Raw genomic sequence first — 57671 nt, 5'->3', positions numbered from 1 at the left:
AGGAGACCTACCAGGCTGGCATACAGGTGATGATTATTCTTGGAGTTGCCCGCCTGATTGATGCGGGCACCGGTGTAAACAACATCATCATCGGCACTTCAAACAACTGGCGCTTTGATTTTATCAGCGGGGTTGTGCTGTTGTTGTTTGTCATTCCAACCAACTATCTTCTCGTAAAAAACATCGGAATTGAAGGTTCAGCGTATGCCAATGTAATTTCTTTCACCATTTACAACCTCATTCGGTTCGAGTTCCTGCGGCGCAAGTTCAATATGCAGCCGTTCAGCCGTAAAACCGGGTACAGCATCTTACTGGCGTTCGTATCCTTTATCACCAGCTACTTTCTTTTCAGGTCTTTTGACGGATGGACCGGCATCTTTCTCCGGAGCATTGTTTTTTCCGGTATGCTGTTGTCGGGGGTTTTTGTATTCGAACTTACCCCTGATGCTATGCAACTTTATTACAAGTTCAAAGAGAGGAATCACAAAAGTTGATCGCTCTAATTTAACATACATAGGGGTCTCAAAACTCATTGCTATGCTTTACTAAACCTCCCTGGCACCCTACTGTACCAACCATAACGTTTAACCCCTCCTCCGACTGAACCTGCATAAGATTCACTTATAATTAATCTGTCTAAACCCACATACTCCATAAGAATTAACTTACTTTCCAGTTCCACATTTATTAAAACTCTTCACTTATAGTTCATAACTCACACTTCATTCAACATACAACACTTACAATTCAACATAACTCCAACCGCTTCACGCATAATTCATAACTCACCTTTCCATAAAAACAATGTCGTTTGGCTATACAATCTTTTTTTGGACCAAGCTGCAGGTTTTTAATTGTAAATCGTTGCGTCGCACACTTGTACTGTATACCATTACGGGGCAAATTAAGCAAGCAAGGGGCCTAACCAGACGACTTTGACTCATAACTCTTAACTCATAATTTTTAACTCATCCCATATATAATTCAACATACAACATTCAACATAACTCAAAACGCTTAACTCATAATTCTTAACTCATCCAACCTTCAACCTAACTCATAACGCTTAACTCATAATTCTTAACTCAGTTAACATAACCGCCTCCTTACAACAGCGCGCGCACCGACACCCTTCCAATGTGGATGGTATTGATTGCAGCCGGTTTACGCCCTTCGTAGTTCAGGTTAAGTTCGAGGTTGTTGCCCAGTCTTTTTGTCAGCTCAAGGTTCCACAAAAAGTTTTTGCCCGGCTGTAATCCTTCGAGCATTATATAGCTGATGGTATTGTTTACAGCGCCCGTATAACTGATGTTGCTAAATGTAAACCGACCACCGAGGCTGGTGTTGTTAACCGAGTTATACTTGGTCTCCAGGTTCAGGGCATTTGCTTTGGATAACTCACCGCCATACTCCGGGAGGTTCTTTTTACGGGCAAACTGGTAGCCCGATTGCAATCGGAACTTTGTGCCCTGCACAAACGTGAGCCGCGGCTCAGCAGTAAATTGGTTGAGTTCGTAGTTTCGATTGGCAAAGCGTGGAGTAAACAGCGAGTTATTACCCACCCGTTGAACCACTTCCATGGTATACTGCCGGGCAACATTCCAACGTGCTTTAAATATCCACTCGCTCAGCTTCCTGCTTTCAAACCCATAAGTGAGCAGTGCTTTATTAAAGTTGTTAGCGTTGCTGACATCCAAACCCCATTTTTGACCAAACCGGTTAAACGACAGGGTATTGGCAAACACACTGTTCAGGGTTATGAGGGAGGTATCGGTAATACCACCTTTAAATGGATCGAATAAAATTTTGCCGCCGGCCAGTTCTTTTTTGGCGGTCTGCAAGGTCGATTGCAGGTTGAACCTGCCTACAAATTCTTTGAACCGTTTGTTTCTAATGTTGCCGGCCAGTGCGCGTGGATTTAGCGTAATGCTGTAATTCACCTGTGTATAATTTGCCTTTACAAATGTGTTGGTAGGAGTATAAATCCGAATGAACTTTGCCTGGTCGGGGAACAAGGCAATTTCAAATTCGTTTAGTTGTTGTATACCATCTGCATTGTAATCGATCCAGGCAAACTCACCCCTACCCGCCGGCACTTCAAAGTATGCAAAGTCGCGCCGCTGTTCCTGGCCGGCGCCCAGTTCGTACAACACATTTCCTACCACGAAACCTTTCCACTCATTAATCGAATACTCTACCCTTCCAAGCATTGAATTATCCGGCTTTAACGATGTAAGCCCGGGTGCGAATACCTCGAGCAACCGGTAGCTCAGGTTTAACCGCAACTGGTGATTGGGATTTGAACGCAGATCTGCTCCGAGGTTGAAATTGTGGCTACGATCCGTTTGCACGAGGTTTTTACGCGAGGGCAGTTTGTCGCTCCGGGTAAAGTAAGTAAAGCTCCAACGATTGTCTTTTGACTCGTCCGACTTTAGGTATGCCGATATCGTTTGAAACGCAAAGCTTAAAGGGGTGAGCGTATCCCGCAAGTTAGCACGAACTATATTTGACTCTAAAGCATAACCTCCTCCAACTGCGTAATTGCCCAACTTTTTGAACACCTTACTTACTTCTACTGTTGGCCGGGTAAATCGTCCACGTGTTGTTGCAGTTTCAAAAGCAGTCAGGCTTACAACATTCCTGAAGTCCCACCCCCCGATCTTCTGGTTTTGTTGTAGCAAATGCCTTACCCCGCTATATTGGTCACTTCTGAAGTAACCGCTCAGCTGGTAGGTAAGTGCGTTCGCTGCCTGATCTTTTAATCCGAGTGTAAGAACCGGCAGGTGTTCTGTGGCCGCCTGTGGAAGAAAGTCGAGTCCCCAATCGCGATAGAACTCTACGGCGCGCAGGCGCTCGATTGGCCTGAAGTTTTTTTGCACCCATTCATAAGCTGCAGCGGCTGAAAAGTTAAGTGACTTACCGCGCCGGATCGAAAGCTGCGCGTTATGATTAAGCAACAGCTTTCCCCCAAGGCCTTTGTTATCGGTTTTATGTTTCTCAGAAAACAGGTTTACATCATAGTTGCTCAAGGCCATTTCGGCCTGCAACTGTGTTTTTGAGTTGATGTCGTACACCGATGAGAAAGTGTATAACTGCTGCTTTTTTGGCGTGACAAGGTAGGTTGCGGGCTCGAAGTTTCCGGCAGGAACCCCGTTCACCGGCTGCACCCACCGGTAAACTTTACCGTTTGCCCCGTTAAAAATGGGAATGTAATTGCCCCTTGACTGACCTACCTCCAGAAAGCCCAGGCTGTACTTTGCACTGTCTTTGTTCGTGGAATACACGTAGATTGAACTGCTAACCCCGGCATAAGAGGTATCCACCTTTGCATACAAGATTTTATCGGTTTGAAATGTATCGACCGTTGCCGTCGGATAAAAAGCACTTTGCACACTGTCGCCTACCTGGTTCAAAAAACGCTTTTGGTTTGGATCCAGGATTTGGTTAATTGGTGAACTCTTTGCATCCGAATTACTGTAAACGCCCAGATTTATCTTTAGCTTTTTGTTGACTATGGTCTCATTGTTCAGGTACAATAAGGAATTGAGGTAATTGCGGTCGGAGTATTCAAATTCCACTTGTATCCGGCTATCTTTTGTAATGAAGCGACGGGGGGTAAATGTGATCTCAGCCGTATTGTAATTGATTACGTAATCCTGGTCTTCGCCGCGCTGCAATAGTTCGCCATTGATGAAGACCCGTTCGGTGTTTGCCAAAACGATAAAGAAAAATTCATTGTTGGCACCCCTTAGTCGGTACGGGCCCTGGTTTCCTTCATCGCCCTGGAAAACGTTCCGGGTAAATTTACCTTTGGCGATTGCACCAGAAACAAATGTCTTATTAGTGGTGTTACGGCTAACAGCCGACTCGTTCTCATATGAGACTCCTTGCACCCGCTTATAGAAATTCAGGAAGTACGACCTGTTCTGCCGTATATCGATATCACCAAGGTTTACTTCCCAGCCATGCTTCTTAAACTGCAACCATACACGGTCAAATTCATTTAATTGCTGGGTTGTACCATCCGGTTGTATAGGAATATTGTTGTCGGTAATGGCTGCGGCAACCCTGATGCTATCGCCGATAAGACCACTCAATTGCAGGTTGAACTGGGAATTCACAACAACGTCCTGGGTATTTCCAAAACTTAGCGCCCGGCCGAAACTTCCGTTGTAGTTCATGGTTCCGAAATTGAAAAGCGGGTTCATCGCCGCTTTCTTGCCGCGGCTGAAAATTTCGGGTTGACGAATAAAATTATTCATCACGCTATCATAGGTAAAGCGCCGGGCGACTTCATTGAAGCGGTAAGGGAACACGCGATAGGTGATGTGAACACTATCCAGCACGGGTTGCTGTTTCCAGGTAAGCACCGAGTTTACCAGGTCGATTGTGTAAGAGCCGGTATCCACACCGCTTATAAGAAATGTATTTGGAACAATGCTAAGGCTGTCGATCCGTAAAGTGGGAACAACGGCGACCTTTTTGCGCTTTACATTTGACGATGATGCAATTTGGCCGCTAGCTGAGGTGTACACGACTATCCCAATCAGCACAAGTATATAGTGGATCCATTTCAAAAGGGGGTGTATGTGTACGATGACGATATAAATGTAGCTGCTTTACAGGTTAACATCAGACAAAATACATCCCGGTTTGGCTGCCTGGGTTCAATTGGGGTTCTGAAAGCACTTAACCTCTTTACGAACTCGCTGGAGCAGAACCACCTCTGGCTTATACAAGCCGCGGGATTGATGCCCGTCTGCTTGCTCCAGGCAAGACCAGGACAGCACTCATCAATCAATGTAGTTTAGTTAAGCAATGTTTTTTTGTACCCGGCTTTAGTAATACTATATAGCATTGTTGTCCGCCCGGCTGCGCCAGTCGGACGGGCGTCGCACTCTTGTACGCCATGTCATTGCGCCGCAAATGAATTGGACAATCGGCTTAACTAAACAACATTAAATCAATAATTCCTGAGCCATAATGGCAATCGTGTCACCTCTATGGATACTTTCCCGGTTGAAAACCCTTTGCATAAAAAAAGCCATCCGGATCCGAATGGCTTTATTAGAATCGTCAGGTATTAGTTATACATCTGTTCGCGCATTGTTTTTACACGATCATCGTCCAGGTATTCATCAAATGTCATCAGGCGATCGATTATGCCTTTTGGCGTAAGTTCGATTACCCTGTTTGCCACAGTTTGCATGAATGTATGGTCATGACTGGTGAGCAGAACAATCCCTTTAAAGTTTGTTGCACTTTCGTTGAAGCTTTGGATGCTCTCAAGGTCAAGGTGATTTGTCGGCTGGTCGAGGATGATCACGTTCGGGTTCTGAAGCATCATCCGGCTGATCATACAACGCACCTTTTCTCCCCCGCTGAGCACTTTTGTTTTCTTGCCGATGTCATCGCCGCTAAAAAGCATTTTTCCAAGAAAACCTCTCAGGAACGGCTCATCAGCGTCGGTTACATAAGGCGGAACCCATTGCCTTAGCCAATCCATCAGGGAAAGATCGGTTTGGAAGAACTGGTTGTTTTCTACCGGCAGGTAAGCCGTAGTGACCGTGGTCCCCCACTCTATTTTGCCTGACTCTACACTTTCATTGTTGGTCAGCATTTCAAAAAATGCGGTTACGGCAAGTGCGTCTTTGCTATAGAAGGCGATTTTATCGCCTTTGTTGATGCTGAACGATACCTTGTCGAACAGCTTTCTGCCATCAACAGACTTACTGAGGTTTTCAACATTCAGTATCTGGTTGCCGACATCCCTCAACGGTGTAAAGATCACACCGGGATACTTCCTGTTACTTGGCTCAATTTGCTCGATCGTAAGTTTTTCAAGGGCTTTTTTCCTTGAAGTAGCCTGCTTGCTCTTAGAGGCATTGGCGCTAAACCGGGCGATAAAGTCGAGTAAGTCCTTTCGTTTATCTTCGTTCTTCTTGTTTTTATCATTTATCTGGCGGGCCATCAACTGGCTGCTCTCGTACCAGAAGGTATAGTTACCACTGAATATTTTGATTTTAGCACGGTCAACATCGGCAACGTGGGTACAAACCGTATCTAAAAAGTGACGGTCGTGGCTTACCACAAGAACGATGTTCTGATAGTCGGCAAGAAAGTTTTCCAACCAGCTGATCGTTTCAATGTCAAGGCCGTTCGTAGGCTCATCCAGTAACAGGATGTCGGGGTTTCCAAACAATGCCTGCGCAAGTAAAACCCTCACCTTAAAATTAGCGGGAATGTCTTTCATCAGGCTCTGGTGAAATTCTTCGTTTACACCCAGGCTGCTGAGAAGGGTTCCTGCCTCACTTTCCGCTTCATAACCGCCCATCTCGCCAAACTCGCCTTCAAGCTCACCCGCTCTCATACCATCTTCTTCTGTAAAGTCGGTTTTGGCATAGATGGTTTCTCTTTCATGCAACACTTCCCACAACCGCTTGTGGCCCATCATCACGGTATTTAGAACCGTGTGCTCGTCGAATTCAAACTGGTTTTGCCTTAACACCGCAAGGCGTTCGCCAGGGGAAATCTCAACCGAACCTTTGGTAGGTTCGATTTCGCCGCTCAGGATTCTCAAAAATGTACTTTTACCAGCTCCGTTTGCGCCAATTACACCGTAACAGTTGCCTTTTACAAAGTTGAGGTTGACCTCATCGAAAAGCACCCGCTTACCAAACGAAAGCGTTATATTTTTTGCACTGATCATTTAATAGTGTTTCTTAATTCCGATTATTAATACAACATCCAGGTGTTGCTTACCAAAGTTTACAGGGGAAAGCCGGGGGCATTGAATTACTGCCGTACAAGTGAGTGACACAACGATGGTGAATAGCATTCCCTCAGTTCGTCCCCAAAAAAACTTTAGAAAACAACAACGATAAAACCATAAGAACGGCCCATAACTGGTGGCCGCCTTTGTTTCGAGGCGCAAAAGTAGTAAAAAGCGCGCTCAGGATTTCAGAATTAAATTCTAAAAGGAAAAGGGGGTTTACCGGCAATCATCCTTTGTTAGCGATTTAAGACATCATTGAACGCTCAAGCAATATGCGGAGACGTGCAGCGACTACCCATGACCGATTTTTGCATCTGCAAGGAAATCCCCTATTTTTATCTACTCACAAAATTGATCCAGCCCTTATGTACCGCCCTTTCAAGAAAACAACACAAAAATTCAAGGTTGCCAGTTGGATAGTACCGGCGCTTGCAAGTAGTGTAATTATTATCGCCTGCAACAATCAAGGCAGCTCTAAGCAAGCCGCCTCTGACAGCACCACTTCTACGACCGATGCCAACTTCAAGGTTGAGGCTGAGTCGTTTGCTGATCTTCAAATGCTCAGGTACCAGGTTCCGGGATTTGCAGAACTCAGTGCTCAGCAAAAAGAACTGGCTTACTACCTGTACGAAGCTGCGATGTGTGGCCGCGACATCCTGTACGATCAAAAAAGCAAATACGGACTATTGTTGCGCAAAACGATTGAAGCTGTTTACGGAAGTTATAAGGGTGATAAAAACAGCCCGGACTGGAAAAAATTTGAAGAATACTGCGGCCGCTTTTGGTTTAGCAATGGTAACCATCACCACTACGGCAACGAAAAGTTTGTTCCCGGTTGTGCACCAGCTTATTTTGCTGCCATCATTAAAGAAAGCGACAGCACCCTATTACCTAAGGACAGCGGGGAAAGTGTTAAAGCATTCACCGCAAGGATACAACCCCTCGTTTATGACTTTAAAGTAGAGCCAAAGCTTGTTGACCTGCGGGCAGGGATTGATAACATTGCTGCCTCCTCCGTTAATTTTTACGAGGGCGTAACCCAAAAGGAAGTTGAAGCTTACTACGCGAAGTTCGACACTAAAGGCAACGCACCACTTTGGGGGCTGAACAGTAAAACGATGAAGGAAAATGGGCAGGTTGTTGAAAAAGTATGGAAAGTAGGCGGGATGTATTCTCCGGCGATTGAAAAGATTGTGAGCTGGCTTCAAAAGGCGGTAAACGTTGCTGAAAATGCCGAACAGAAAAAAGCGCTACACCTGCTGGTTGAATATTACCAGACCGGCGATCTGAAAAAGTTTGATGAATATAGCATTGCCTGGGTTAACGATGTAAACTCAAGGCTCGACGTGGTAAATGGTTTTATTGAAGTATACCTTGACCCCATTGGTAAAAAAGGCAGCTACGAAAGCGTAGTATCGATCAAAGATCTTGAGGCAACAAAGCGCATAAAGGCGATTGCAGACCAGGCGCAGTGGTTTGAGGACAACTCTCCGCTTATGCCTGACCACAAGAAAAAAAATGTAAAAGGCATCACCGCAAAAGCAATCACCGTGCTGGCGGAAAGCGGCGATGCGGCCCCAAGCACACCCATAGGCATAAACCTGCCCAACAATGAATGGATCAGGAGAGACCATGGCTCGAAGTCGGTTTCGCTTAGCAACATCATCCACGCGTACAATGTTGCTGCTGCAAAGGGTGGAACATTGGACGAGTTTGGACTTAATGACACGGTTAAACAACGTTTGAAGCAGTACGGCAATCTGGCCTCAGACCTGCATACCGATATGCACGAATGTATAGGGCATGCGTCCGGCCAGATTAACCCCGGAGTAGAAACAACCGACAAGACACTGAAGAATTATGCGTCTACCCTTGAAGAGGCGCGAGCCGACCTGGTGGGGCTATACTACATTACCGACCAGAAACTTATTGACCTGAATGTATCCCCCTCACCCGAGGTAGGAAAAGCTGGATACGATAGTTATATAATGAATGGATTGATGACCCAGCTTACCCGTATTCAACCGGGCCAGGAACTCGAAGAGGCACATATGAGAAATCGCCAGACGGTTGCCCGGTGGGCCTTTGAACAAGGCAAGAAGGACAATGTAGTTGCTTTTGAAAAAAACAATGGTAAGACATATGTCCGGATTAACGACTACGGTAAACTTCGCCAACTGTTCGGTCAACTGTTGAAAGAAATACAACGAATAAAATCAGAAGGCGACTTTGCTGCGGGCAAAAACCTGGTGGAAACGTATGGTGTAAAGGTGGATCCGGTGCTACACAAAGAAGTACTGGAGCGTTATTCAAAACTCAATGTCAAGCCATACCGCGGCTTTATTCAACCAAGAATGCTGGCGGATGTTAACGGTGATAAAATTACCAACATCAGGATGGAATACCCCGAAAGCTTTTTTGCGCAGATGATGGAATTTGGCAAGAAGTATGCGTTCCTTCCGGTAAAGAATTAACCTCCAGGTATTATTGCGAGGCTGTCCGCAAGGGCAGCCTTTTTTTGTGAACTCAATCCAAACTTATGATCCCGTGTTAGCCTCTTCACCCTTCTTTAGTTCCTCCTCCTTGATTTTTGCTTCCAGCTTGTCGTTTTTAAGCACAATTCTTATCCGCCCGAAAATGCTCATGTAAATATTGGCAATCCAAACCAGCGAAAAGCCTGCAAGCAGGTAGCCCCGCCAGCCGGAGAAAAGCAGCTGGTATCGGGTGATCACCAAAATAAAGATGGTAACATAATGGCTGAAACAGTATTCGCAGGTGAACAGGTAAAAGAATTTTCGCTGTAACAGTGTTTTGCATTGCTGGCTTTTTTGCTGGCAATACTCCCGCGGCTCCCTAAAAACCTCTTCATGCGTAACCGTCCACGCGATACAAGCAATAGGAATAGATAATAAGAACAACCAGGTGACCTGGATACTAAGCGGAAGGTTTAGGTAATCCCCCATGAATAAGTTGTTTAGGCACTGGTGCAATTGCGATGCCACGGCTTTCCGAAACTTATGCCCGGCTACTATTTCGCATTTGTATCGCTCCGGCGACCCGGGTGAAGAAAACCTTCCTCTTTCAGCACCTGCCGGATCCGGTGCCTTGTTGTATATAGGCGACCCAACATACCACCTGCTCCAACACTTAAGCTGAACGCAGTTAATGTATAACCATGCAACCAATAACTGAAAATCCACCCTCGTAAAATGGAAAACAACAGGTAAGCAATAAGAATATAAATTCCGAGCCTGTCCATCCTGGTTACTGCCTTACTGGTTTCAGCATTCCAACTGATGGTATGCATTCGTAAGCTCACCAAAACCCCTAATATCATCCCGGCAAAGAATCCTGCTGCTGCCAACAACCCGCTGATGTAATCTTGTGAAACTTCGTAGATCACTATGGCTAGTATCAGCAAAAATAAGATGGCAAGCCGCCTTAAACGAAAAAGCAGCTTCCGATGCACAAATTGTCGAACTTCTTTTCGTGACGATAATGGCATGCTAAAGTTTCCTCTCAGGAAGTAAATGATATGTTGGAGCTAAGAAACCGCTTTAAGAACTGCTACGTAATGACATATACTTGCAAAAAGCACGAAAGTATGCCAGATGGCATGGTGATATTTCCATTTCTGCCACACATAGAAAACAACACCTAAAGAATATAAGAAAACCCCGGAGAGTATCAGCACTATTACAGCAGTTGGCATAGCTGCAAAAAACGACTTGCTGACCACAATGAACAGCCATCCCATTATCAGGTAGAAAATGACTGATAATATGAAATATCGTTTAGCAAGAAACAGCTCGAATAATACGCCAAATATCACCAGCACCCAGATACACGATAATAGTATAACACCGGTTTGATCATACATATAATGCAATACAAACGGGGTGTAAGTACCGGCAATAAAGAAGTAGATGCTGATCCGGTCCATCAATTTGAAGAAACGCTTGATTCTTCTTCGTTGTAAACCATGATACAGTGTGGAGAAAGTGAATGTCATCAGGAAACAAAAGCCATAGATGATAACGCTTAAGAGGCTAAGAGAAAACGTATTTTCAGCTGCATTTCTAAGTAAAATCGGGATAGCAATCATACCGAACAAAATTCCTACCGCATGAATACTTGTATTCACAACTTCCTGCTCCCTTGAAAAATCGGCCTCAAGCATCGCCGCTTCCTGAATATGCTGTTCCATTGTATATGTTATTTGCCGTTGTTTCGCAGGCGGTTAGTTCAGGGCCAAAAAAGAACTTGCGAAGAGACTATGCTGCTGGAAGTATAAATTCCATACCATTGACCTCAGTACCCTGTTAAGGCGTTCAACTTATTCGATTAAAGCCCTGTATGCACAACGAATAGCTACGCGCTTCCTGCCTTGTTTAAATTTACTGAAAACCCGTCTGATTTCCGCAACAAGTCTCCGGCAAAATTATCTTGAAGCACCTTTAGGAACCTTAATAAAAATGCACTTAGAAATAGGCTCTATGATCACTGTTGCCTTTCAAAGCAGAAAGTATTGCCTCAAATCGTAAACATATTTCCGCCTTTCATGTTTAACTTTACTGCCCGATTTTTACGATCCACAAAAATTATTCACTACTAAAATACTCATAATGAACCAGGAGGAAAATGTACAGGGTCAGCAACCCACTAATGGTGCTTCCAATGGACATCATGCAGAGCGTAACGGCAACGGCCAGGGCTCTAATACACTCACAACCCGGCAGGGTCACCCGATTACAGACAATCAGAATGTCCGCACTGTAGGCAGAAGAGGTCCAACTACCCTGGAGAACTACCAGTTTCTGGAAAAGATTACCCACTTCGACCGCGAGAGGATCCCTGAGCGTGTGGTGCACGGACGCGGTGCAGGTGCGCATGGCTACTTCGAGGCTTATGGTACAGTTGGTGATCAACCCATCGCTAAATATACCCGTGCAAAACTTTTTCAACAAAAAGGTAAACAAACACCGGTTTTCGTACGATTTTCATCAGTTATCCATGGCGGACATTCGCCTGAAACCTTACGTGATCCGCGTGGCTTTGCAACAAAGTTTTATACGGAAGATGGAAACTGGGATCTGGTAGGTAACAACCTGAAAGTGTTTTTTATTCGCGACGCGATGAAGTTTCCTGACCTGGTTCATGCATTCAAGCCCGACCCGGTGACCAACCGGCAGGATGCTGAGCGCATATTTGACTTTATCAGCAATACGCCTGAAGCAATGCACATGATAACCTTCCTGTTTTCCCCATGGGGTATACCGGCTAATTACCGGCAAATGCAAGGCTCAGGTGTAAATACTTATAAGTGGGTCAACGAAGACGGGCATGGCGTACTGGTTAAATACCATTGGGAACCGCTGCAAGGCATCAAAAACCTCACGCAGCCGGAAGCGGAAAAGATCCAGGCTAAAAACTTCAACCATGCTACCCAGGATCTATTTGATGCTATAAAAAGTGGAAACTATCCTGCCTGGGAACTTTGTGTTCAAATTATGGAAGATGGTGAACATCCGGAGCTGGATTTCGATCCGCTTGATGATACTAAGATCTGGCCAATGGATCAGTTTCCATTTTTGCCGGTGGGTAAAATGGTACTGAACAAAAATCCCGAGAACTATTTTGCAGAGGTGGAGCAAGCTGCTTTTGGTACAGGTGTACTGGTGGACGGACTTGACTTTTCAGATGACAAGATGTTGCAGGGCAGAACTTTTTCTTATTCTGACACGCAACGTTATCGCATCGGTACCAACTACCTGCAACTGCCCATTAACGCTCCTAAAAAACAGGTTGCAACCAACCAGCGCGATGGTCAGATGACGTTCAGGGTCGATCATGCGGAAGGCCAAAATCCACATGTTAATTACGAGCCATCATCGATGAACGGCCTTAAAGAGGCGCCAAAAAGAGGAAAGGACCATACTCCTCATTACGACGCCAACCTTGTTCGTCAGAAAATCGAAAAGACGAATGACTTTCAGCAAGCTGGTGAGCGTTACCGCCAACATGAGCCTTGGGAAAGAGATGACCTGATTTCCAACCTGGTTAGTGCCCTTGCCCCTGCGCAAAAACATATTCAGGATAAGATGATTGAATTGTTTACGAAGTGCGATCCGGAATACGGACAACGCGTTGCAGACGGTTTGAGGGAAGCGGCACAACATCAAAGTGCTGCTACGAATAACGAACTCAAAGACGAAAAAGCGGTGGAGAAAGCGGAAGAGCTTTCCCAGGAAGCAAGGCCATACTAGGGACGTATAGCAAAAAATAGTAAAGGGCTGCCTCACCAGGCGGCCCTTTTTCATATTTGGAGGGCTGCTGTGGAAGGTATGGCATTGCAAACTCCACTGAAGTTCGGGCTAAAGGGCAACTTTAAAAAAAAGCTTTGTCTTACATACCAGGTTAATGCGGTTTTTGAAGCAACACTTTTTGGAAAGCCTCTCAATTTTCAAACTGAGTGAACCTAATTTCCTTAGATGTGTAACTGTAACATGTACCAATCAATCCGTTTGGTTGGTGACAGGCGGCTTTCCTTAAGAATGCTTGTGAAATTTAAGTGCGGGCAAGGTTGAAAGCGAATAACCTATTCTTTCATTTTTGGACCTGGAGCGTAATTGAATTGTTGAGGTATAGATTGGCTTAATTAAAAGAATGTCATTTGGAAAAGGTTCTTCATATTGTTTCTCTGGACGTACCCTATCCTGTGGACTATGGGGGGGTATTTGATCTCTTTTACAAACTCCCCGCGTTGCAAAGCATCGGGGTGAAAATACACCTTCACTGTTTCGAATACGGGAGGGGCGAACAACCTGAATTGGGTAAGTATTGCGAAACCGTTCATTATTATAAAAGAAATACGGGCATCAGAGGGGTTGATCTTCAACTGCCTTACATCGTATCGAGCCGGAATAATCCGCAACTTTTTAAAAGGTTGCTGCAGGATAACCACCCGATCCTCATGGAGGGCATTCACTGTACCGGCCTGCTAACCGACAGTCGTTTTTCAGGTCGCAGATGCTTTGTTCGACTTCACAATGTAGAGCATACCTACTATGCACACCTGGCCAATACAACAACTACTTTTCTAAAGCGGTTCTATTATAACTGGGAGAGCAAACAACTGCTTCAATATGAAAAGAAAGTTGCTTCTGCTGCCAGGTTCTGGCCGGTATCAACGGCCGATACAATCGAATATGAGAAACTCGGTTATAAACAAATCGAATATATACCCCTCTTTCTACCACCCTGGCAGGTAACAAGCATCCCTGGTAAAGGTAGCTTCTGCTTGTACCATGGCAACCTTTCTGTTGATGAAAATGAAAAAGCGGCCATTTGGTTGCTTGAAAATGTTTTTAGCGAAGTAGAGGTCCCTTTTGTTGTTGCCGGAAAAAGCCCATCCAAAAAACTCGAGGTTGCGGCCAACCAACTGCCCCATACCTGCCTTGTAGCCGATCCAAGCGAAACTGAAATGCAGGATATGATTCAGAAAGCACACATCAACGTACTACCTTCTTTTAATGCAACCGGGGTGAAACTTAAATTGTACAATGCACTATACAACGGCAGGCATTGCATCGCCAATGACGCAGGTTTGCTAGGGACCAATTTAGCCGATGTTTGCTTTATCGGCTCATCGGCCGAAGACTTCAGGAACCTGGTGAGTGAAGTATATTCAATGGATTTTACCCCGGACGATGTAGAAGCGAGGAAAAGTATTTTGGACTCGGGCTGGGATAATCAACAAAGTGCAAAAATGATGGCCGGATTTATCTGGAATGAAGGGTCTTAATAAATGATTTTAGTTGAGAAGTTTTCCCGAAATCCAGCTGCCCTATCTCAATTGAAAACCATTGTGCCGTGCCGCTAATTGAATGGCGGTGGTACTCCCGTCCGAACGGCTTCAGCGGGGCGCCCGCCCGTATGAACTACGTTCGGACGGGGGATTGTACCCGATTTTATTATTGGGCAAACCGAACCATTCAAGCCGCTTGCGCGAACTGACATAAAATTGAATTCATGTATTAATTGAGCACCGATAGGCCCAAGCAAATTGTTGTGATAAATTTTTACCGCCGTCATATATACGGCCTAGACTCAATTGCTTTTTAGTTATGTTTAATCAAACCCGCTTTTAATAATTAACCCCCTTCACAATACCGCATGTTTGTTTTCGTTTTGGATGCGTCGTCTCTACATCGACTAAACCCAAACCTGAAAAACATGAAAAAATTTCTTCTCTCGGCATTTTTATGTGCCACAATCCTTGGCGCCAGGGCGCAAACAGAAGGGACATTCAAACCCTTTAAATTCGACATTGCTGCCGGTTATGCTATCCCCAAAGGAAGCGGGACTAAAGGTGGTGTTCTATTTTCAATGGAACCAAAGTATGCCCTAAACGAGAACTTCACGATTGGCTTACGTATGGAAGCTGCCTTAACTGCACATGGTTCAATAGACGGGAACGATGAACTTATCAATGGCGAAGTAAAAGGAAGTTCTTCTTATTTGCTTACCAACGACTATTATTTTAGCACTAATGCAGTTCGCCCCTTTGTTGGTGTAGGAGCCGGGGTTTACCGCAACGCCGGTGTGAATATGAACTCTGCTGAGGATGTTGAAACTTCAACAAGATTTGGTTTTGCACCACGCATCGGGCTCGAGACCGGTCACTTTCGTACCGCAGTGGAATACAATGTTGCAGGGAAGTCCGGAACAATGAGCAACAATTACATCGGTATCAAAATAGGTTTCTTTTTTGGCGGAGGACGTTTGGATAATTGATCCGCTTACCAAATCACACTTCACAAGAACGGCTGCCCAAAGAGCAGCCGTTTTTATATAACTTATTGTTTGTTTGAAAACCTGTGTGATGTATTGATAAAGCGTGTTTTCTCGCTTGTTAACAATGCCGCTGTTCGCCAGACCCGGAGAAATGTTATGCCGGCACTGTTGCGCTATCGAATACTTTACCCCGCTCAGTTCTCAACATCCGGGCAGGGTAGCGGTTGATAACGATATAATCGTGTGTAGCCATAACCACTGAGGTTCCGTAATCACGGGCGATGTGAAACAGTAGTTGCATAATCTCGTCGCTGGTTTCGGGATCGAGATTTCCGGTGGGCTCATCGGCGAGTATCAGTTTGGGAGAATTCAGGAGTGCCCGCGCGATATCAACCCGTTGTTGTTCACCCCCACTCATCTCAAAAGGCATCTTAAAACCCTTACTGCGAAGGCCGACTTTATCAAGCACATCATTAATCTTTTCTTCGATCAGCTTTTCGTCTTTCCACCCGGTGGCTTTTAAAACAAAACGGAGGTTTTCGTGTACGTTCCGGTCGGTTAATAATTGAAAGTCCTGGAAGATAACACCAAGATTACGACGCAGGAACGGCACTTTTTTCCAATCCATCTTTTTCAGATCGTAGCCAGCTACAAATCCTTCCCCTTCGCGAAGCGGCAAGTCGCCATAGAGCGTTTTCAACAAGCTGCTCTTACCCGTACCCGTTTTTCCAACCAGGTACACAAACTCTGCTTTATTCACCGATATGTTTACATCCTGAAGAATAAGGTTGCTTCCCTGGTATATGTTTACGTCTTTCAAAAAAACGATCGGCTCTGACATAGTTGTTTTTTAGCTTGAGACAAAAATATTACTTGAACGTAGCATCACCTAACATTAATATCCAGACAACTGAAAGGGACTGTTAATAAATATAAAAAGCATCCGGTCAGATCTGGAAATTGGTAAGCCTTAATGTGCCTCAAAACTGATCTCACCAAAGTCTCCCTGCAGCAGTAACTCTTTTTTTCCTGACGCTTCTACCCGTCCTATAACTTTAGCCTCAAGCCCGAACAGACTTGCGATCCTGATAAGGTTGGCGGCCGAGCCGGCAGATGTAAAAACCTCGAGCCGGTGCCCCATATTAAACACCTGGTACATTTCGCGGTAATCTGCTTTTGAGGCATCACGGATAAGCTCAAAGATTTCTGGAGGCGAAAACAAGTTGTCTTTAATAATCTTAAGTGGGGCAGGAAGGTATTTCAGGCACTTAGTCTGCCCTCCACCGCTGCAGTGTATCATTCCGTGTATGTCGTCGAAATTGTTCTCAAGGATCGCTTTAACAAAGGGCGCATAAGTACGGGTTGGACTTAAAATAAGCTTCCCGATGTTTGTCTCAATTGTGCCTGATTTTGACGGAATGCTAATTGGGTCGGTAAGCCGGTGTTTTCCAATGTAAACCACCTCCTGCGGTAAAGTGGGCGCATACGTTTCGCTATACTCGCGTGCATAAAATTTGTCAAGCACGTCGTGTCGTGCACTTGTAAGGCCGTTACTGCCAATCCCGCTGTTATATTCGCTTTCATAGTGCGCTTTTCCAAAACTTGCCACCCCTACGATTACATCGCCCGGTGCAATCCGATCATTTGTAACCAGCTTTTCTTTCGGGTACCGTGCAGTCATGGTTCCATTTACGGCAATGGTTCGAACGACATCCCCAACATCAGCCGTTTCGCCACCAAGAAAGTGAATGTTTATGCCAAAACTATGTAACCATTCAAATACCTCCTGGGTGCCGTTAATTACGGCCGATAAAACTTCGGCAGGGATTACCGCTTTATTCCGGTCTATGGTCGACGAGAATAAGATATTGTTATAGATACCTACACAAAGGAGGTCATCCAGGTTCATGATAACAGCATCCTGGGCGATACCTTTCCAAACGCTAACATCTCCGGTTTCTTTCCAATAGAGATAGGCAAGAATGCTTTTAGTTCCTGCACCATCGGCATGCATAACGTTCACCATCTGCTCATCTCCACCAAGGGTATCAGCAAACACTTTACAAAATGCATTCGGGTAAAGCCCGGTACTTAAGTTCCTGGTTGCCGCATGTACCTCCTCCTTTTGAGCAGAAACACCCCGTTGTGAATACAAAGACATCAGCTACGTTTTGATTTAACAATGTGGCAAATGTAATGCTTGCACCCGGCTCTGCATCTTGCTCCGGGTAAACGGCGGAAAGTTTAGGTGCTCAGCCAATATTATAGGGCAAACCCACCCGGCTGGACGATGGGGAATATATATCGATAATGATGAGGCACATTTATTAACGGAGAACTTGATTATCCCCGGATGATTTCTCTATTGATAGGTCATGCTCGCAACGTCGTTATCAGAATTGTGTTTGCCCGGTTGACCTAAATGTTAAACACTTAGCTTTGCCGGACATTATGATCCAGGTACACAGGAATTTGGAAGAACTACCCATGTTCAACAATGCGGTGATCACAATCGGGAGTTTCGATGGTGTTCATCTTGGGCACCAACAAATTCTCGGGCAGTTAAGACAGGAAGCGGACCGGATAAAGGGAGAAACTGTAGTAATTACCTTTCATCCTCATCCCAGAAAAGTTGTTTCCAACGGCAGGGAAGTAAAGATCCTCACTACCCTCGACGAGAAAATAGACCTGCTTGATAAGCTTGGCATAAACCACCTTGTGGTTACCCCTTTTAACGAAGCTTTCTCGCAACAAACCCCTGGTGAATATGTAGAAAATTTCCTGGTCAAAAAGTTTCGTCCTCATACGATCATCATCGGTTATGATCACCGTTTTGGCAAGGCGCGCTCCGGCGATTACCACCTGTTAGAGCAACTCGGAGAAACCTTTGGGTACCAGGTAAAGGAAATATCGGAAAGCCTGCTCAACGAGATCATTATCAGCTCAACAAAAGTACGCGAAGCACTAACGGAAAGCGACATCGATACCGCAAACCAACGACTTGGATACGAGTATTTCTTTTCCGGCACTGTCGTGGAAGGTAACAAGCTTGGCCGCACTATCGGTTATCCCACTGCCAACCTGGAGATTGCAGAAGAAGAGAAACTCATTCCCGGAAATGGGGTTTACGCCGTTACTGTTTCAATAAATGACCGCGCCGCTCACAAGGGAATGATGAATATAGGGATACGTCCTACTATCGGGGGAACAAAACGCGTTATCGAGGTCAATATCTTTGACTTCAACCAGGATATATACGGTTCAACGGTAAAAGTGTTTGTAAAGGCATTTATACGCGGTGAAGTAAAGTTTACCGGTTTGGATCAATTAAAAGAACAGCTGGCAAAGGATAAGGTTAGTGCATCAGCACTACTATGAATGCCGATTAAGGAGATTGATCGGCGCTTGTAAGGTCAAGATACTTAAGCTTTGCTCAGGCCATCATCTTAACCACCATCTCTTTCATAAGGTCGCCGTCGGATGTCCCGGCATCGTTTACCCCTATACTCCGCAGGTTATACTCGTGCAGTAGCAGCAGAACTTTTTCTACACCGCGATAGTCATAGCTTTTGGCTGCTGCAATATAGTCTTTAGCAAAAAACGGGTTGACTCCCAGGGCGGAAGCAACGCTGCGCTCATCTTTCGAGCCTAGTCCATAGATAATGTACAACTTACTAAAGAAGTTATAGATAGTAGGCAACACCATTTGCACCGGCCCAGCCTTAGGATTCGATTCGAAATATTGAATGATACGGATGGCTTTCGGAAGGTCGCGTTTCGATACTGCATCCTGGAGCTCAAACACGTTAAACTCTTTTGAAATCCCAACGTATTTCTCTATCGCATCACCATCGATCAGGTGGGTATCGCTTAAGTTTAGCCAAACTTTTTCAACCTCGTTTTCCAGCCGGGTGAGATCATTTCCGATGTTATCTACCAAAAGCCGTAAGGCTTGCTGGGTAATGTCGTAACCTTTTGCCTTAACCATTCCCTGAACCCAGTCCGGGAGTTGGTTTTCGTATAATTTCTTGGTCGTGAGCATAACCCCCTTTTTCTTAAGGGTTCTTGAGAAAGCAGTTCGACCATCAATTTTCTTGTCTTTATAACTGACAACGAAAACCGTTGATGGCAACGGGTTGCTCACATAACCTTCCAGCTTATCCACATCGCGCATCAGCTGGGCTTCTTTTAACAATACAACCTGCCGTTCTGCGAACATCGGGTACCTTCGGCATGCATTTATTACTGCCGGCCAATCTGCATCACGTCCGTAGAAAGTAGTCAGGTTAAAACCCGCTTCGGCTTCAGACAGGATGTTGTGTTCCGCATGGTGCATTATTTTGTCGATAAAATAAGGCTCCTCACCTTCCAGCCAATAAACAGGTTTAAATACGCCCTTCTTCCATTCCTCGATGATAACTTCTGCAGACATAATGTACTATTCGGTCGCAAGATAACACACTATCCAGTTTGAGGTACACCCATCCCGCATTACTCACCTCGTATTCAATCTCAATGGTAGGCCAAAGTGTTTGCTAAAATGCCCCCTAAGCATGTCCGTATAAGACGACTACGATGACAATGAACAACACCGGCTTGTTCAATTGCAGTTCTCATCATTAGGGGAGTTACCTTTTTACTGTTCCTTTAGGAGCTATGCGGCAAATATTTAGGTTTAACAAGTAAGCTAGCCTGGAAACATGGCAATCAACGATGATGAAAATATAATTTAAGCCCCCAGTATGAAGGACTGGTAGATGTCGCCGTGTTTAGCTGACGGATGTGTTCCGTATCGCCCTACTCAGTAAAACTCTATATGGTCAACTCGTCTGGATGCTCTATAGCATTGTTACTCCAAGTATTTAGAAAATCGAGGTGACCTCGAATCGTGTGGGCGCGACAGCAGGCATATGCCAGCGTGCCGGAACCCAATCCGTGTTCACCTGGTGCCGATAAAATCCTGAAATAACTAAGCAGTTGTTGAATATTTCCTCAACATACACAGTATGTGGTGGTCTTTGAAGTTATACGGACGACCTTATCGATCCGGTTACCCGAATTAATCGACAACGGATATATTTTCTTTGTCGACAAGCGGTAGATTTTTAAACCTCAGAATAACTTGAGCTACCACCACTACATCCCGCTGACAATAGTCGACAATACGTGGTAAGTCATTGTCTTCATAATAAACATCCTGAACCATACTGCCATCCATATCGGTTTTAGACGTGGGTACACCAAGCACGTTTGCCAGCAGATGGAGAGATGTATAATTTTTATAGTCGCCAAACTTCCACCATTGCATGGTATCCAGCATGTTAATCTCCCATGGTTTGGCTCCCTGTATTTGAAAGTACGAGGGTAGAGCTACCCTGTTGATCACCAGCCGGCGACAGATAAATGGTATATCAAACTCTCTGATATTGTGGCCGGCGAAGTAGAGGTTTTTCCGTTTGGAAAGAAATTTGTTTACAAGTTCAATGAAGGCTTTTAATAATTCTACCTCATCGTCGCAACAAATGCTTTTGAGCTTAATGCTCAGCTTTCCGTTGGCATCGTTGTAGAAAAAACCTGTCGAAATACACACTATCCTTCCAAATTCTGCGAGAATTCCGGCTTTTTGCTTGTAAACGTTATCAATCAGTTCCGTTTCGGGCATAGTTTTTGAAACCTTGTCGAAAAATAGCTCCTTCCATTCAGGTGCCAGATTTTCGTAGCTCGACACACATGGAACGGTCTCAATATCAAGCATTAATAAATCAAATAATAAAAACGGATGATTCAAAGTTCTACTTTTTAATCACTAAAACTTAACAATAAAATGAGCTACAGTCCTCAAACTTCACCTGCTTCCAACCAACCTTCAAGACCTGCAAATTCAGACAACCGGAAACTAATATACGGCATTTTAGGTCTTGCTTTGGTGCTGACGTGGGCGTACATTATTTATGACAAAAGCAAAGCAACAGAAGAAAGAAACACGCTTCAAACGCAATACACGGCAGCTGACTCTTCCAGGAATGCTATTCAAACCGAGTACAACGACGCTCTTTCCCGCTTAGACTCTGCAACGGGCAGCAACACCGAATTACAAGGCGCACTTGCTGAGCGCAAAAACGAAATTGATAAGCTTAAAAAGCAGATCTCATCAATTACCAGGAACAAAAATGCAACTGCAGCCGAACTGGGCAAGGCAAAACAATTGATCAGGCAACTTAATGGTAAGATCGATGACATGTTTGCTGAAATCGAAAGATTGAAAGGCGATAATGAAACGCTTACCGCCAATAATCAACAATTGAGTACTGAGCGAGATCAGCTCACTACCGAAAAAACACAGTTACAGGAAAACCTGGCCACTACTGAAACAGTAAAAAAAGAGCTTGAAGGGAAAGTTGACGTTGCCTCTACCCTCCACGCTTCCAACCTGAACATTGCCCCTATCAATGTAAAAGCAAGCGGTAAAGAAAAGAGCACCAGCAGCGCTAAAAGGGTTGATATGCTTCGCATTTCTTTTGATCTTGACGAGAACAGGGTTGCTCCAACCGGAACGAAAGAACTCTATGTTTCAATTACAGGACCAGATGGCGCACCAATCAGCAGCGGTACATTTGATACCCGTACTGAAACCGGTAAACCATACACCAATAAGGTTGAAGTGAACTACGAACAAGGCAAACGTGCACCTGTTAGCTTTGACTACAAAGGCAACGGAAAATATCAAATGGGTGATTACAAAATTGAAATCTACCACAACGGTTTCTTAATCGGACAAGGAACCAAGAGCCTTAAAAAAGGTGGTCTTTTCGGATAAGCTGACCATTAAACTATTAAAAGGACCATCGTTTTCGATGGTCTTTTTTTGTGCTTACTATTTTGGATTATATCGCATAATACCGGAACTAGTGGGTGCATATGTTCAATCGAACTGCTTACCAGTAGAGCTTAGGAGGTAAATTCCGTTAATAGCAGTTGTTCGTTCTTGTCCTGTGATAGGGTTTATGAAGCCAGGACTGGAGATCAAATTTGACGAACACCCGAAGGGAAGGTGATAACCTTGCTATTCTTTAAGCTGCTATTGTAGAGTGCTGATTTGGCGCACTTGCGCAGAAATTATCGTGGTCAGGTCCAACGTACTAATCTTTTGGGGTGGCTTAGCCAAGAGAAATGCTGTGACAAAAATCAGTGTACCAGATTGTACAATAGGGGTAACGATCGAAGAGAGCGTAGTTGAAAATCCAATCAATTATATCGACCGGCGCCCCGGAACTTGTCTTTCCAGTATCGGTCATTCAGATCATTGATCATCACGCCCTGGCTAGTTGATACATGTACAAACTTGTTATTGGCCAGGTATACACCAACATGTGAAATCTCCCTGCCCGATGTATGAAAAAACACCAGGTTACCCTCCTGCAACTCTTCGGGTAGCACCTTTTCACATGAGTTGTACTGATCCTGCGCAGTCCTTGGTAGGGTTGCCCTGTACACATTGCTAGTGATCATTTGGGTGAATGCCGAACAGTCGAGACACTCCCTGGAGCTGCCGCCTATACAGTATTTTGTTCCCCACCACTCTTCGATGAGGTTTAGCAAGTTCAGATTAGTAAGCGTTTCGGGAAGGGTATTTAAGATACCAGCATATTTTGCCTGCAGATAAGTGCCTCTTTCCGGTGATGTTGAAAGATCTTCAACTGTCTGGGGGTAGATCATTGACCTGGAAGCTTTCCTGGTTTCTGAACCGGTGGTCACATGTTTAGAGGTAACAACCTGCCCGGGAGTAACGGAGATATCCTCTAAAAACCGCACATCCCGGCTCTTTGCTTTCGGGGGCGGGGTATAAGCAGAGTTGTCTTTAACCGTCAAGTTTTTCCATTGCTTACAGCTGGAAAAAACCGCAACTGTCATTATGCTAAGGAATACTTTCTTCATGCACGGCAAAGTAAGGGTGTTAAGGCTTTAAGAGTAACAAACTGAAAAAGTATTTAACGAGAAGTTAAGCCATGCACATTTGGGGAAAACTGCCCTTTCATTGCAGAAACAATGTTCCGATCTTTGCAGACCCGGTCAAAAGTGATGGAAGGAATTGCTGAAATAAGCCGTCGGTTACAACCCCTGTTGTACCGACGCAAGTGATCAGGCAACGAAGTTGTTAAGCACCGGGATAAAACAACCCACCCTCCGATGAGTAAATTTTCTCACCTCCATGTTCATACCCAATTCAGCTTGCTGGATGGCGCCGCATCAATCAAAAGTCTGTACAAGAAAGCAATCGACGACGATATGCCGGCTCTTGCCATAACGGATCACGGCAACATGTTCGGCGCATTTGAATTTGTTTCCGAAGCATACAAACACAAAAACGACGACGGCACATTAAAGGTGAAACCTATCGTTGGTTGTGAATTCTATATGGTGGAAACAAGACACAAAAGAACATTCACCAAAGAACAAAAAGACGATCGCTATCACCAGGTACTGCTTGCGAAAAATGCCAAAGGTTACCAGAACCTGCTGAAACTTACCTCCCTTGGGTATACCGAGGGCATGTACAGCAAATATCCACGTATCGACAAGGAACTGCTTGCTACATACCACGAAGGCCTGATTGCAACAACGTGTTGCCTCGGAGCTTATGTGCCCCAATTGATCCTCCACAAAGGCGAAAGCGAAGCCGAAAAGGAATTCAAGTGGTGGCTCGACATGTTTGGCGAAGATTACTATATCGAAATCCAACGGCACGGTATCAAAGACCAGGATAAAGTAAACCAGGTGCTGCTCAAATTTGCTGTTCAGCACAACGTGAAAGTTATTGCAAGTAACGACAGTCATTATACCGACCAGGATGACTACCACGCCCACGACATTTTACTTTGCATAAACACCGGCGAAAAGAAGAGTACCCCTGGGTACGACGACTTTATAAACGATGATATCAACCTGAGGGAACGGCGATTCAAGTTTCCCAACGACCAGTTTTATTTTAAGAAAACCACGGAAATGAAAGAACTCTTCCGTGATATTCCCCAGGCAATTGATAACACCAACGAGGTAGCGGGTAAGGTAGATCTGCTCAACCTTAAGAAAGACATCCTGCTGCCAAACTTCCCGATACCAAAAGAATTTCAAAAACACAGCGACGGAAACCTGAATCAATGGGAGTACCTGCATGCGCTCACCTACGAGGGTGCGCGTAAACGCTATAGCGAGATCACGGAGGAAATACGTGAGCGGCTCGACTTTGAATTATTCACCATTAAAACAATGGGATTTGCGGGTTACTTCCTGATCGTTTCCGACTTTATTCGTGCAGGTAGGGAATTGGGGGTGTTTGTAGGGCCTGGCCGTGGATCCGCTGCCGGTTCGGTAGTGGCCTATTGTGTTGGTATTACCAACATCGACCCGATGAAGTACAAATTGCTTTTCGAAAGGTTTTTGAACCCCGACCGGAAGAGCATGCCCGATATCGACACCGACTTTGATGACGATGGAAGGCAAAAGGTAATTGATTACGTAGTAGAGAAATATGGTCGCAACCAGGTAGCCCAGATCGTTACGTTTGGCACCATGGCAGCCAAGATGAGCATAAAAGACGTTGCCCGCGTGCTTGATCTGCCGCTGGCTGAAAGTAATATGCTCGCAAAACTGGTACCTGATCGTCCCGGTACCGAGCTACGGCGAATGTTACATGCGCCGTTAACCACCAAGGAGGGACCAAAATCACTCGAAGAAAAGGAAGGTCTTGGTGGTGAAGACATGGAGAACGTAAAAAAACTCCGGGAAATCTATAAAGGCGAAGGTCTTCAGGCGCAGGTGCTCCATGAGGCTGAACGTCTGGAGGGCTCGGTTAGAAATACGGGCTTGCACGCGGCAGGTATCATCATCGCCCCCGACGACCTCAACAACATCATCCCGGTTTGTACCCAAAAAGATTCTCCCCTGCTGGTGACTCAGATTGCGGGCAACGTCATCGAAGAAGCAGGTGTAATAAAGATGGACTTTCTTGGTCTTAAAACCTTATCCATTTTAAAAACTGCCCTGGAACTGATCCGTCAGAATCATGGCATATCGATTGAAATCGACGATGTACCCCTGGACGATGAAAAAACATTTAAGCTCTATCAACTTGGCGAAACCAATGGAACTTTCCAATTCGAAAGTGCCGGTATGCAAAAGCACTTGCGCGAACTAAAGCCCGACCAGTTTGCCGATCTTATTGCAATGAACGCCTTGTACCGCCCCGGACCGATGGCGTACATTCCAAATTATGTCGAACGAAAACACGGCAGGGAGTCCATCACCTACGACCTGCCCGAAATGGCTGAATACCTCGAAGAGACCTATGGGATCACCGTTTACCAGGAACAGGTGATGCTGCTGTCGCAAAAGCTTGCCGGTTTTACCAAGGGCCAGGCCGACGTACTTAGAAAGGCCATGGGTAAAAAAGACAGGAAAACCCTCGACAAAATGAAGGACGGTTTCCTTGAAGGTGCTTCCGCAAAAGGGCATGCAAAGGAAACACTCGATAAAATCTGGACCGACTGGGAAGCATTCGCTCAATATGCCTTCAACAAATCGCACTCTACCTGTTACGCCTTTGTGGCTTACCAAACGGCTTACTTAAAGGCGCATTATCCCAGCGAATACATGGCCGCAGTACTCAACCACGCGGGTAGCATCGAAAAGATTACCTTCTTTATGGAGGAGTGTAAGCGCATGGGTCTTGTGGTACTTGGACCAGACATCAACGAATCGCAAAAAGGCTTTGCCGTAAACAGCCGGGGCGAAATCAGGTTTGGTATGATGGGCCTCAAAGGTGTGGGCGAAAATGCTATTGAATACATACTTGAAGAACGTTCCAAAAATGGATTTTACTCTAGCATATTCGATCTGGTAAAAAGGGTAAACCTAAGGGCGGTAAACAAAAAATCACTTGAGAGCCTGGTTTACAGCGGAGCATTCGATTGCTTCAAAGAATACCATCGGGCGCAATATTTCATCAATAAGGAAACAAACATCTGTGGGCTCGATATCATCATTAATTTCGGTAACCGGTACCAGTCTCAGGCCGTGAGCCATAGCAGTAGCCTGTTTGGAGATATGGTGTCAATGGATATTCCAACCCCGCAAATTCCTCCTGTTGAACCGTGGACATTAACCGAACTTCTTGACCACGAAAAAGATGTGACCGGGATGTTTATGAGTGGCCATCCCCTTGATCACTTTAAGTTCGAGCTGAAGAATTATGGGATCACTCCGCTCAATGAATTTAATGAAGTTAAAGATGCACCCCATCTGCAGGCCAACACCAGCAAACAATACAGGCTCGCTGGTCTCATTACCGATGCGCAACACCGCCTTACAAAAACAGGTCGAAGTTTTGGTGTAATGTGCATCGAAGACTTCAGTGGAAAAACCGAGCTCATGTTGTGGAGCGATGATTACGTTAAGTTCCAGAACTACCTTGAGAAAGGCAAAAACATCCTGATACAAGGTTCATTCAAATCGAGGTTCAACAGTGAACAATACGAGTTTAAGATTGCTTCAATCAATATGCTTGAAGTGACTAAACAAAACTGCACAAAGCAGTTGATATTAGATGTTTCACCAAAGGCAATCACCCCCGATTTCATTTCGTTCATCGATAAAAATGTCCGCAACTATCCCGGCAAAGCTTCTCTCAAGTTTAACTTACACGAACCAAAAGATGATCTAAAAATAAGTCTTTATAGCCTCGAAAAAGGATTTACCATGAACGACGAAATGGTAGCTTTCTTAAATGAACACAACGATATAGAAGTCTCCGTTGTATCAATGTAGGAATGCTCTTTTCTAATGGGTACAAACAAATACATCATTGAGTCCTATGGTTTCGCCTAAAGGGTTGCAGGAAGAACCAACAATGCCTGCAACTACAGCTTAGTTACGATAACACAAGAAGCTCACCAATACCAATGTCCTGTCAGGGGTTCTCGAACCTGGTTGAGCATAACCGTGAGTGGCAATAATTAGCAGGACCACAATTACGTGTCATCTATTATTGTTCATAACTAATATCTCTTTCCCTGCCCCATTTAACATTCAACATTGAGCATTCAAAATAGTTTCCTTTGGACCCGGCCTTAGGTCAGTGATGAGGCATCGTTGCGTCGCACAGCGTGTATGGCAAATCAATATGCAACTGGTGAAGGATTTACCGTATCAGCACGATAGTACCACTCTTTGCGATATATTTCCTGTTGTTTGGATCTCTGTAGCGCACCTGAAACACATAAGTACCGGCTTCGGCCGGCTTAGCTCCTATGCTACCATCCCAACCCCTGGTGCGGTCAGTTGTTGAAAAAACAACATGACCAAGCCTGCTGTATATCTTTAATTCAAAGTTCTGCAGCGAGCAGTTGGTAAGCGCTTTAAAAACATCATTTAAACCATCGGAATTAGGGGTAAATGCATCAGGGAAGTATACGCTGCAATCACAGGTATCAAAGTTTACAGCAAACCGTCGAACATCTCTGGAACATTCGTTCGACGCGGTAATTGAATAAACGCCTTTCTCTTTAATCCGGTAAACTGGTCCACGCGTTATCCCGTCACTCCAGAAATATGTAGTTGCAAAAGGAGTAGTCGCATCAAATGGATTTTCCGAGCCAAGGCAGAGTGTAGTGTCCCTTATCCAAGCTGGAATTTTTACCGGCTTGTCTGAGCTAATAACAACTGTTGTAGCGGCAGTATCTATTGAACAACTGCGGTAAATGATTGCCCGAACCTGGTAACTGCCCGGTCCGGGGTACAAATGATCATCGCTTAGCCTATTGGAAAAGTTTTTGGTTCCCGACGATGGGTCGCCAAAATTCCACCTCACGGAATCTACATTTTTATAGATCAGCGAAAGCGTAGTTGGCTCAGTTGCACAATTTTTTCTTTTCACAGTAATCCCATTGATGCGGGGTTCAAAACTTTCCGATCGTATATAGTTGTAATTGAACTTTCCGTACTCGCTGGCAAACTTAACTCCGTATAAGCCATAATGGGCGCTAAAGCCTGCGATGTTGGGTTCCTGTATGATGTGCGCAAACGGCTCATTGGTTCTGAAGCTAACATATATCCTGCCATCAGGCGCCAGCTGCAAACTTCTTTCAACGGTAAAACAGGTCCTTGGCGTACAGCCGGATTCATCTGGATATGGCGAGAGTTCAACTACGGAATTGTAGATGTCGGTTACACTTCCCGCATCAAGGTTCATCTGTAGTACAACGTGTGATTTAAAATTGAATGGGTTATTATTAGGGCGGATGAAATAAGTACCAAGGTATAGCTTGCTTCCATCAGGAGAAAGTTCAACTTCTTCCAAGGTCATCTCTGGTGGAGTATGTATAGAGATGGGATTTGAAAACCGCCCCGTCAGCGCGTTGAAATCGAAAACCAGGATTCTATTTTCGGATAATAACGGCATGATCAGTTTTTCGCCATTCGCGGCAAATTTAAAATTGCCGCCCTGGAAGGTACCCCCATTTAAAACCGACAACACTGATGATGTTACAGGAGCGGTGCTCACACCGGCATCTGTAACCAGGTAAGCATACAAATCAGCTCCTGAGTGTGCAATTATCCACTTATCCCGCTTATTACAATGGGTCGTTCCTGCAACCATTACTGAGGCATCATTCAATAGCGTGGTAGTGTAATTAAAAGGTATTGGTGGAGGTGGGTACACAATCCCACCAAGTCCGTTGTTTAGCTTCGTATTGATGGTTAGGTAACGAAGCATATGAAGGTTCTCAGCAACAGCGAAAAGGTAGTACAAGCTATCATTGCCTGGGTAAGGACAAACCAGTGGAACAGTAAACCCTCCCCACGGCCACTGAACACCTTGCTTCACCATCTTTACGTGAGTACTGGTCCATACTTCTTTCCCGTCGGAATAGAACAACAACTTTCCCGATGAGTCACATATTGACGAGAGACAATTTGAATTTACACCATCAGCCGCAGTAGCGTCCAGCGGTGCAACCGGCGACTTATTGAAATCAAGTCCCGATTGCTGTCCAAATACCCACACATTATTTCTCTTCTGTCCATTACCGGCTAAACTGAAGTAGGTAACCAGAAAGATAAGTAGAACTAAGTGTCTCATTAGTATACCGCTGTAGAATAAATTATAGACGAAAAAGTAAACATTTTTTACTGCTTCCGTTCATCAATCACCCGTTTATGTGATCTTACAATACTGTCAAATAGGTGTTTGTTAATATAGCAGCTTCATACTTTGAAATAAAAAGGGCCACTCAAATATGAGCAGCCCTTGCAATGCATGAAGTTCATTGATTAAAACTTATCCCAGAATATCTTAGTAGTAACCTCATCCTTGCCAATTTTCGCTGCGGCAGCAGTGTAATTTGTAGGATTTAGCGTTTGTTCATTACCCGGGTAAGTAAAACGTGTAGGGTATTCAGAGTCTGGGTTAGCAGGGGGCGGAAGAACAGGATAATCTAATCTTCTGACCTCTGTCCAACCTTCTACCGGCCTGTTATACAGCGCAATCCACTTTTGAGTGCCAATTTTCTGTTTGTAGTTTCCGGGAGCAGTTGTGTAGCTTAAACCAGGTTGAGAAAGGTATGTTCCGGCAGCTGCTTCTGTACCACCCCAGAACACGATAGAAGCCCTTACTGCATTATCATAGTGCTCCTTAGCAGAGCCACCCACCGCGTAGCCACGTTCGATCGCTTCTGCACGTATAAATTCTACTTCATCAAACGTCATCAATACGCCAGGGAAATCAGGTGCAACGATTTTGTCGTTTGGTTTTGCGAATAAAGGGAATGTATTGTTTGAACCAATTTTACCACCAACATATTGCCCCGCATCATTTGGTTTGAAATACAGGGGGATACGTGGATCGCTTAAGGTCTTCATACTTTCAATTAGTGTAGTTCCTATTACAAAATCCTGCCGATTGCTTTGTACCAGGTCAACCCAGATTGGGTTTGTATTTGGAGTGGTAGCCTGGTACTTGAAAATAGCATTATCAGCAGCTGAAGTGAATGCACCGGCGCTGGCTTGCTCTACTACAGTTTTTGACTGAGCAGGATCGGCATCTGCAATGGTTATTCCTAGACGAAGTTTTACGGAATTTGCAAGTTTTTTCCATGCATTTACCCGGTTGCTTTCGGAGGAAATGGACCCATATATAAGGTCATCGGCTGCTGAGAACCCATTGCTGGCCGGGTTTAAAGCTGCTATATCCGCATCTAACCTTTTAATCAGGTCATCATAGATAGTTTTTGCGTCGTCGTATTTTGGAAACACTTTATTGAAATCCAGCGCTTCTGAATATGGAACGTCGCCGAAAGTGTTTACCAGTGTTTCATAAGCCATCACCTGCATAATGTCTACGATCGCAGTTTGATTTTTTTTCGTTCCTTCAGCAATGGTAATGTCATCGGGGATCAATCGCTTCGCTTCCTGCAAGTCGACTAACACATCCCGGTACATTGTTCTCCACCACAATTGAGGGATCAGGCGGGTTGTAAAGTCATAGTTGGGTTCATCCTGGTAGGTTGTTGTAGCCCAGTGCTGCACAGTCAAACGGAATACGTTCGTATTCACATTAGCACTGGTCATTGCATCCACGTAATTTCTTACACCATTTGAAAATAGTGTAGCCGGGGGTGCAGTTGCAGCAGATTTCTTTTGTTCGTTAAAGCGTTCGATATCCTTGGTGCATGAACCTAATGCAACTAACGTAAGTGATATCAGCAAATATTTTCTAATCATAATGTTTTAGTTTTTTTTGTTTTAGACTAGAACCTTACTCTGAGGTTCAAACCAATTGACCTTGTTGTCGGATAGGCTCCACTCTGATATCCCTGAACGTTACCTGATGTAAGGTTCTCTTCAGGATCGGCATAAGGAAGGTTCTTGTGAATGATCCATAGATTGCGGCCAATCAGAGATAAGTCAACTCCCTTAAATGGAAGCTTACCGAATGCCTTTGTTGGTAAAGAGTAAGTAAGATTCAATTCTCTCAGCTTAACATAGCTTGCGTCATACACGAAAGCAGCAGCAGGGTTCCTGGCATAGCCGTAAATGCCGTAATCGTTTTCTACACGTTTGGTATTTGGCTTTCCATCAGCAGTAACACCCTGAACGATGATTCCTCCGCCTGCGGACACAGGGTTTCTTGAAGGATTACCCAGATCATTGTTTTGAACTGTTTCAGGATAGATTCCTGTGGCAAGTCCATAATACATATCAAGCGAGAAAACGTCTCCACCTCTACGGACATCAACTAAGAATCCGAGTGACAGGTTTTTGTATTTGAAAGTATTATACATACCACCAATCCAATCGGGGTTTACATTTCCGATAACATTTGTTGTTGTTGCAGTCTGAACGTAATAACCGTTTGCTCCTACAAGCTTCTCACCATTAGCGTGTCTTTCCCAGGTTTTGCCCTGGATAGTACCATAAGGTTGGCCTTTGGTTGCATTTATGGATATACCACCCTGCATGTTTGCAATTTCGAGATTGGTGCTTTCTTCATAAAGCTCAATAACCTTGTTGCGGTTCCTGGTGAAGTTGATTGTAGTGTTCCACGAGAAATTTTCTGTTTTAAGCGGTGTTGCAAAAAGTGACAACTCAATACCCCGATTGCGTACTGTGCCCGCATTTACAACTTTACTTGTATAACCGGTAGCGGTAGATACTGAAACCGGTATGATCTGATCTACTGTGTTAGCAGTGTACCAGGTAAGATCAAAACCTAAACGATTTGCAAAGAATGCCGCTTCAATACCAGCCTCAAAACTCTGTGTACTTTCTACTTTAAGGTCTGGATTGTTTTTGCGAAGAGGCAAGGAGAATAATGTCGCCGTTCCAAAAGGCGTTGGCTTGTCGTAGATATCAGCCAGTTGCCCAAATAAGGCGCTGTTACTAACCTGGGCATAGTTCGCTCTTAACTTACCTGATGACAACCAATTTACGGTTGGCAAGAGTTTAGAGAATTGAAAACTTCCGGAAACAGATGGGTAGAAATAGGTGTTATCTTCAGCCGGTAAAGTAGATGCCCGGTCTACACGTCCCGTTAAATCAAGAGTCAGTAATTCCTGGTAAGATAGTGTAAGTCCACCGAAATACCCGTCAACCGCAACTTGTTCGTCTGCTTCTGTTGGTGCGACAATCGGGTTGAGTGAATTCGTTAGAGAATACAACTTTGGAACGACAAGTCCGCCATTGGTTGCAGCATAAACGGAGTTGGTCATCGTTCTCCTGATATTCGTTCCGAGCAAACCTTTCAGGTTAAAGTCAGATGTAAGATCGAAGTTCATGTTGGCCAATAGATCATAGTTCAGCTCGCGGAATGTTCTATTGAACCTGCTGTAGCTTGATGGATCATGGCTGCCGATAGCGATTCGTTCCTCCTGCAGCTCATCATAAGAGTCAAGAGAAACGCGTCCGAGTAAATTTAACCATGTGGTTGGAGCATAGTTCAATGATGCAGTTCCGAAATACCGGAAACGTGAGTCTTGCTGATAGTTTTCATAACGCATCCAGTATGGATTGTCGGTATAAATCGGCTTCAGCCCACTTTCCTTGCTTGCATCAGCCCAGTTCCAGGTCATGTTTTGCTTACTTCTGAAATAAGCGTCTTTTTGCTCTCCAAAGTCAACGTTTGATTGGTTCCACTGGCGGAAAGACTGGTTTACGTTGAAATCGTCGTAACCCGTACCATACCGGCCCTTACCATTAACATTGGAAAAGTTGATGGTTGCAGCAGCAGTAAGTTGAGAGGTGATTTTGTAAGAGGAATTAAAGTTTACCAGGTTCTTCAAGAGGCTACTGTTTGGCAAAATACCCTTTTCATCATTCCTGGTATAACCCAGCTTGAAACTACCCTTCTCATCGCTACCATCAACGAATACACTGTTGTTTGTTGAAACAGCTGTTTCAAAAAAAGACTCGGGGCCGTTTTGGGCAGCAATCCATGGGCGTGATTTCTGGTAGTTAGGCGATGTTCTGTCAAAAGCATCCCAATGGTAAACCATCAGGTTCGGATCAAACTTCTGACCGTATGATGCATCCTCTGTAGTAGGTACCACAAGATCAGGTTGACCATCACCATTGGCATCAAAATAAAAGAAACCGCCATTTGGCGCCGGTGCACCATAACCGCTGGTGGCATAACCTGCACCGTATTCTTTTTGGTATTTCGGGTAAGTGGTTTTGTCGATCTGGCCCACTGTCACCCCTGAATTTACACTTATACCGAGGCCTCTTCTACCCTTTTTTGTAGTGATCAGCACCACACCGTTGCTGGCTCTTGAACCATACAGCGCTGAAGCCGCTGCTCCCTTGAGTACCGTTATTGACTCAACATCGTCGGGGTTGATGTCTGCAGCAGCATTTCCGTAGTCATATCCTCCGCGTCCCCTTGCGGCGTCGTTAACATTTACTGACGTTTTATTGCTGTTGCTGTTGTTCGAGTTATCAAAAGGAACCCCATCAATAACAAAAAGTGCCTGGTTGTTATTGGTAAGTGACTTTGTACCGCGAATAACCACGTTGCTTGAAGCACCCATCGCACTACCTGTTCTTATCTCGACTCCGGAAACTTTTCCGGACAATGCGCTTACCAGGTTGTTTGTTCTTGATTGGCTTACCGCTTCACCGCCTACGGTTTGTGCAGCATAAGGAAGCGTATTCTTATTCCTTCTTATACCAAGTGCGGTAACAACAACCTCATCAAGTGCACGCGAAGCCCGGTTTAATCTTACCTCGATAAATGTGCGGCCCTGGATGTTGATCTCTGTTTGCGTTAGACCAACACCGCTGATGACCAATGTACCGGTAGATGGTGCATTGATCCGGAAACTGCCATCAGTGGATGTTGTGGTACCCGTGGTGGTGCCCTTGAGTGTTACTGATGCAGATTGCAGGGGTGCACCCGTTTCATCTGTAATTACCCCTTTGATCTCGCTGGTCTGCCCAAATGTTAAGTGGGTGATTAACACACAGCAGAAGATCAACAGAAAGCGAAAATTTCTCATGACGGTTATAGGTTTTGTGAAGTAATTGGAAAGAAGCTGGAAGGAGCTCCATTTGTAAGACCACAGATTTTCAAAAATGCTGCAAAAGAATAAGAAAAAGTTATTTTTTATGAATGGATTCGAAAATTTAAACTTTTTAGCAGTAGAATTTTGACTAGTTCTTTATAAGCGCCTGACTTTCTGTTTGCTCAGGTCACAGTTTGTCATATTCTCAGTGGTGGATAAGTCAAAAAGTGCAGTAAAGGGGAATGGATGTAAATTTGCATCTAACAATCTGCTGAAGACAATTCAGCTAATATTAATACTCTAAATTTATCTTTATGGCTTTAGAATTCACAGATGCAAACTTTCAGTCAACAGTACTGGACAGCGACAAATTAACGGTCATAGACTTTTGGGCGGAATGGTGCGGACCATGTCGCGCGATCGGTCCTGTTGTAGAAGAATTGGCCAAAGACTACGATGGAAAAGTAAATGTTGGAAAAGTAAACGTTGACCACAATCCTACCCTGAGTATGAATTATGGTATTACGTCGATACCCGCCATTTTATTCATCAAAGATGGTAAAGTAGTAGACAAACAAATTGGTGCGGTGCCTAAATCGATACTTGATAAGAAAATCCAGTCGCATTTATAATCATCGTTCAAAGGTGTAAAGAAAGCAGGATAAATTTCCTGCTTTTTTTATGTGTAAAATTTCGCGATCAAATTACCAGTATATTTCTAGGGGATTATTTTTCCCGCTTTATGGAAAAATATTCTCGGAATGAAGTTGAACGTTTCTAATAACTGAATTGTGCTTTTAAACTTGTGTCTGGAAGGTGACACTCCATAACTATCGGAGATCGGTTTTGTCTTGTAAATAGATTGAAAACCTTCAGGTATGGGCAAAAAATTAGGGCTCAAAGAATTGAGCCCCCTTTTCAACCCTAAACCCTTAAAAAACATAAGTAATATTAGCAAAACCATGCCATTTTTATCGTCGGGATTGGTCTCTTAAATTAATGTATTGCATTATGAAGCTATCAGCAGCAAAAGTGTTTTCCTTTCTGGGACTTGCCCTCTTTTTTTCGTGCAGGCAAAAAACGAATATACCGGAGTCTCCTACCTCAAAGACCCTGCTTTGGGAAGTCACGGGCAACCAGTTATCTTCTCCTGCTTACTTCCTTGGCACCATGCACATGATGTGTGCAAATGAAGCGGTGTTAAGCGAAAACGTTAAGGCAGTAATAAAAGGGGTTGACCAGATTTACCTTGAAGTTGACATGGACGATATTGCTGAATTGATGAGCGGAATGACGAGCTTATCGATGAAAGAAGGAACGACACTAGCGGATTTGCTTACTCCACAGGATTATGAAAAAGTGAAATTGTTCTTTGAAACACATCAGCCGGCGATACCATTCAAAATACTCGAGAGGCAGCAACCATTAATGACCTCTTCTGGTTTATATGAGCTCTTTCTGGACTGTGATCAGAAAAACGGTATTGACCTTAGAATTATTGATGAGGCAAGCCGCTTGAAAAAGGTTACAAAAGGGCTGGAAACAATGGCTTTTCAAAGCAGTATATTTGATAGCATTCCTTATCAGGAACAAGCTAAGGAACTTGTAAAACTGATAGACAGTATCGGTAAATACAAGTCGGCAATGAACGAAATGATCGGTGTTTACAGGGAACAGGACATTGAGAAATTACATGACCTGACCACGCGTGAAGAATCCGGGGTTAACAGCTACCTTGACTTATTGTTATACGATCGCAACCGCAATTGGGTGAAACAGTTCCGGGATATTGCGTTGAACAAAAAAACCCTTTTTGCTGTTGGCGCCGGGCATCTTGGGGGCAAACAAGGGGTGTTAAACCTTTTGCGACAGCAGGGTTATGCAGTACGCCCACTTATGAACTAAACAGACCTCTTTTGTAAGTTTACCACTATTCCTCAATCAGCGTATTCCGTCCTTTGAGCTTAGTTCAAACAGCATATCCGAATGCAAAGATTAGCTGAGTAAACACTTTTTTATGTCATGATTCCTAAACCAAGTAAAAGAGCCCGCAATTGCTGCAGGCTCCTTTTGGGATAATCGATTTTAACAACAATTACCGGGTTACCCCGCTTTAGCGCCGCTTTTCTATCGCGTTAGTAATCAGGTACACCAAATTTGCACGGTGGGCTCTCGTTTCCTCATCAGGTGAAACTGTTGCCGTTAACCTGGTGCGTAGCTTTTTGACCGAATACAAAACCGCTGCTTTGCTCACCTCGTCAACTGGTGACCTCTCGTCAAGTAAAGCCAAAGCGTTTTTCACAAATCCGGTTTGCAGGTACTGCCTGTAAACATTAACATTGGACTTAATGTCTGCATCAAATACTCCTTTCGTGAGATCCGAAAGAACGTCTACCAGGCTGTAGGTGTTTCCGTAAAGCCTGCTGTTTGTAATCCGCTGCATCGTTGCAGGATGCATGATGTGCGACAGTGCCGAGGAGGCCATATTTGTATATGTGAAAGTCAACTTGGGATCCTCAGTAGAGGAAAAGAATCCAAAACCCCTCCGCTGCGACTGAAGATAGGGTATGATATAAGCGTCTGCAGAATATGCATCAGGTGCCAGCACATATTTGTTCAGCACTGCTATAGCTTGTTTTTGTGTAGCTACCGCCACGGGTGTATAGGGTTTGTTTTTTGTTGTCTGACCAACAAAGCTCCTATCGATATATACACCACCTACATACCGGCTCACCGCATTGATCATTTGATTACGCTGGCCATTGAGTACATTATACCGACCCTTGAGTTCGGCATAACTCTTACCCGACTTACTAAACTTTGCTTTAAGCTTTGGCATCAACTGGTTCACCAGTTTAAAACGTTCCTCGGCATACGCGATCGCATCGCTGCTAAGGTCGTTTACGTTCACCCTGGGGTCAATAGCCTTACCTGGAGAGCGCATGTCGTCGGCATCGTTGCCAAAGGCAAGATCAGGTTCAGTACTTCGACTCAGGAGTTTTTCACGAAATGCATTTTCCTGGAGCTCACTTACGGGTGTATAGCCAAACTCAATTGCCCATAGATCATAGGGTCCGGGTTTGGTGGTATAGTAGTCTCCCTGTTTACTTCTGTCGAGGCTTACATTAATAGCGGGATAATCCATCACGCTTCCGATTAAGCCTTTTTTGCGCGTGATTTCTGTGTTGTGCAGTTCCGAAGGCTTTAACATCTGGCTTGCCTTCATATTGTGGTTCAAACCCATTGTATGACCCATTTCATGAAGAATTAAGTAATACAGGAATTGCTTATGCATTTCTTTAAGTTCTTCTCCGGTAGCTCCGGTTGCTTCCAGTGTAGTAAGACCCGCATTGTACTGAGCCTTTAATTCGCTACCGATATTGCACATCACCTGCGGCATCCCCATGCCTGCATATTGAAGGGGTGCCGTTTGCTGTGAGGGGCCGCTATAGAGTTCGTCGTAGATGGGGGTTGCACTTCCGCTATACCATTCAACGGTAATATCTCCACCCAAAATTTGCCCTGTTCTGGGATTTACAAAGCTGGGCCCGATCGCTCCATATGCCGGGTTAGCCGAGGATACCCAACGAATAACATTGTATCGAATGTCGTTTGCGTCCCAGTCTACCTTATCGGGCATTATCTTCATCACGACGGCATTCTTAAACCCGGCTTTTTCAAAAGCTTCATTCCACTTTTCACCTGCCTCTTTAATCGTTTGCCGGTACTCTATGGGTGTGGTATTTTCGATCCACCATACAATCGGCTCAACGGGCTCGCTAAGGGCAGCTCCGGGATCTTTCTTTTTTAAGTTCCACCGGTTGATATTATCCCGGTATGGCACCGCGTCAATAGATGTCTGGTCGTTTACCTCCTGTGTAAAGTAGCCGATGCGGGGATCATCGCGTCGAGGACGAAAATCATTGTCTGGAATCTCAATAAAAGAATGTTGCATCCTAACCCGAACATATCTTGCATCAGTAATATCCTTCCCACCACTATTGAATGGTGCGGGGTTATCGTAAGCCAGGTCAACCATGATGTCGGTATTCTTGGGGAACGAGCGTACCTCGTAATACTTTGACTTCGATGGATTAAGACCCCCAAGGGTGAAAGTAGCACCCGGCGGCATACCGGGAACCGCCAGCGGTTTTACGGGATCAAGCTTTTCACTTAAGAAGAGGCCATCAGCAGCGATCAGGTAACCGTTTTCGTCTTCCGCAACAAGCTTTTCAGCTAACAAAACAGCATCAGAAACGTCGATTCCGGCGGTTTTACTTACTGCATTATTTTTATCATACCAGAAATTGGTATTCACTTCCGAGAATTCCAGCTTATCAAATGCTTTTTGCACCTTGAAGATGGCGGTACTTCGGTGCATACTTTGATTAAGGAATAAGGTTGTTGGTCCGTTTAATGAAAAACTTTGGTAGATGTATTCCTTACCAAGTTGATCCTTTTTAACATACAACTGAACACTTCCGGTAACTGTGTCCTGGTAAACAGTAAACAGGCCATCACTTTTTTTACTGCTCTTTATCTTCTCGGCTATTCCCGGCTTTTTCGCTTTTGCGGAATCCGTAGCCGGTTTCGCTATCTGCGCAGATGCTGCAGTCGCACCGTTCTGCGCCAGAGCCGGCACCCCGGCCACCCCTACGGCCAAAGCAGTAAGGAGTACAAGTTTATTCATGTGTTTAGGGTTTGAAAATAAATATACAAGTTTGCCTTTTAGGCAGCGAGGTATTTACACCAATGGTAATTGATGGGTCTGGCCGGGGTGTGACCGTTTTCAGCCCCGGCTACGTTAAACCGTTTGCAATTGGCCTACCTTTCCGGCGATTGATTGTGCTGCAATCCACCCGCTTGTCCAGGCATGTTGAAAGTTGAACCCCCCGGTGACCCCGTCAACATCAAGCACCTCCCCTGCGAAGTACAAACCTGGCATTTTCCTGCTTTCAAATGTAGCCGGGTTAATTTCGCTCAGCCGGATTCCCCCACAAGTCACAAACTCTTCTTTAAAGGTTGTTTTTCCCTGTACCGTAAATTCCTGTGCAGTAAGGTTTTTAATCAGGCGATTTTGTTCCTTACCTGGCAAATCTGCCCAACGGATATCTGGTTTAATCCCGCTTTGTTCAAGTAGGTAAATCCAGAGACGAACGGGTATATCAAATGGATTTCGGTTGGCAATTTTCTGAGCGGACAACTGGTTTCTTGTATCCTGCCAACGCTCGCGCAAAGAGTGCTCATTATATTGAGGTATCCAATTTACCAATAATGTAAAGTGATAATCTCTGTCGGCAAGTTCGCGCGCACCCCACGCAGATAACTTAAGTATTGCAGGACCGCTCATTCCCCAATGGGTGATTAATAACGGACCTGTTTCACTTAGCTTGCTGCCACTAATTTTTACAGCAACGTGCCCCACACTGACTCCCATAAGAGAGGTAATAGGGTTTCCGGGCATATTGAATGTAAATAAAGATGGAACCGGCGCCTCTATAGTATGCCCCAGATCGGTAAGCCAATTAAACATTTGTGGCTTTGGATAACCTCCGGTGGCGATGCAGACAAAATCAGCACTCAGCTGCTCATCGTTGTTCAGCTGTAGTTGGAAACCGATCCCGCCGGGTTCGATTTTGCGAACTTCCCTGTTCATCGATATTTCCACCCCATATCTGTTCGCTTCCGACATCAGGCAATTGATGATCGTCTGCGAAGAGTCCGTAATGGAAAACATTCGACCATCAGGTTCTGTTTTAAGCGGGACATGCCTTTCTTCAAACCATTTTACCGTGTCGGATGTATCGAAAAGCTGGAAGATTTTCTTGAGCATATTACCCCCTCTTGGGTATCGCTTTACCAGGGCAGGTACTTCGAAGCAGGCATGTGTAACATTGCACCTCCCTCCACCACTTATGCGAACCTTTGAGAGTAACTTGCTTGTTTTCTCAACAATGATAACTTTTAAAGCGGGATTTAATCTGGCTGCATTCACCGCACAAAAGAAACCAGCTGCACCACCACCAATCACTACAAGTCTTTCTGTATGGTTTTCTTTTATTGTTTTCTCCACGATGTCGTTGCGATTTAAGTAACTATTATAAGTAAACCCTGATTTCAAAAGAGCGAAACATGTTCCCCGTCAGGTTGTGATTGCAGGGGTGGAGGTTGATGGTTTACCCTGGTAAAGAATTGCGGCGGCAAGCAGCCGGGAAGAATCGTTTGTAGCTTAATGTCATTTGATTACACCGTAGTACCGCATCAGCAACCAAAGCCCGGCCATTCAAAAGAACATATTTGCCACATTCCCCGTTCCATTTGTACAAATATCTTAAATATGCCTTGAGTATGTAGTATTTCGCCGCTTTCAAGAACACCATCGTAGCTTACTGTGCCGGTTGCCATTCCTGTACTCACGGCCTCTTCCTTGAGATCATATGTAATTGATTCAATGTCGTATTGACCATTTTCAAAGTATTGAAAACTACTAAAAACCTGCTGCATCTTAGTTAGGAATTCTTCCCGTGTTGCAGGACCATGCCCGGGCAGGTTGATGACTGGCGCCAACTCAAAGCTGTATTCGTCAAATGACCGTTCAAACCAATTTTCGCAGAACTGTTGTGCACGTCTCCGAATATAATAGTCGTGATTGGGATGAAATTCCTCGTAAACAAAATGCATGGTCATGCCGGGCATTACCATCATTGACGCTTCGTGGGCAAATAGCTCTTCGGTAATAAATTCGTATCGTTGTCGCTCTGGATACCAAACCTCATAATCAACTTCGATGTTTTTCTGCTTTAGTAATTCAACAATCTCGTCCAGTGCAAAAACAACTTCCTCGTCACTAAGTAACGCAGACTTCCTGAAATCAGGCTTTCCGAGGATCTCATACATTGTCTTTGAGGGTGACTGGGCAAACTTATGTTCAAACTCAAGCACATTTTTCAAAAACAAGTTCTCCATCTCAGGATCAAGTTCATTAAGTTGTTCAAACTCTCCACCCAGTTCGGCAAGAAGCTTCAACTTCAAAACCTGGTTTTCCATTCTCAATTGTTCTTCGGGGTCATCGCTGTACAACTCGTCGGAGTTTGGTTCATCTGCCATAACAACAATTTTTACTAAAATAAAAAACCCTTCGAATGAAAGAAGGGTTTATTGCTTTTTGCTAAAAATATACTAATGATAGGCTGAATTCAGATTTGGGTTAGATTTTTCGGCCACCTCAATACCGGCGAAGGACGATAATATATCAGCACCGGATTTGCGAATTGCAACCGAGTGCTCGTAATGAGCTGATGGCTTGCGGTCTTTAGTGCGAACAGTCCAGCCATCGTCATCATAGAAAACCTCTTTCACACCTAAATTGATCATTGGTTCTATTGCCAATACCATTCCTTCCTTGAGTTTAGGCCCGTTTCCGCGCTTACCAAAGTTTGGCATCTGTGGGTCTTCATGTAGGCTTTTCCCTATCCCATGGCCGACAAGTTCCCGAACGACACCATAGCCATGCACCTTTTCCGTGTAATCCTGAATTGCGAAGGCGATATCGCCGATCCTGTTGCCGTGATGCGCCTTTTCGATTCCTTTGTAAAGAGAAGCCTTGGTGACCCGCAACAAATTTAGAACGGCTTCATCTACCTCGCCGAGCGCAAATGTATAAGCACTGTCGCCATGAAAATTATTCATGAACACACCAAGATCAACGGATACCACGTCGCCATCTTTTAAAACATCGCTGGTTGGAAAACCATGTACAACAGCATCATTCACAGAAATACATGCCGCAAACGGAAAGCCCCTATAATTTAAAAAAGACGGAACTCCACCATTATCGCGTATAACAGTTTCTGCAAGGTCATTAGCTTGTTTCGTGGTTACACCAGGCTTTAAAAAACCGGCGACCTCCGCGATCGCCTGGCTGACCAGCAAATTACTTTTGCGCATCAACTCAATTTCAGCATCGGTTTTATAGTGAATCATATTCCTTGGTCGGCTCATGTTAAAAATAAACCTGCCTGGTAGGACCGGGCAGGTTTAAGTAAGTATTGTAATAAAGTAATTAGATCGAAGAAGCGGTGCTCATCTGCCTGCCTTGTATTCTACCACTGTTCATAAGGCCATCGTATTGGCGCATCAGTAATTGGGTTTCGATCTGCTGAAGGGTATCAAGGATTACCCCTACCATAATCAAAAGCGAAGTTCCACCAAAGAAGGTAGAGAAGGAGGAGGTAACGCCTAAACGCTGTGCAAAGCCAGGCAGGATACCAACAAGTGCAAGGAAAATCGCTCCCGGAAGGGTGATCTTATCCATAACGGCACCGATATAATCAGCAGTTGGCTGACCTGGCTTAACTCCGGGTATAAACCCATTGTTGCGTTTCAGGTCCTCAGCCATTTGCTTAGGATTAAATATGAGAGCAGTGTACAGGAAAGTAAATGCAATTACCATGACCGAATACACCAACATGTACCAGAAATTGCTATGATCGCCAAAGACTTTGGCAATGCCCTGTCCAGATTCGGTATTTGTAAATGAAAACAGGGTAGGCAGAAACATAATCGCCTGCGCGAAGATGATCGGCATTACACCAGCACTGTTCACTTTCATTGGGAGAAACTGTCTTGCGCCTCCAAACTGGCGGTTGCCAACAATTTGCTTCGCATAGTTTACCGGTATTTTACGAACACCCTGAACCAGGATGATAATGCCCATCACAATCGCAATAAATATTGCAATCTCGATTAAGAAGATAAGCAATCCACCGCCACCTTTTGCCTGCTTGGCAGCAAACTCCTGGATAAGCGCTTGTGGAAACCGGGCAAGAATACCCACCATGATAATGATTGAAGTACCATTACCCAATCCCTTGTCCTGGATCTTTTCACCCAGCCACATCACGAATAGGGTACCTGCAGAAAGGGTTACTACTGTAGAAAGCCAGAAGTAAGGCTTGAACGCAGGAATAATAGCTTCTACATATCCGGGACCGTTAAGGTAAGCCACATATGCACCAGCCTGGAAAGCGGTAACAATCACGGTCAGGTAACGAGTCCATTGGTTTATTTTCTTACGTCCGCTGTCACCCTCTTTCTGCACTTTTTGTAGCTGCGGAACAAGGATGGTCATCAGCTGCATAAAGATTGATGCAGAGATATAGGGCATAATACCAAGTGCCATTATCGAGGCCTGGGAGAAGGCTCCACCAGCAAACGTGTCAAACAAACCCAGAAGTCCGTTGTTTGCGGCCTGGCTCTTTGAAACATCCAGAAGGTTTGGATCTATTCCGGGAAGAACAATATGTGTTCCGAAACGATAAACAAGCACCAATCCCAACGTCACCAGGATCTTACTCTTTAGTTCATCTATCGTCCAGATGTTTTTTAAAGTCTGTATGAATTTTTTCACTTGATATTTAGTTGAGGGTGTTGATCGATAAAACCAAAAAAGACGCATCAGGAGATGCGTCTGGCAAATATCGTAAAAATTAGCTCACAATTTCAACGCTGCCACCCGCAGCTTCAATCGCTGCCTTTGCTTTCTCACTTATTGCGTTCACTTTGAAGCTAACCGCACCCTTTAGCTCTCCGTTTCCAAGAATTTTGATCCGATCTGTCTGGCTAAGTAAACCATTTATGTACAGGTTCTCGGGAGTAATCTCAGTAAATCCGTATTTCTCGATCAAACTATCAATCTGTCCAAGGTTGAGTACTTTGTATTCAACGCGATTGAAATTCTTAAATCCACGCTTTGGTAAACGACGTTGGATAGGCATCTGACCACCTTCGTGAGCCATCTTGCTTTTATAACCCGCACGGCTTTGTCCACCCTTATTACCCTTTGTAGAAGTTCCACCTTTACCGGAAGCTTCACCACGGCCTATTCTTTTCTCTTTGTGAGTGGCACCTTGTGCTGGTCTGAGCGTATGTAATTTCATAATTGTAATTTTTACTTAACGGGGTTAATTCCCCTCGCTTATAAGATAATTTGTAAAATCCGGAAATCATTTATGAGATCCGGAGTGTAAAGGGCACGACGATTGTGCAGTCAATTGGGTAAAACGTTACGAAAAGCGCGTAGAACTATTCAGCGGCTGCGCTTACCGTTTCGCCTGCTGCAACGTCCTCGACTGTTATAAGGTGTAAAACCCTGCGAACCATTCCAAGAATTTGAGGAGTGGCTTCAACTTCAACCGATCCGTTCAGTTTTTTTATACCGAGCGCAATAAGGGTACGCTTTGCGGTTTCATTCCTGTCGATGCCGCTTTTTACCTGGGTTATTTTTATCGTTCTCATTGTGTTATCAATTTTAGTAGCATGAACCGTAGATGATGCTACAGGTAAATAAGGGGATATGCATAGAAACACCCCTTTGGTTTTAGTTTAACCGTTGAAAACCCTGCTTAGCTTAAGGTTCCTGGTTTTGGCAATAGTAATTGGCTCCCTGAGTAAAGCAAGCGCTTTAACCGTCGCTTTAACCACATTATGCGGATTTGCAGAACCAAGATTCTTGCTAAGTACGTCGGTAATTCCTGCACTCTCAAGAACTGCACGCATACTACCACCTGCAATTACACCTGTACCGTGGGCTGCAGGACGGATAAACACCTTCGCTGCACCTTCTTTTGCAAGCTGATCATGAGGAATAGTGCCGTGCATGATGGGAACTTTTATCAGGTTCTTTTTAGCATCTTCAATTCCTTTTGTGATCGCTTCCTGAACTTCTTTCGCCTTACCCAAACCATGACCAACAACACCCTTTTCATTGCCTACAACCACCAACGCAGAGAAGCTAAATGTACGACCACCCTTTGTAGTTTTAACCACCCGGTTGATCGATACTACTTTCTCTTTGAGTTCCAGGTCTGCACCCTTCACTTTATTAAATATTGCTTTTGACATTTGCTATTTTTTCGAATACGTTATACGAAATGCGATTATAATTTCTGATGTGGCTATAATCACATCGTGAAAACTTTAGAATTGTAAACCACCCTCGCGGGCACCGTCGGCTACCGCCTTTACGCGTCCATGATAAAGGTTGCCACCCCGGTCGAACACACAGGTGTTTAAACCAAGTTCGGTTGCTTTGCGGGCAATGGCAGCACCTACCAGCTTACTCTTATCTACCTTGTTAACCTTTTGCGCAACAATATCCTTTTCTCTTGAAGAAGCAGATGCCAGTGTTGTTCCGGTTGTATCGTCAATCAGTTGAGCATAAATCTCAGCATTGCTTCTGAAAACGGATAAGCGTGGTTTGTTTGGCAGACCGGCTACCTTCTTACGAATGCGGTACCTGATCTTCTGCCTTTTTATAAGTTTGTCCATCTTTGATTATTTGCTTCCCGATACTGCCGGGAAAGTAGTTGATATGTTGAATTGTTAATTGGGAACATGGGAATGTACCCAATCAACAAGAAGAAAGCACTATTACTTACCGGCTGCCTTACCAGCTTTACGGCGGATGAATTCATCAGAATAACGAACACCTTTTCCTTTGTATGGTTCAGGCTTACGTAGACCACGAATTTTTGCAGCAACTGCTCCCAATAATTGGTTGTCGCTACCTTCCAGGAAAATCTTTGGATTTTGACCCTTTAGGGTTTCGGTAGTTACTTTAAGTTCAGATGGTACCTCTACAATAATGTTGTGTGAATAACCAAGTGCCAGATCCAGCACATTACCCTGGTTAACGGCCTTGTAACCAACCCCAACAAGTTCCAGTTGCTTCTTAAAACCAACCGTAACACCCTTTACCATGTTGTTGATAAGCGCACGATACAAACCGTGCATAGAGCGGTGGCGGATCTGGTCGGTAGGACGGGTGATCAACACCTGCCCGTCAACTACTTCCACCTTAATATCCCTGTCAATTGCCTGGCTGAGTGCGCCTTTAGGACCTTTAACAGTAATGACATTGTCGTTACCGACTGTTAATGTCACTCCCTGATCCAGTGTAACAGGTTGTTTACCTATACGAGACATATTCGAAAATTTATTTTGTAAATGCTATATGGTTAGAAGTTGATCGTGTTCAGTTACGTATAGAAAACTTAATTGTCAATCAACCCCGGAAAAAACAGGTTTTAATAGATGTAGCAAAGAACTTCGCCACCTACATTTTGCGTTTTAGCTTCTTTGTCAGTCATTACACCTTTAGAAGTAGAAACGATTGCGATACCAAGACCATTTTTCACCCTTTGGAACTCGCCTGGTTTTGAATACTGGCGTAAGCCCGGGCGGCTAACTCTTTCAAGGCTGCGAATTGCAGGAACCTTGGTCGCGGCATCATATTTAAGGGCGATCTTAATCACGCCTTGTTTGCTATCATCTTCAAACTTATACTTAAGAATATATCCTTTATCGTATAAGATTTCAGTCATACGCTTTTTCAGATTGCTTGCAGGTATTTCTACAATACGGTGGTTCGCCATCTGAGCGTTACGAATTCTCGTTAAAAAATCTGCTATAGGATCAGTTACCATAATTTGTGCCCTCCTACATTCCGAAACTCCGGAATAATTGGAAATAAGTGTTTATAAAAAAATGCTATTTACCCTGCATTGGGCAAACAGGTATTTACCAGCTGGCTTTTGTAACTCCCGGGATTTTTCCTGCCAGTGCCATATCTCTAAAAATGTTTCTCGAAAGTCCGAAATAACCAACGTAGCCTCTTGGACGACCGGTTAACTGACAACGGTTTTTAAGCCGTACAGGAGAAGCATTTTTTGGAAGCAGGTCGAGTGCAGCATAATCGCCGGCAGCCTTAAGTGTAGCTCTTTTTTCAGCGTACTTAGCTACCATTGCAGCTCTTTTTCTTTGCCTGGCTTTTACAGATTCTTTTGCCATAATGATTTTGTTTAAAAATTGACAGCATGAGCTGTCAACAATTATTTAGCTGATGTCTTTTTTGATGTTTTTGAAAGGCATACCAAGTTCTTTCAACAGTTCATAGGCTTCTTCATTATTGACTGCAGAAGTAACGAACGTGATATCCAGACCGGTAATCTTATTTACCTTATCAATATCGATTTCAGGGAAGATGATCTGTTCGGTAACTCCTATCGTATAGTTACCGCGGCCATCGAATGACTTGTCGTTTACTCCTTTAAAATCGCGTACACGTGGAAGCGATACAGCAATAAAACGATCAAGAAACTCATACATCTTCACACCACGAAGGGTTACCCTTGCACCAATCGGCATGTTCTTTCTCAGTTTGAAGTTCGAGATGTCCTTCTTACTAATAGTAGCAACTGCTTTCTGACCGCTGATGGTGGTCAACTCATCAACTGCAACGTCAACAAGTTTTTTATCAGTAACAGCGCCGTTTACGCCCCTGTTTAAACAAATCTTTTGCAAACGCGGCGCCTGCATGATGGACTTGTATCCAAATTTCTTCATTAAAGCAGGTACAACTTCATTTTTGTACTTGTCTGCTAATCTTGGAGTATATGTAGTAGTAGCCATTATTTGATTACCTCCCCTGATTTTTTAGCTGTTCTAACTAATTTACCTTCTTCGCGGGTGCGCTTAACTTTGGTTGGAGCGCCTGTTTTTTCATCCCACAACATCACGTTGCTGATGTTTATAGATGCTTCTTTCTTTACCAGTCCGCCTTTGGTGTTTTGAGCACTTGGCTTAGTGTGTTTGGTAATGATATTTGCCCCTTCGACGACTACCCGTCCTTTATCAAGGATAACTTCAAGAACTTTGCGGGGTTTTTTCAGATCCCTGTCATCACCGGCAATTACCACAACGGTATCACCTTTTCTGATGTTGAACTTGGGTTTAAATCTGTTGCTCACTATTGATAATTTAAATGTTAGATGTCAAATGTTGAATGTTGAATAAGCTAATGTTGAATAGTTCTGAGTTAATTCTCCATTTAACATTCAACATTTAAAACTCAACCTTATAGTACCTCTGGCGCCAGGGATATGATCTTCATATAGCCTTTGTCCCTGAGCTCCCTCGCTACGGGCCCAAAAATACGGGTACCTCTTGGTTCGTCAGAAGCATTTAACAACACAACTGCATTGTCATCAAAGCGAATATAAGAACCATCTTTGCGACGAAGCTTGTTTTTGGTTCTTACAATAACTGCTTTGGATACTGTACCCTTTTTAACACCGGCGGCAGGCATAGCATCTTTAACGGTAACTACGATCTTATCGCCAATTTTCGCGTAGTCCTGGCCAGAGTTACCCAGTACACGGATGCAAAGAACTTCTTTGGCACCGCTGTTGTCAGCCACGTTCAATCTGCTTTCTTGCTGAATCATTTTAATTTGAATTTTAGATGTCGGACACCGGATCGGGGCAGAAAAGGGAAAGATCCCCCTGGCACTGCCGATGAACGGAATGCGACGCAACGATGTTTATTCTGTGTTACTGCCGCCTGGTTCAAAAAAGATCGCCGTATCTTACGTCTGCTCTATTGAATATTTTTATACCCGATGTTGAAATGGCAACATCGTTGCGTATTATTTTACTTTCTCAACAACTTCAACCAGTCTCCAGCGCTTTGTTTTGCTCAGCGGACGCGTTTCCATGATCTTAACGAGATCACCGATGCTGCACTCGTTTTTTTCGTCGTGTGCGTGGAATTTGGTGGTCTTCTTTACGAATTTACCGTAGATCGGGTGTTTCACCTTTCTTTCAACAGCAACAGTTACGGTTTTATCCATCTTGTTGCTGCTTACGACACCAATTCTGATTTTACGCAAATTTCTTTCTAACATGGTTCTGTATTTATAGTTAGATACCTAACTTTCTTTTCTGTAATTCTGTTTTCAAACGGGCAACCTCTTTTCTTAAACCACGTATGCTCATCGGGTTTTCAAGCGGGGTGATCACGTGAGCGAATTCGAGCTTTTTCAAGCGCATTTCGTCTTCCCGTATCCTGGCCTGAAGATCCTCTTCGTTCATGTCTTTCAGACCCTTATTAAATTCAACTTTCTTATTAGGCATTGTTATATTTTGAAAGTGGGCAATCGAAAACACCGGTTATGATCATCAAATCACCTTTAACCTGCATCTTCTGATTTGCGCCGGTTATGATTGTAGTTCCCTTCTTACAACAAACTTTGTTTTAATAGGTAACTTCTGTGCAGCAAGCATAAATGCGCCTTTTGCCACTTCTTCGGGAACGCCATCGGCTTCGAAGATGATGCGTCCGGGTTGAACAACAGCAGCCCAGTATTCGGGGTTACCTTTACCCTTACCCATCCTTACCTCTGCAGGCTTGTGGGTGATCACCTTATCGGGGAAAATACGGATCCAAACATTACCTTCACGCTTCATGTGACGGGTAAGTGCCTGGCGGGCAGATTCGATCTGACGGTTTGTTAACCATACAGAGTCCAAAGCTTTCAATCCAAATGAACCGAAGGATAATGTAGCGCCACGTTTAGTGTCACCCTTCATTCGTCCTTTCTGCATTTTTCTGTGCTTCGATCTTTTTGGCTGTAACATCTTTTTATAGTTTCAAGTTCCAGGTTGGGGGGATTATTTCACCCTTTACCTGACAATTCAATAATTTGTTTCTAATTCGTTCGGCTGAAATTATCTTCTGCCGCCGCCACCACCACGATTATCACGTCCACCACCGCCACCACCTGGGCCACGGTTATCACCACCTCTCCTATCGCCACCTCCGCCACCACGGAAACCTCTGTCATCACCTCTCTGGTCTCTTCTGTCGCCACCTGGTCCGCCGGCCTGCTCTTTACCGCTGATGAAATTCGGGTTAAGATCCCTTTGTCCAAGTACTTCACCCTTACAGATCCATACTTTGATACCTATTTTACCGTAAACAGTTTGTGCAAATACATTAGCATAGTCGATATCCATACGGAAGGTGTGAAGTGGCACCCGACCTTGCTTGATTTCTTCGCTACGGGCGATTTCCGCACCACCCAAACGACCACCAACTTTTACCTTAATTCCTTCTGCACCCATGCGCAACGCTGATGCGATGGACATTTTGATCGCTCTCTTGAAGTTGATACGGTTTTCAATCTGGCGCGCAATCGTATCGGCTACAATATTTGCATCCAGTTCCGGACGACGGATCTCAAGGATATTAATTTGAACATCATCTTTACCGGTCAACTTCTTCAACTCTTCTTTAATCCGGTCTACCTCGCCACCACCTTTACCGATGATGATACCGGGCTTAGATGTATGTATAGTGATGATTAATTTACCAAGGGTACGCTCTATTACGATCTTAGCAATCCCGCCTTTGTTGATACGGGCAGTAAGGTATGTCCTGATCTTATGATCCTCAATAAGCTTCTTTGCGTAATCTTTGTGATTACCGTACCAGTTGCTTTCCCAACCACGGATGATACCTAACCTTGCACCAATCGGATTTGTTTTCTGACCCATATTCTGGATATATAAGATTTACGAATGATTATTTTTAGAAGCCCTGTCGTTTGAACCATAAGTGTTTTTAGACACTTCAGTTGTTTTTTCGTCGACAATGATGGTCACGTGATTGCTGCGTTTGCGAATACGGTAACCACGACCCTGAGGCGCGGGGCGCATACGCCTTAACGTTCTTGCACCATCAACGAAAATGGTTTTAACAACCAGGTTAGCATCAGCAGCGCTGGTGCCGTCGTTCTTCTGCTCCCAGTTGCTGATTGCACTTTTTAGCAATTTTCCCAATGGAGTAGCCGGATGTTTAGGATGATGTTCAAGAGTCGCTATCGCATTCTCAACGCCCATTCCACGAATTAGGTCAGCGAGCAGACGCATTTTGCGTGGCGACGTCGGGTAGTTCCTCAATTTTGCTATTGCTTCCATGATATTATATTTTCGAATTCCGGCTGACTGACAAGGAGAATGATCCAGGGCCTTCCGGAACTGATTTATTGTTTTTTGTTAGAGTGTCCTTTGAAGTTGCGGGTTGGAGCAAATTCGCCCAATTTATGGCCGACCATAAATTCAGTTACGTAAACGGGAATGAACTTGTTGCCATTGTGAACAGCAAATGTATGACCCACAAAATCAGGAGTGATAGTAGAGCGGCGAGACCATGTTTTGATAACAGATTTCTTGGCAGTACCGTCGTTAATAGCAAGCACTTTACCTTCCAGTTTGGCTGCTACGTAAGGACCTTTTTTAATTGAACGACCCATTATGTCGATTTTAGATTTATGATGTTAGGTGTTGAATTTGGTACCCGGCGTTTGTTCTTTTCTCTGCATCGTTGCGTCGCACTCCCGTCCGCATGGCTTCAGCCGGGCGGGCTTGTACGCCCTCATCTTTACGCAGCGATCCAAATAACCGGCGACCGAAATCGATTCTATTTAGCCAGTTTTTTACCATTACTCCGTTGGATAATCAGCTTGTCGCTTCCTTTTCCTTTGGTCCTGGTTTTTAAACCTCTTGAGTATTGACCGGTTCTGCTCCTTGGCTGACCACCACTTGCTCTACCTTCACCACCACCCATCGGGTGATCTACAGGGTTCATGGCAACACCACGAACACGCGGGCGGATACCCTTCCAAACATTTCTACCGGCTTTACCCATGCTTTGAAGGCTATGGTCGCTATTGCTTACGACACCAACAGTAGCATAACAATTGATCAACACTTTTCTTAACTCACCACTTGGCATTTTCAATACCGCGTACTTCTCTTCTTTGTTGCTTAATTGCGCACTTGCGCCGGCGCTTCTTACCAACTTTCCGCCTTGACCAGGCTGCATTTCTACGTTGTGAATAACCGTACCAAGTGGCATGTTCTTCATTTGTAAAGCATGGCCAAGTTCTGGTGCAACCGCATCGCCGCTAAGCACTGTTGTACCTACCTGCAAACCCTGTGGTGCAATGATGTATCGCTTTTCACCATCCACATAGTGCAGTAAAGCGATAAATGCTGTACGGTTCGGATCATACTCGATACTTGCAACAGTAGCAGGAATGTCTTTCTTATCCCTTTTAAAATCGATGATACGGTAAGCTTTCTTATGACCGCCACCGATATACCTCATTGCTCTCCTACCCTGGAAGTTTCTTCCACCGGTACGACCTTTCTTCTCCAATAGACTTTTCTCAGGCGTGTCTGTAGTGATCTCTGCGTAGGCATTTCCTATTCTCCAGCGGGTGCCTGCGGTTGTTGGTTTATATTTTCTTAATGCCATAACTCTGATTTTGGTACCACGCAACTATTACGTGGTTAAGTTTTGCAATGTTTGCGGTCTTGCCGACCATTCGTTTGTAATCTATTGGCGAACTAATCCGGAATAAACTTAAATGCTTCCGTACAGGTCAATGGTTTCGCCTTCTGCAACAGTAACAAGCGCTTTCTTGTAAGCGGGTTTCTGACCCTTTACAAAACCAGCTTTTGTATACCTGGTTTTATTTTTACCAGGAAGAACTGCAGTATTTACGTTCACTACGGTAACACCGTAAAATTCTTCAATAGCCTTTTTAATTTCGAGTTTGTTCGATTTACGTGCAACCTTGAAAGCATACCTTCTCAATTTGTCCTGTTGGGCGTTTGCCTTTTCAGAAAGTATCGGCTTTACTAAAACTTCTGCGAGTCTCATTTTACTTATTTGAAATGTTTTGAAAATTGCATTTTTGAACTAATCTCACCGTATCCACTTCACTTCAAAAATTCATTTCTGATTTATGCGTTTGGCACATCTTCAACGGCAACATCGTCTTCGTTAAAGATTTTAACTGCGCTTTCAGTCATCACCAATACGTCTGCATTTACAATGTCGTAAGTATTGATATCGCTTAAAAGGCTGGTTGCTGCATTTGGAATGTTCCGGCTGCTCAGGAACAAAACATCGTTGTACTCAGGAATAACGAACAAGGTTTTTTTATCACCTACATTCAGGGCATTCATGATACCAAGAAATTGCTTTGTTTTTGGTGTATCTATTTGCAGGTCCTCAACAACAACAATTGCATTCTCCTTTGCTTTGTAAGAAAGTGCACTGATTTTAGCCAGGTCTTTTACCTTACGGTTAAGCTTGATGGAATAACGGTGCGGTTTAGGCCCGAAGATGGTACCACCACCTTTATACAATGGGTTACGGATGTTACCTTTACGGGCTCCACCAGTACCTTTTTGTTTGTGAAGTTTACGGCTGGCACCCTGAACTTCTGCACGGGTTTTCACCTTGTGGGTACCCTGGCGCTGAGCGGCCAGGTATTGTTTAACGGCCAGGTAGATCACATGCTCATTTGGCTCGCCACCAAATATCTCATCGGGTAACTCAACGGAACGTCCGGTTGACTGACCTTGTATATTTAAAACGTCTACTTGCATATTATTTCTGTATTAAAACGATGGAACCATTGTGGCCGGGAACAGAACCACTGATTAATAAATAATTCTTTTCAGGGAAGATTTTTACGATCTGCAATCCTTTTACTTTAACCCGGTCGGTACCCATACGGCCAGCCATACGCATACCTTTAAACACCCTGGAAGGATAAGAGGAACCACCAATTGAACCTGGTGCTCTCTGGCGATCGTGTTGTCCGTGTGAACCTTCACCAACACCGTGGAAGCCATGACGTTTTACAACACCTTGGAAGCCCTTTCCTTTAGTTGTACCTACAACTTCAACTTTTTCACCTTCAGTGAAAATGTCGACGGAAATGGTATCACCCAGTGCTTTTTCGAGGGAATAATTTCTAAATTCTTTTACGAAGCGCTTAGTTGCGCTGTTGGCCTTTGCGAAGTGATTGATTTCGGCCTTTGTGGAGTTTTTTTCTTTCTTGTCGCCGTATGCTAACTGTACGGCTGTGTAACCATCCGTATCCTGGTTTTTAACCTGGGTAACGGTGCAGGGACCAGCTTCGATAATGGTAACAGCTGTCTGTTTGCCATCGGTGCCAAAGATACTGGTCATACCAATCTTCTTACCAATAATACCTTTCATTGTGTATTGTTTATGCCCCGATGTTAAAAGGACCTCCAACCGGTAAAGTTGGAGTCGATCCCCGTTTGCTACCGACCTTTTCACATTTTTCTCAATGGTGAGAGAGGAAGTACCGGTAGTAAACAAACCTCGAAGGGCTTGTTCATATGTCTTGCCTTAGATCAAAATAACCTAAGGCGGTTTATGTTAATCAGCGCTCTTTCGGCGTTCCAAGGAACGATTGAGAGATGACGTGTAAGAACTTTGTTATCCCGAGGGACAGGCTTATGCCTTAATCTCAACTTCAACACCTGAAGGCAGGTCGAGTTTGCTCAGTGCATCTACAGTTCTTGAAGAAGAAGTATAGATATCAAGCAGTCTTTTGTGCGTACACAATTGAAATTGCTCCCTGGCTTTTTTATTCACGTGTGGTGAACGCAACACGGTGAAGATTTTCTTTTGTGTTGGTAAGGGAATTGGACCAGTTACAACAGCACCTGTACTGCGAACTGTTTTTACGATCTTTTCTGCAGATTTATCTACCAGGTTGTGATCGTATGATTGTAATTTAATTCTGATGCGTTGAGACATAGTCGAACCCAATTTTTCTAATTACGAAGTAAATGATTAGTCGGAAGCCTTCGTGAATCTTTGATTTGGGAGCGCAAAGGTAAGCGGGAGAAACATATCAGCCAACATTTTATTGAAGATTCCAGCCCATTTTTTCAAAAAAAATCTAAATGGTTACACAAAATACGAAACCGGGCAGAGATTGAGGAATTTTGCCCATTTAGCGGTAAACAGCTCCGGTTTGTTCAGCTTGTGCTTCAACGGGCCCCTTAACGGTAAATACTTTGTATTTACTGTGTTAAATACGCTAAACGGGTAATTGTTCGGGTCTGCGGCTTATTACTCCTCTGCAGACTTTGTTCAAAGACTAAAAGCAATTAACCTAAACAAAGCGTTTAGGCGTATGGCCACCTACACAACCGTAATCATTAATTAAGGCCACGTTAAGTTAGGGAGTGTCTAATCTGCTACTTTCACGACCTGTTTTTCGCCATTAACCTCGATGCTTAACAAAAAGCCCGTCACGGGCAATTTTCTAAACCCTGGAACATGGAGTTGAGTGGCGCCCCGGTGTGGGTGATAAACATGTTTTGCAAGTATTTCGCCCCCTTCGTTTGCAACTGCAATCCGGACCACCGCATGTGAGTTTAAGACCAGGTTCACCTGGAGTTCATTTTTATCCGGGGTAGGGAACACCCTTCCCACGCTAAAGCTATTGGTTGCAGGCACCACTACAACCGGGGAATACTCATGGGCCCCACCTGGAAGGGCTGCCCTTAAACGGTAGTAAATGCATGGGGTTTTAGCAAGAGAAGCTTTGGGATCTATTGTGTTGAACGATGTGGGAAGCACGTCGCTGACAGGGGCAGCGAAGGCCGCTAATGCTGAAAAGGAACGTCCGTCATAAGATTTCTCGATTGTCACACCCTTTGCCCTGGATGCAGCGTCAATCTCCCAGTTTAGCAGTACATCCCGGCCCTTGTAAGTTGCAGTGAGTTGTATCGGACTTTGTGGTGTTGAGGAGCCACGCTCAGCGTGGGGGTAATCTACGCGTGCATTCCGCGGCGAGCTAAGCTGGCTAATTGTATCCAAAAAGTGGTATTCGACTCCTGAAGCCTGGCTCTTAACCATTGCGTCTGTTGAGACGATACCAGCTTGCTTTAGCCCCACCGATTGTGCATTCAGCGTGCCACTAAGTAGCAACAGGCTCACCGAAGCAAAAAAAACCAATTGACCATGCATCTTTTTGCCTGACACCGCAAAAACATTCAAACGGGTTGGTTGCAAACCACAAACCGTTTGAAGGAAAGAAAAGTTCATAAAAGGTACGCAGGGTTTAATAGTTCCTCCGAAGCTAACTCAGAAAATGGTTTTTCGGGGAACGAATGTGTTGCGCGTTGTAATAACGACTGGATATCGTTCTAAATTATGCTGCTTTGCAATTAGTAAAGCTGATAGCAGAAACAACATAGAATTCGTGTCAATATCTATAGTCGTTAAATCAATGCTGTACGGCTCAATTAAAAGCCGCCTAAAAACAAATGTTCTAGGCGGCTCCAGTTGCAAGTCAGAAGTTGAGGTGGTTAAAACAACCAACTGATCCATGTTTTGGCTTCAGCTGTTTCTACCATATCATAGGACGAAGGACCGGTTTGAACAAGGTAAAAGCCATCAGGGTCTGTTAAATAAGCTCTGATTGAATTTGTAGTACCATATATTAGGTTGTTAGCGGCGGCTGGAAGAGCAGATCCAAATCCTATATTTGATTGCAGCCAGGTGAATTTAATGATGCCATTAGCAATAGCTGGTGGAGCTGCATAGGACGCTGCTCTTGCACCATTTCCTGCAGAATGTATCACACCACATAAATCACCCCCGGTCCAACCTCCATATCCCCTTGGGCCATAGATCACATAATTATAGCCAGGAATGCTCGTCCTTAGGTTTAAGACATCATCTACTCCATTAGAATGCCACCCCCAGGGTGAGTACCAATAATCATTACCATTATCAATTGCATACTGCCTCCAGCGTTGTGGAGCACTTATATCAATTTTTAGGGGGGCTTTAGCTCCTGCAATAGTGCCTGTGACTGTTCCAATTGTTACCGTCAGGCTATTACTAGCGCTCACCCAATTAACATTTCTCAATTCACTAATCACCGTTGTTCCTGTATTAAATGGGGTGACAAAGCCGATACCTGTTGTATTAAAGTAAAATAGGCTGCTAAAAGACTGCAGGTTGTTGGAGGCGTCCAACCAGTTGAATGTTATACGTCTTGTCGTATTGTTGATGTTGAGTTCATATGTTTGGCCACCGATTGACAAACGCTTGAAGTACTCAAGTATTCTGCCATAGGCAGAGCGAAACTGGTTGATGTTGAACGCACCTGAAGTGAATACTTGTGCTTCCTGCGGGGTAGCTTTTACCAATACGGCTTTACTTCCATTCATCCTTCCAATCAGGTTAATGGTATCTGTACTCGAAGAGTCAAAATAGAACTCGAAGTCGGACTTTAACCCAACCCCGACTGGTCCTCCATTTACGTCTGCCTTTACGCCTACATTCTCGTTGGG

The 57671-nt window shown here is 44.4% G+C and carries 51 protein-coding genes (2 of these 51 running past the window's edge); 10 read left to right on the top strand and 41 right to left on the bottom strand.

Annotated features, from left to right (window positions below):
* Nucleotides 1–494 carry the 3' portion of a polysaccharide biosynthesis C-terminal domain-containing protein gene (locus tag EXU57_RS08715; protein ID WP_133267808.1) on the top strand. It extends 1000 nt beyond the left edge of the window, so only the last 494 of its 1494 coding nucleotides appear in the window; its start codon lies beyond the left edge, outside the window; it ends in the stop codon at nt 492–494.
* A gap of 612 nt (nt 495–1106) precedes the next feature.
* Here EXU57_RS08715 and EXU57_RS08710 read toward each other — a convergent pair.
* Nucleotides 1107–4577, bottom strand: coding sequence for a hypothetical protein (locus EXU57_RS08710; protein ID WP_243745553.1), 3471 nt, complete (start codon nt 4575–4577; stop codon nt 1107–1109).
* 506 nt (nt 4578–5083) lie between these two features.
* Nucleotides 5084–6709, bottom strand: a complete 1626-nt coding sequence (locus EXU57_RS08705; RefSeq protein ID WP_133267807.1) for an ABC-F family ATP-binding cassette domain-containing protein — start codon at nt 6707–6709, stop codon at nt 5084–5086.
* 431 nt (nt 6710–7140) lie between these two features.
* On the opposite strand from EXU57_RS08705, the gene EXU57_RS08700 reads away from it, so the two are divergent.
* Entirely contained in the window at nt 7141–9249 is a 2109-nt protein-coding gene (locus tag EXU57_RS08700) for a dipeptidyl-peptidase 3 family protein (RefSeq protein WP_133267806.1), read from the top strand.
* 63 nt (nt 9250–9312) lie between these two features.
* Here EXU57_RS08700 and EXU57_RS08695 read toward each other — a convergent pair whose 3' ends face one another.
* The 3 genes from EXU57_RS08695 to trhA form a co-directional block, all read right to left on the bottom strand.
* A complete protein-coding gene (locus EXU57_RS08695; protein ID WP_133267805.1) occupies nt 9313–9738 on the bottom strand; it encodes a hypothetical protein in 426 nt (141 codons plus the stop codon).
* Nucleotides 9739–9803: 65 nt separating this feature from the next.
* A complete protein-coding gene (locus EXU57_RS08690; RefSeq protein ID WP_133267804.1) occupies nt 9804–10280 on the bottom strand; it encodes a hemolysin III family protein in 477 nt (158 codons plus the stop codon).
* Nucleotides 10281–10319: 39 nt separating this feature from the next.
* Nucleotides 10320–10982, bottom strand: coding sequence for a PAQR family membrane homeostasis protein TrhA (trhA, locus tag EXU57_RS08685; RefSeq protein ID WP_133267803.1), 663 nt, complete (start codon nt 10980–10982; stop codon nt 10320–10322).
* A 418-nt stretch (nt 10983–11400) separates the two neighbouring features.
* Here trhA and EXU57_RS08680 point away from each other — a divergent pair, with 418 nt between their 5' ends.
* The 3 genes from EXU57_RS08680 to EXU57_RS08670 all read left to right on the top strand — a co-directional run bounded on the left by EXU57_RS08680 (nt 11401) and on the right by EXU57_RS08670 (nt 15571).
* On the top strand, nt 11401–13041 hold the full coding sequence (locus EXU57_RS08680) for a catalase (RefSeq protein WP_133267802.1): 1641 nt from the start codon (nt 11401–11403) through the stop codon (nt 13039–13041).
* Between the two features lie 407 nt (nt 13042–13448).
* Nucleotides 13449–14579, top strand: a complete 1131-nt coding sequence (locus EXU57_RS08675; RefSeq protein WP_133267801.1) for a glycosyltransferase — start codon at nt 13449–13451, stop codon at nt 14577–14579.
* Nucleotides 14580–15010: 431 nt separating this feature from the next.
* The gene (locus tag EXU57_RS08670; protein ID WP_165958080.1) at nt 15011–15571 is read left to right on the top strand and encodes a hypothetical protein; all 561 of its coding nucleotides are present in this window, start codon (nt 15011–15013) and stop codon (nt 15569–15571) included.
* A gap of 154 nt (nt 15572–15725) precedes the next feature.
* Here EXU57_RS08670 and EXU57_RS08665 read toward each other — a convergent pair whose 3' ends face one another.
* Both EXU57_RS08665 and EXU57_RS08660 read right to left on the bottom strand, forming a co-directional pair.
* On the bottom strand, nt 15726–16412 hold the full coding sequence (locus tag EXU57_RS08665; RefSeq protein ID WP_133267799.1) for a cell division ATP-binding protein FtsE: 687 nt from the start codon (nt 16410–16412) through the stop codon (nt 15726–15728).
* A gap of 129 nt (nt 16413–16541) precedes the next feature.
* Complete coding sequence (locus EXU57_RS08660) at nt 16542–17732, bottom strand: AIR synthase-related protein (RefSeq protein WP_133267798.1); 1191 nt, start codon at nt 17730–17732, stop codon at nt 16542–16544.
* A 278-nt stretch (nt 17733–18010) separates the two neighbouring features.
* Here EXU57_RS08660 and EXU57_RS08655 point away from each other — a divergent pair, with 278 nt between their 5' ends.
* A complete protein-coding gene (locus tag EXU57_RS08655; protein WP_243745552.1) occupies nt 18011–18949 on the top strand; it encodes a bifunctional riboflavin kinase/FAD synthetase in 939 nt (312 codons plus the stop codon).
* 55 nt (nt 18950–19004) lie between these two features.
* Here EXU57_RS08655 and holA read toward each other — a convergent pair whose 3' ends face one another.
* Nucleotides 19005–20003: a DNA polymerase III subunit delta gene (gene holA, locus EXU57_RS08650; RefSeq protein WP_133267797.1), complete on the bottom strand. Its 999-nt coding sequence runs from the start codon at nt 20001–20003 to the stop codon at nt 19005–19007.
* Between the two features lie 627 nt (nt 20004–20630).
* On the bottom strand, nt 20631–21326 hold the full coding sequence (locus tag EXU57_RS08645; RefSeq protein ID WP_133267796.1) for a 3'-5' exonuclease: 696 nt from the start codon (nt 21324–21326) through the stop codon (nt 20631–20633).
* Nucleotides 21327–21395: 69 nt separating this feature from the next.
* On the opposite strand from EXU57_RS08645, the gene EXU57_RS08640 reads away from it, so the two are divergent.
* Nucleotides 21396–22388, top strand: coding sequence for a hypothetical protein (locus EXU57_RS08640; RefSeq protein ID WP_133267795.1), 993 nt, complete (start codon nt 21396–21398; stop codon nt 22386–22388).
* 428 nt (nt 22389–22816) lie between these two features.
* On the opposite strand, the gene EXU57_RS08635 is transcribed toward EXU57_RS08640, so the two are convergent.
* Nucleotides 22817–23506 carry a C40 family peptidase gene (locus EXU57_RS08635; RefSeq protein ID WP_133267794.1) on the bottom strand — a complete coding sequence of 230 codons (690 nt, stop codon included), beginning with the start codon at nt 23504–23506 and terminating at the stop codon, nt 22817–22819.
* Nucleotides 23507–23758: 252 nt separating this feature from the next.
* On the opposite strand from EXU57_RS08635, the gene dnaE reads away from it, so the two are divergent.
* Nucleotides 23759–27394 carry a DNA polymerase III subunit alpha gene (gene dnaE / locus EXU57_RS08630; RefSeq protein ID WP_133267793.1) on the top strand — a complete coding sequence of 1212 codons (3636 nt, stop codon included), beginning with the start codon at nt 23759–23761 and terminating at the stop codon, nt 27392–27394.
* 373 nt (nt 27395–27767) lie between these two features.
* On the opposite strand, the gene EXU57_RS08625 is transcribed toward dnaE, so the two are convergent.
* The 3 genes from EXU57_RS08625 to EXU57_RS08615 all read right to left on the bottom strand — a co-directional run bounded on the left by EXU57_RS08625 (nt 27768) and on the right by EXU57_RS08615 (nt 34620).
* Complete coding sequence (locus tag EXU57_RS08625) at nt 27768–29708, bottom strand: gliding motility-associated C-terminal domain-containing protein (RefSeq protein ID WP_133267792.1); 1941 nt, start codon at nt 29706–29708, stop codon at nt 27768–27770.
* 191 nt (nt 29709–29899) lie between these two features.
* Nucleotides 29900–31348 carry a SusD/RagB family nutrient-binding outer membrane lipoprotein gene (locus EXU57_RS08620; RefSeq protein ID WP_243745551.1) on the bottom strand — a complete coding sequence of 483 codons (1449 nt, stop codon included), beginning with the start codon at nt 31346–31348 and terminating at the stop codon, nt 29900–29902.
* 26 nt (nt 31349–31374) lie between these two features.
* Nucleotides 31375–34620 carry a SusC/RagA family TonB-linked outer membrane protein gene (locus EXU57_RS08615; RefSeq protein ID WP_133267791.1) on the bottom strand — a complete coding sequence of 1082 codons (3246 nt, stop codon included), beginning with the start codon at nt 34618–34620 and terminating at the stop codon, nt 31375–31377.
* Between the two features lie 320 nt (nt 34621–34940).
* Here EXU57_RS08615 and trxA point away from each other — a divergent pair, with 320 nt between their 5' ends.
* Both trxA and EXU57_RS08605 read left to right on the top strand, forming a co-directional pair.
* A complete protein-coding gene (gene trxA, locus EXU57_RS08610; RefSeq protein ID WP_133267790.1) occupies nt 34941–35258 on the top strand; it encodes a thioredoxin in 318 nt (105 codons plus the stop codon).
* A gap of 379 nt (nt 35259–35637) precedes the next feature.
* Nucleotides 35638–36531: a TraB/GumN family protein gene (locus tag EXU57_RS08605; RefSeq protein WP_165958079.1), complete on the top strand. Its 894-nt coding sequence runs from the start codon at nt 35638–35640 to the stop codon at nt 36529–36531.
* Nucleotides 36532–36739: 208 nt separating this feature from the next.
* On the opposite strand, the gene EXU57_RS08600 is transcribed toward EXU57_RS08605, so the two are convergent.
* From EXU57_RS08600 to EXU57_RS08465, 28 genes are all read right to left on the bottom strand, one after another.
* Nucleotides 36740–39316: a zinc-dependent metalloprotease gene (locus EXU57_RS08600; RefSeq protein WP_133267788.1), complete on the bottom strand. Its 2577-nt coding sequence runs from the start codon at nt 39314–39316 to the stop codon at nt 36740–36742.
* 114 nt (nt 39317–39430) lie between these two features.
* A complete protein-coding gene (locus EXU57_RS08595; protein ID WP_243745550.1) occupies nt 39431–40699 on the bottom strand; it encodes an NAD(P)/FAD-dependent oxidoreductase in 1269 nt (422 codons plus the stop codon).
* Nucleotides 40700–40887: 188 nt separating this feature from the next.
* Nucleotides 40888–41733, bottom strand: coding sequence for a hypothetical protein (locus tag EXU57_RS08590; RefSeq protein ID WP_133267787.1), 846 nt, complete (start codon nt 41731–41733; stop codon nt 40888–40890).
* Nucleotides 41734–41805: 72 nt separating this feature from the next.
* Entirely contained in the window at nt 41806–42609 is an 804-nt protein-coding gene (gene map / locus EXU57_RS08585) for a type I methionyl aminopeptidase (RefSeq protein WP_133267786.1), read from the bottom strand.
* A 79-nt stretch (nt 42610–42688) separates the two neighbouring features.
* Nucleotides 42689–44035: a preprotein translocase subunit SecY gene (gene secY, locus EXU57_RS08580; RefSeq protein ID WP_133267785.1), complete on the bottom strand. Its 1347-nt coding sequence runs from the start codon at nt 44033–44035 to the stop codon at nt 42689–42691.
* Between the two features lie 79 nt (nt 44036–44114).
* On the bottom strand, nt 44115–44564 hold the full coding sequence (rplO, locus tag EXU57_RS08575; protein ID WP_133267784.1) for a 50S ribosomal protein L15: 450 nt from the start codon (nt 44562–44564) through the stop codon (nt 44115–44117).
* Nucleotides 44565–44709: 145 nt separating this feature from the next.
* Nucleotides 44710–44922 (bottom strand): 50S ribosomal protein L30, encoded by a 213-nt coding sequence (rpmD, locus tag EXU57_RS08570; protein WP_133267783.1) that lies wholly within the window; start codon nt 44920–44922, stop codon nt 44710–44712.
* An 87-nt stretch (nt 44923–45009) separates the two neighbouring features.
* Nucleotides 45010–45528, bottom strand: coding sequence for a 30S ribosomal protein S5 (gene rpsE / locus EXU57_RS08565; RefSeq protein WP_133267782.1), 519 nt, complete (start codon nt 45526–45528; stop codon nt 45010–45012).
* A gap of 75 nt (nt 45529–45603) precedes the next feature.
* Entirely contained in the window at nt 45604–45954 is a 351-nt protein-coding gene (gene rplR, locus EXU57_RS08560) for a 50S ribosomal protein L18 (protein ID WP_133267781.1), read from the bottom strand.
* Nucleotides 45955–46056: 102 nt separating this feature from the next.
* On the bottom strand, nt 46057–46611 hold the full coding sequence (gene rplF / locus EXU57_RS08555; RefSeq protein WP_133267780.1) for a 50S ribosomal protein L6: 555 nt from the start codon (nt 46609–46611) through the stop codon (nt 46057–46059).
* Between the two features lie 101 nt (nt 46612–46712).
* The gene (gene rpsH, locus EXU57_RS08550) at nt 46713–47114 is read right to left on the bottom strand and encodes a 30S ribosomal protein S8 (protein WP_207955446.1); all 402 of its coding nucleotides are present in this window, start codon (nt 47112–47114) and stop codon (nt 46713–46715) included.
* Nucleotides 47115–47205: 91 nt separating this feature from the next.
* The gene (rpsN, locus tag EXU57_RS08545; protein ID WP_133267778.1) at nt 47206–47475 is read right to left on the bottom strand and encodes a 30S ribosomal protein S14; all 270 of its coding nucleotides are present in this window, start codon (nt 47473–47475) and stop codon (nt 47206–47208) included.
* Nucleotides 47476–47520: 45 nt separating this feature from the next.
* Entirely contained in the window at nt 47521–48096 is a 576-nt protein-coding gene (gene rplE, locus EXU57_RS08540) for a 50S ribosomal protein L5 (RefSeq protein WP_133267777.1), read from the bottom strand.
* Entirely contained in the window at nt 48096–48434 is a 339-nt protein-coding gene (gene rplX / locus EXU57_RS08535) for a 50S ribosomal protein L24 (protein ID WP_133267776.1), read from the bottom strand. The genes rplE and rplX overlap by 1 nt, the downstream gene beginning before the upstream one ends.
* A gap of 107 nt (nt 48435–48541) precedes the next feature.
* On the bottom strand, nt 48542–48910 hold the full coding sequence (rplN, locus tag EXU57_RS08530) for a 50S ribosomal protein L14 (RefSeq protein ID WP_133267775.1): 369 nt from the start codon (nt 48908–48910) through the stop codon (nt 48542–48544).
* Nucleotides 48911–49111: 201 nt separating this feature from the next.
* Complete coding sequence (rpsQ, locus tag EXU57_RS08525; RefSeq protein ID WP_133267774.1) at nt 49112–49369, bottom strand: 30S ribosomal protein S17; 258 nt, start codon at nt 49367–49369, stop codon at nt 49112–49114.
* A 16-nt stretch (nt 49370–49385) separates the two neighbouring features.
* The gene (gene rpmC, locus EXU57_RS08520) at nt 49386–49598 is read right to left on the bottom strand and encodes a 50S ribosomal protein L29 (RefSeq protein ID WP_133267773.1); all 213 of its coding nucleotides are present in this window, start codon (nt 49596–49598) and stop codon (nt 49386–49388) included.
* A gap of 84 nt (nt 49599–49682) precedes the next feature.
* Nucleotides 49683–50102 (bottom strand): 50S ribosomal protein L16, encoded by a 420-nt coding sequence (gene rplP / locus EXU57_RS08515; protein ID WP_133267772.1) that lies wholly within the window; start codon nt 50100–50102, stop codon nt 49683–49685.
* Nucleotides 50103–50192: 90 nt separating this feature from the next.
* Nucleotides 50193–51020, bottom strand: a complete 828-nt coding sequence (gene rpsC / locus EXU57_RS08510) for a 30S ribosomal protein S3 (protein ID WP_133267771.1) — start codon at nt 51018–51020, stop codon at nt 50193–50195.
* Nucleotides 51021–51038: 18 nt separating this feature from the next.
* The gene (gene rplV / locus EXU57_RS08505; protein WP_133267770.1) at nt 51039–51443 is read right to left on the bottom strand and encodes a 50S ribosomal protein L22; all 405 of its coding nucleotides are present in this window, start codon (nt 51441–51443) and stop codon (nt 51039–51041) included.
* A 65-nt stretch (nt 51444–51508) separates the two neighbouring features.
* Nucleotides 51509–51778, bottom strand: a complete 270-nt coding sequence (rpsS, locus tag EXU57_RS08500) for a 30S ribosomal protein S19 (protein ID WP_133267769.1) — start codon at nt 51776–51778, stop codon at nt 51509–51511.
* A 167-nt stretch (nt 51779–51945) separates the two neighbouring features.
* On the bottom strand, nt 51946–52785 hold the full coding sequence (gene rplB, locus EXU57_RS08495) for a 50S ribosomal protein L2 (RefSeq protein WP_133267768.1): 840 nt from the start codon (nt 52783–52785) through the stop codon (nt 51946–51948).
* Nucleotides 52786–52893: 108 nt separating this feature from the next.
* Nucleotides 52894–53193, bottom strand: coding sequence for a 50S ribosomal protein L23 (gene rplW / locus EXU57_RS08490; RefSeq protein ID WP_133267767.1), 300 nt, complete (start codon nt 53191–53193; stop codon nt 52894–52896).
* Nucleotides 53194–53276: 83 nt separating this feature from the next.
* On the bottom strand, nt 53277–53927 hold the full coding sequence (rplD, locus tag EXU57_RS08485) for a 50S ribosomal protein L4 (protein ID WP_133267766.1): 651 nt from the start codon (nt 53925–53927) through the stop codon (nt 53277–53279).
* A 1-nt stretch (nt 53928) separates the two neighbouring features.
* A complete protein-coding gene (gene rplC / locus EXU57_RS08480; RefSeq protein WP_133267765.1) occupies nt 53929–54546 on the bottom strand; it encodes a 50S ribosomal protein L3 in 618 nt (205 codons plus the stop codon).
* A 264-nt stretch (nt 54547–54810) separates the two neighbouring features.
* The gene (gene rpsJ, locus EXU57_RS08475) at nt 54811–55116 is read right to left on the bottom strand and encodes a 30S ribosomal protein S10 (RefSeq protein WP_039142986.1); all 306 of its coding nucleotides are present in this window, start codon (nt 55114–55116) and stop codon (nt 54811–54813) included.
* Nucleotides 55117–55554: 438 nt separating this feature from the next.
* Nucleotides 55555–56415: a hypothetical protein gene (locus EXU57_RS08470; protein ID WP_133267764.1), complete on the bottom strand. Its 861-nt coding sequence runs from the start codon at nt 56413–56415 to the stop codon at nt 55555–55557.
* 263 nt (nt 56416–56678) lie between these two features.
* Nucleotides 56679–57671 carry the 3' portion of a DUF4302 domain-containing protein gene (locus EXU57_RS08465; protein ID WP_133267763.1) on the bottom strand. The gene runs 354 nt beyond the window's last position, so the window shows 993 of its 1347 coding nt (coding positions 355–1347); the start codon falls outside the window, past its right edge; the stop codon is at nt 56679–56681.

Source organism: Segetibacter sp. 3557_3 (genome assembly GCF_004354985.1).
Lineage (GTDB): Bacteria > Bacteroidota > Bacteroidia > Chitinophagales > Chitinophagaceae > Segetibacter.
Note: the sequence above shows the minus strand (reverse complement) of the source record. Positions and strands in the feature narration are given on the sequence as shown.

Excerpts from the sequence above, each read along its gene's own strand:
- EXU57_RS08620 (WP_243745551.1), bottom strand. The coding sequence starts at position 31,348 with ATGATTAGAAAATATTTGCTGATATCACTTACGTTAGTTGCATTAGGT.
- EXU57_RS08640 (WP_133267795.1), top strand. The coding sequence starts at position 21,396 with ATGAGCTACAGTCCTCAAACTTCACCTGCTTCCAACCAACCTTCAAGA.
- dnaE (WP_133267793.1), top strand. The coding sequence starts at position 23,759 with ATGAGTAAATTTTCTCACCTCCATGTTCATACCCAATTCAGCTTGCTG.
- rpsS (WP_133267769.1), bottom strand. The coding sequence starts at position 51,778 with ATGGGTCGTTCAATTAAAAAAGGTCCTTACGTAGCAGCCAAACTGGAA.
- rplO (WP_133267784.1), bottom strand. The coding sequence starts at position 44,564 with ATGAAATTACATACGCTCAGACCAGCACAAGGTGCCACTCACAAAGAG.
- EXU57_RS08625 (WP_133267792.1), bottom strand. The coding sequence starts at position 29,708 with ATGAGACACTTAGTTCTACTTATCTTTCTGGTTACCTACTTCAGTTTA.
- rpsC (WP_133267771.1), bottom strand. The coding sequence starts at position 51,020 with ATGGGTCAGAAAACAAATCCGATTGGTGCAAGGTTAGGTATCATCCGT.
- EXU57_RS08680 (WP_133267802.1), top strand. The coding sequence starts at position 11,401 with ATGAACCAGGAGGAAAATGTACAGGGTCAGCAACCCACTAATGGTGCT.
- EXU57_RS08605 (WP_165958079.1), top strand. The coding sequence starts at position 35,638 with ATGAAGCTATCAGCAGCAAAAGTGTTTTCCTTTCTGGGACTTGCCCTC.
- rplE (WP_133267777.1), bottom strand. The coding sequence starts at position 48,096 with ATGGCTACTACTACATATACTCCAAGATTAGCAGACAAGTACAAAAAT.
- rpsN (WP_133267778.1), bottom strand. The coding sequence starts at position 47,475 with ATGGCAAAAGAATCTGTAAAAGCCAGGCAAAGAAAAAGAGCTGCAATG.
- EXU57_RS08635 (WP_133267794.1), bottom strand. The coding sequence starts at position 23,506 with ATGAAGAAAGTATTCCTTAGCATAATGACAGTTGCGGTTTTTTCCAGC.
- rpsJ (WP_039142986.1), bottom strand. The coding sequence starts at position 55,116 with ATGTCTCAACGCATCAGAATTAAATTACAATCATACGATCACAACCTG.
- EXU57_RS08665 (WP_133267799.1), bottom strand. The coding sequence starts at position 16,412 with ATGTCAGAGCCGATCGTTTTTTTGAAAGACGTAAACATATACCAGGGA.
- EXU57_RS08660 (WP_133267798.1), bottom strand. The coding sequence starts at position 17,732 with ATGTCTTTGTATTCACAACGGGGTGTTTCTGCTCAAAAGGAGGAGGTA.
- EXU57_RS08590 (WP_133267787.1), bottom strand. The coding sequence starts at position 41,733 with ATGGCAGATGAACCAAACTCCGACGAGTTGTACAGCGATGACCCCGAA.
- rplD (WP_133267766.1), bottom strand. The coding sequence starts at position 53,927 with ATGCAAGTAGACGTTTTAAATATACAAGGTCAGTCAACCGGACGTTCC.
- EXU57_RS08695 (WP_133267805.1), bottom strand. The coding sequence starts at position 9,738 with ATGGGGGATTACCTAAACCTTCCGCTTAGTATCCAGGTCACCTGGTTG.
- rplR (WP_133267781.1), bottom strand. The coding sequence starts at position 45,954 with ATGGACAAACTTATAAAAAGGCAGAAGATCAGGTACCGCATTCGTAAG.
- holA (WP_133267797.1), bottom strand. The coding sequence starts at position 20,003 with ATGTCTGCAGAAGTTATCATCGAGGAATGGAAGAAGGGCGTATTTAAA.
- EXU57_RS08690 (WP_133267804.1), bottom strand. The coding sequence starts at position 10,280 with ATGCCATTATCGTCACGAAAAGAAGTTCGACAATTTGTGCATCGGAAG.
- rplC (WP_133267765.1), bottom strand. The coding sequence starts at position 54,546 with ATGAAAGGTATTATTGGTAAGAAGATTGGTATGACCAGTATCTTTGGC.
- trhA (WP_133267803.1), bottom strand. The coding sequence starts at position 10,982 with ATGGAACAGCATATTCAGGAAGCGGCGATGCTTGAGGCCGATTTTTCA.
- rplN (WP_133267775.1), bottom strand. The coding sequence starts at position 48,910 with ATGATTCAGCAAGAAAGCAGATTGAACGTGGCTGACAACAGCGGTGCC.
- rplW (WP_133267767.1), bottom strand. The coding sequence starts at position 53,193 with ATGAGACTCGCAGAAGTTTTAGTAAAGCCGATACTTTCTGAAAAGGCA.
- EXU57_RS08705 (WP_133267807.1), bottom strand. The coding sequence starts at position 6,709 with ATGATCAGTGCAAAAAATATAACGCTTTCGTTTGGTAAGCGGGTGCTT.
- EXU57_RS08645 (WP_133267796.1), bottom strand. The coding sequence starts at position 21,326 with ATGCTTGATATTGAGACCGTTCCATGTGTGTCGAGCTACGAAAATCTG.
- map (WP_133267786.1), bottom strand. The coding sequence starts at position 42,609 with ATGATTCACTATAAAACCGATGCTGAAATTGAGTTGATGCGCAAAAGT.
- EXU57_RS08470 (WP_133267764.1), bottom strand. The coding sequence starts at position 56,415 with ATGAACTTTTCTTTCCTTCAAACGGTTTGTGGTTTGCAACCAACCCGT.
- rplV (WP_133267770.1), bottom strand. The coding sequence starts at position 51,443 with ATGGAAGCAATAGCAAAATTGAGGAACTACCCGACGTCGCCACGCAAA.
- rpsE (WP_133267782.1), bottom strand. The coding sequence starts at position 45,528 with ATGTCAAAAGCAATATTTAATAAAGTGAAGGGTGCAGACCTGGAACTC.
- EXU57_RS08615 (WP_133267791.1), bottom strand. The coding sequence starts at position 34,620 with ATGAGAAATTTTCGCTTTCTGTTGATCTTCTGCTGTGTGTTAATCACC.
- rplF (WP_133267780.1), bottom strand. The coding sequence starts at position 46,611 with ATGTCTCGTATAGGTAAACAACCTGTTACACTGGATCAGGGAGTGACA.
- trxA (WP_133267790.1), top strand. The coding sequence starts at position 34,941 with ATGGCTTTAGAATTCACAGATGCAAACTTTCAGTCAACAGTACTGGAC.
- EXU57_RS08670 (WP_165958080.1), top strand. The coding sequence starts at position 15,011 with ATGAAAAAATTTCTTCTCTCGGCATTTTTATGTGCCACAATCCTTGGC.
- EXU57_RS08600 (WP_133267788.1), bottom strand. The coding sequence starts at position 39,316 with ATGAATAAACTTGTACTCCTTACTGCTTTGGCCGTAGGGGTGGCCGGG.
- EXU57_RS08700 (WP_133267806.1), top strand. The coding sequence starts at position 7,141 with ATGTACCGCCCTTTCAAGAAAACAACACAAAAATTCAAGGTTGCCAGT.
- rpmD (WP_133267783.1), bottom strand. The coding sequence starts at position 44,922 with ATGAGAACGATAAAAATAACCCAGGTAAAAAGCGGCATCGACAGGAAT.
- rpmC (WP_133267773.1), bottom strand. The coding sequence starts at position 49,598 with ATGCCTAATAAGAAAGTTGAATTTAATAAGGGTCTGAAAGACATGAAC.
- rplP (WP_133267772.1), bottom strand. The coding sequence starts at position 50,102 with ATGTTACAGCCAAAAAGATCGAAGCACAGAAAAATGCAGAAAGGACGA.
- rpsQ (WP_133267774.1), bottom strand. The coding sequence starts at position 49,369 with ATGTTAGAAAGAAATTTGCGTAAAATCAGAATTGGTGTCGTAAGCAGC.
- rplB (WP_133267768.1), bottom strand. The coding sequence starts at position 52,785 with ATGGCATTAAGAAAATATAAACCAACAACCGCAGGCACCCGCTGGAGA.